Source organism: Mitsuaria sp. RG (genome assembly GCF_028369275.1).
Lineage (GTDB): Bacteria > Pseudomonadota > Gammaproteobacteria > Pseudomonadales > Pseudomonadaceae > Aquipseudomonas > Aquipseudomonas peradeniyensis.
The window spans coordinates 1-48,056 of the sequence record NZ_JAQMYQ010000046.1; the positions used below are offsets into that span (position 1 = coordinate 1).

The 48,056-nt window shown below is 64.5% G+C and carries 48 protein-coding genes and 5 tRNA genes; 12 read left to right on the forward strand and 41 right to left on the reverse strand.

What is annotated here, in order from left to right; all coding sequences use genetic code 11:
* Nucleotides 1-214 precede the first annotated feature (214 nt).
* From POF53_RS21120 to POF53_RS21135, 4 genes are all read right to left on the reverse strand, one after another.
* Complete coding sequence (locus POF53_RS21120) at nucleotides 215-775, reverse strand: DUF1285 domain-containing protein (RefSeq protein WP_203647539.1); 561 nt, start codon at nucleotides 773-775, stop codon at nucleotides 215-217.
* 11 nt (nucleotides 776-786) lie between these two features.
* The gene (locus POF53_RS21125) at nucleotides 787-1,392 is read right to left on the reverse strand and encodes a DUF4823 domain-containing protein (protein WP_050704713.1); all 606 of its coding nucleotides are present in this window, start codon (nucleotides 1,390-1,392) and stop codon (nucleotides 787-789) included.
* Nucleotides 1,393-1,458: 66 nt separating this feature from the next.
* Nucleotides 1,459-2,427 carry a GTP 3',8-cyclase MoaA gene (locus POF53_RS21130; RefSeq protein ID WP_498969273.1) on the reverse strand — a complete coding sequence of 323 codons (969 nt, stop codon included), beginning with the start codon at nucleotides 2,425-2,427 and terminating at the stop codon, nucleotides 1,459-1,461.
* A 129-nt stretch (nucleotides 2,428-2,556) separates the two neighbouring features.
* A complete protein-coding gene (locus POF53_RS21135) occupies nucleotides 2,557-3,192 on the reverse strand; it encodes a TetR/AcrR family transcriptional regulator (RefSeq protein ID WP_011532895.1) in 636 nt (211 codons plus the stop codon).
* A 74-nt stretch (nucleotides 3,193-3,266) separates the two neighbouring features.
* On the opposite strand from POF53_RS21135, the gene POF53_RS21140 reads away from it, so the two are divergent.
* Entirely contained in the window at nucleotides 3,267-4,400 is a 1,134-nt protein-coding gene (locus POF53_RS21140; protein WP_498969275.1) for an aminotransferase class V-fold PLP-dependent enzyme, read from the forward strand.
* Between the two features lie 344 nt (nucleotides 4,401-4,744).
* Here POF53_RS21140 and POF53_RS21145 read toward each other — a convergent pair whose 3' ends face one another.
* Nucleotides 4,745-5,527: a TatD family hydrolase gene (locus tag POF53_RS21145; protein WP_186716172.1), complete on the reverse strand. Its 783-nt coding sequence runs from the start codon at nucleotides 5,525-5,527 to the stop codon at nucleotides 4,745-4,747.
* A 33-nt stretch (nucleotides 5,528-5,560) separates the two neighbouring features.
* Nucleotides 5,561-6,547, reverse strand: a complete 987-nt coding sequence (locus POF53_RS21150; RefSeq protein ID WP_232857543.1) for a DNA polymerase III subunit delta' — start codon at nucleotides 6,545-6,547, stop codon at nucleotides 5,561-5,563.
* A gap of 137 nt (nucleotides 6,548-6,684) precedes the next feature.
* Between POF53_RS21150 and POF53_RS21155 the strand changes: the two genes are divergently transcribed.
* The gene (locus POF53_RS21155) at nucleotides 6,685-7,509 is read left to right on the forward strand and encodes a deoxynucleotide monophosphate kinase family protein (RefSeq protein ID WP_232857549.1); all 825 of its coding nucleotides are present in this window, start codon (nucleotides 6,685-6,687) and stop codon (nucleotides 7,507-7,509) included.
* On the opposite strand, the gene POF53_RS21160 is transcribed toward POF53_RS21155, so the two are convergent.
* The 11 genes from POF53_RS21160 to POF53_RS21210 all read right to left on the reverse strand — a co-directional run bounded on the left by POF53_RS21160 (nucleotide 7,457) and on the right by POF53_RS21210 (nucleotide 17,353).
* A complete protein-coding gene (locus tag POF53_RS21160) occupies nucleotides 7,457-8,353 on the reverse strand; it encodes an HNH endonuclease (protein ID WP_498969279.1) in 897 nt (298 codons plus the stop codon). The two genes, POF53_RS21155 and POF53_RS21160, sit on opposite strands and share 53 nt — an antisense overlap.
* Nucleotides 8,354-9,712: an AAA family ATPase gene (locus POF53_RS21165; protein WP_232857552.1), complete on the reverse strand. Its 1,359-nt coding sequence runs from the start codon at nucleotides 9,710-9,712 to the stop codon at nucleotides 8,354-8,356.
* Nucleotides 9,713-9,940: 228 nt separating this feature from the next.
* Nucleotides 9,941-11,065: an endolytic transglycosylase MltG gene (gene mltG / locus POF53_RS21170; protein ID WP_498969281.1), complete on the reverse strand. Its 1,125-nt coding sequence runs from the start codon at nucleotides 11,063-11,065 to the stop codon at nucleotides 9,941-9,943.
* 4 nt (nucleotides 11,066-11,069) lie between these two features.
* On the reverse strand, nucleotides 11,070-11,885 hold the full coding sequence (pabC, locus tag POF53_RS21175) for an aminodeoxychorismate lyase (protein WP_203647545.1): 816 nt from the start codon (nucleotides 11,883-11,885) through the stop codon (nucleotides 11,070-11,072).
* Nucleotides 11,885-13,129, reverse strand: a complete 1,245-nt coding sequence (fabF, locus tag POF53_RS21180; RefSeq protein ID WP_050704704.1) for a beta-ketoacyl-ACP synthase II — start codon at nucleotides 13,127-13,129, stop codon at nucleotides 11,885-11,887. The genes pabC and fabF overlap by 1 nt, the downstream gene beginning before the upstream one ends.
* A gap of 162 nt (nucleotides 13,130-13,291) precedes the next feature.
* Complete coding sequence (acpP, locus tag POF53_RS21185; protein WP_028690990.1) at nucleotides 13,292-13,528, reverse strand: acyl carrier protein; 237 nt, start codon at nucleotides 13,526-13,528, stop codon at nucleotides 13,292-13,294.
* A gap of 204 nt (nucleotides 13,529-13,732) precedes the next feature.
* Complete coding sequence (fabG, locus tag POF53_RS21190; protein ID WP_498969284.1) at nucleotides 13,733-14,473, reverse strand: 3-oxoacyl-ACP reductase FabG; 741 nt, start codon at nucleotides 14,471-14,473, stop codon at nucleotides 13,733-13,735.
* Nucleotides 14,474-14,489: 16 nt separating this feature from the next.
* Entirely contained in the window at nucleotides 14,490-15,428 is a 939-nt protein-coding gene (fabD, locus tag POF53_RS21195) for an ACP S-malonyltransferase (RefSeq protein WP_498969286.1), read from the reverse strand.
* Between the two features lie 187 nt (nucleotides 15,429-15,615).
* On the reverse strand, nucleotides 15,616-16,626 hold the full coding sequence (plsX, locus tag POF53_RS21200; RefSeq protein WP_498969288.1) for a phosphate acyltransferase PlsX: 1,011 nt from the start codon (nucleotides 16,624-16,626) through the stop codon (nucleotides 15,616-15,618).
* Nucleotides 16,627-16,629: 3 nt separating this feature from the next.
* Entirely contained in the window at nucleotides 16,630-16,812 is a 183-nt protein-coding gene (rpmF, locus tag POF53_RS21205) for a 50S ribosomal protein L32 (RefSeq protein ID WP_028690987.1), read from the reverse strand.
* Nucleotides 16,813-16,825: 13 nt separating this feature from the next.
* The gene (locus POF53_RS21210; protein ID WP_023630499.1) at nucleotides 16,826-17,353 is read right to left on the reverse strand and encodes a YceD family protein; all 528 of its coding nucleotides are present in this window, start codon (nucleotides 17,351-17,353) and stop codon (nucleotides 16,826-16,828) included.
* 96 nt (nucleotides 17,354-17,449) lie between these two features.
* On the opposite strand from POF53_RS21210, the gene POF53_RS21215 reads away from it, so the two are divergent.
* Nucleotides 17,450-18,028 carry a Maf family protein gene (locus POF53_RS21215; protein WP_232857558.1) on the forward strand — a complete coding sequence of 193 codons (579 nt, stop codon included), beginning with the start codon at nucleotides 17,450-17,452 and terminating at the stop codon, nucleotides 18,026-18,028.
* Nucleotides 18,029-18,218: 190 nt separating this feature from the next.
* Here the strand turns inward: POF53_RS21215 and POF53_RS21220 are convergent, their stop codons facing one another.
* From POF53_RS21220 to rluC, 3 genes are read right to left on the reverse strand one after another with little or no spacing between them, the layout of a single operon-like run.
* On the reverse strand, nucleotides 18,219-19,205 hold the full coding sequence (locus POF53_RS21220; protein ID WP_232857560.1) for a S49 family peptidase: 987 nt from the start codon (nucleotides 19,203-19,205) through the stop codon (nucleotides 18,219-18,221).
* 2 nt (nucleotides 19,206-19,207) lie between these two features.
* A complete protein-coding gene (locus POF53_RS21225) occupies nucleotides 19,208-19,888 on the reverse strand; it encodes an HAD family hydrolase (protein WP_232857561.1) in 681 nt (226 codons plus the stop codon).
* A 3-nt stretch (nucleotides 19,889-19,891) separates the two neighbouring features.
* Nucleotides 19,892-20,845: a 23S rRNA pseudouridine(955/2504/2580) synthase RluC gene (gene rluC / locus POF53_RS21230; protein ID WP_203647551.1), complete on the reverse strand. Its 954-nt coding sequence runs from the start codon at nucleotides 20,843-20,845 to the stop codon at nucleotides 19,892-19,894.
* 796 nt (nucleotides 20,846-21,641) lie between these two features.
* On the opposite strand from rluC, the gene rne reads away from it, so the two are divergent.
* Entirely contained in the window at nucleotides 21,642-24,887 is a 3,246-nt protein-coding gene (gene rne, locus POF53_RS21235) for a ribonuclease E (protein WP_498969292.1), read from the forward strand.
* A gap of 175 nt (nucleotides 24,888-25,062) precedes the next feature.
* Here the strand turns inward: rne and murB are convergent, their stop codons facing one another.
* From murB to POF53_RS21275, 8 genes are all read right to left on the reverse strand, one after another.
* Complete coding sequence (murB, locus tag POF53_RS21240; RefSeq protein ID WP_203647552.1) at nucleotides 25,063-26,082, reverse strand: UDP-N-acetylmuramate dehydrogenase; 1,020 nt, start codon at nucleotides 26,080-26,082, stop codon at nucleotides 25,063-25,065.
* A complete protein-coding gene (locus POF53_RS21245; protein ID WP_232857564.1) occupies nucleotides 26,079-26,543 on the reverse strand; it encodes a low molecular weight protein-tyrosine-phosphatase in 465 nt (154 codons plus the stop codon). Before POF53_RS21245 ends, murB begins: the two co-directional genes overlap by 4 nt.
* Nucleotides 26,543-27,307, reverse strand: a complete 765-nt coding sequence (kdsB, locus tag POF53_RS21250; protein ID WP_232857566.1) for a 3-deoxy-manno-octulosonate cytidylyltransferase — start codon at nucleotides 27,305-27,307, stop codon at nucleotides 26,543-26,545. The genes POF53_RS21245 and kdsB overlap by 1 nt, the downstream gene beginning before the upstream one ends.
* A complete protein-coding gene (locus POF53_RS21255; RefSeq protein WP_011532874.1) occupies nucleotides 27,304-27,489 on the reverse strand; it encodes a Trm112 family protein in 186 nt (61 codons plus the stop codon). The genes kdsB and POF53_RS21255 overlap by 4 nt, the downstream gene beginning before the upstream one ends.
* 34 nt (nucleotides 27,490-27,523) lie before the next feature.
* Nucleotides 27,524-28,528, reverse strand: coding sequence for a tetraacyldisaccharide 4'-kinase (gene lpxK, locus POF53_RS21260; protein ID WP_498969295.1), 1,005 nt, complete (start codon nucleotides 28,526-28,528; stop codon nucleotides 27,524-27,526).
* Complete coding sequence (locus POF53_RS21265) at nucleotides 28,528-28,962, reverse strand: flagellar polar localization protein PocB (RefSeq protein ID WP_203647556.1); 435 nt, start codon at nucleotides 28,960-28,962, stop codon at nucleotides 28,528-28,530. The genes lpxK and POF53_RS21265 overlap by 1 nt, the downstream gene beginning before the upstream one ends.
* Nucleotides 28,959-29,594: a flagellar polar localization protein PocA gene (locus tag POF53_RS21270; protein WP_028690976.1), complete on the reverse strand. Its 636-nt coding sequence runs from the start codon at nucleotides 29,592-29,594 to the stop codon at nucleotides 28,959-28,961. Before POF53_RS21270 ends, POF53_RS21265 begins: the two co-directional genes overlap by 4 nt.
* Before the next feature lie 188 nt (nucleotides 29,595-29,782).
* Nucleotides 29,783-31,996: a DNA internalization-related competence protein ComEC/Rec2 gene (locus tag POF53_RS21275; protein ID WP_498969298.1), complete on the reverse strand. Its 2,214-nt coding sequence runs from the start codon at nucleotides 31,994-31,996 to the stop codon at nucleotides 29,783-29,785.
* A 144-nt stretch (nucleotides 31,997-32,140) separates the two neighbouring features.
* On the opposite strand from POF53_RS21275, the gene POF53_RS21280 reads away from it, so the two are divergent.
* Nucleotides 32,141-32,782, forward strand: coding sequence for a DUF2062 domain-containing protein (locus tag POF53_RS21280; protein ID WP_498969300.1), 642 nt, complete (start codon nucleotides 32,141-32,143; stop codon nucleotides 32,780-32,782).
* Here POF53_RS21280 and POF53_RS21285 read toward each other — a convergent pair.
* The 3 genes from POF53_RS21285 to POF53_RS21295 form a co-directional block, all read right to left on the reverse strand.
* Nucleotides 32,666-33,445: an ABC transporter permease gene (locus POF53_RS21285; RefSeq protein WP_186716199.1), complete on the reverse strand. Its 780-nt coding sequence runs from the start codon at nucleotides 33,443-33,445 to the stop codon at nucleotides 32,666-32,668. The genes POF53_RS21280 and POF53_RS21285 overlap by 117 nt on opposite strands.
* Entirely contained in the window at nucleotides 33,442-34,374 is a 933-nt protein-coding gene (locus POF53_RS21290) for an ABC transporter ATP-binding protein (protein ID WP_203647560.1), read from the reverse strand. Before POF53_RS21290 ends, POF53_RS21285 begins: the two co-directional genes overlap by 4 nt.
* Nucleotides 34,375-34,506: 132 nt before the next feature.
* Complete coding sequence (locus POF53_RS21295) at nucleotides 34,507-35,130, reverse strand: glutathione S-transferase (protein ID WP_203647561.1); 624 nt, start codon at nucleotides 35,128-35,130, stop codon at nucleotides 34,507-34,509.
* 533 nt (nucleotides 35,131-35,663) lie between these two features.
* On the opposite strand from POF53_RS21295, the gene POF53_RS21300 reads away from it, so the two are divergent.
* The 4 genes from POF53_RS21300 to POF53_RS21315 all read left to right on the forward strand — a co-directional run bounded on the left by POF53_RS21300 (nucleotide 35,664) and on the right by POF53_RS21315 (nucleotide 39,406).
* On the forward strand, nucleotides 35,664-35,903 hold the full coding sequence (locus tag POF53_RS21300) for a hypothetical protein (RefSeq protein ID WP_267967160.1): 240 nt from the start codon (nucleotides 35,664-35,666) through the stop codon (nucleotides 35,901-35,903).
* On the forward strand, nucleotides 35,900-36,139 hold the full coding sequence (locus POF53_RS21305; protein ID WP_203647563.1) for a DUF3077 domain-containing protein: 240 nt from the start codon (nucleotides 35,900-35,902) through the stop codon (nucleotides 36,137-36,139). Before POF53_RS21300 ends, POF53_RS21305 begins: the two co-directional genes overlap by 4 nt.
* Nucleotides 36,140-36,373: 234 nt before the next feature.
* A complete protein-coding gene (locus POF53_RS21310; RefSeq protein ID WP_203647564.1) occupies nucleotides 36,374-38,821 on the forward strand; it encodes an acyl-CoA dehydrogenase in 2,448 nt (815 codons plus the stop codon).
* Nucleotides 38,822-38,995: 174 nt separating this feature from the next.
* Nucleotides 38,996-39,406 carry a PA2817 family protein gene (locus POF53_RS21315; protein WP_498969304.1) on the forward strand — a complete coding sequence of 137 codons (411 nt, stop codon included), beginning with the start codon at nucleotides 38,996-38,998 and terminating at the stop codon, nucleotides 39,404-39,406.
* 63 nt (nucleotides 39,407-39,469) lie between these two features.
* Here the strand turns inward: POF53_RS21315 and POF53_RS21320 are convergent, their stop codons facing one another.
* From POF53_RS21320 to POF53_RS21345, 6 genes are all read right to left on the reverse strand, one after another.
* Entirely contained in the window at nucleotides 39,470-39,694 is a 225-nt protein-coding gene (locus tag POF53_RS21320) for a hypothetical protein (protein ID WP_203647565.1), read from the reverse strand.
* A 247-nt stretch (nucleotides 39,695-39,941) separates the two neighbouring features.
* Nucleotides 39,942-40,017, reverse strand: a tRNA-Gly gene (locus POF53_RS21325).
* 81 nt (nucleotides 40,018-40,098) lie between these two features.
* Nucleotides 40,099-40,174, reverse strand: a tRNA-Gly gene (locus tag POF53_RS21330).
* A 5-nt stretch (nucleotides 40,175-40,179) separates the two neighbouring features.
* Nucleotides 40,180-40,255 (reverse strand) — tRNA-Glu (locus tag POF53_RS21335).
* 92 nt (nucleotides 40,256-40,347) lie between these two features.
* Nucleotides 40,348-40,423 (reverse strand) — tRNA-Gly (locus POF53_RS21340).
* Nucleotides 40,424-40,428: 5 nt separating this feature from the next.
* A tRNA-Glu gene (locus POF53_RS21345) sits at nucleotides 40,429-40,504 on the reverse strand.
* A 433-nt stretch (nucleotides 40,505-40,937) separates the two neighbouring features.
* On the opposite strand from POF53_RS21345, the gene POF53_RS21350 reads away from it, so the two are divergent.
* On the forward strand, nucleotides 40,938-41,705 hold the full coding sequence (locus POF53_RS21350; RefSeq protein WP_050704683.1) for a hypothetical protein: 768 nt from the start codon (nucleotides 40,938-40,940) through the stop codon (nucleotides 41,703-41,705).
* A gap of 161 nt (nucleotides 41,706-41,866) precedes the next feature.
* On the opposite strand, the gene POF53_RS21355 is transcribed toward POF53_RS21350, so the two are convergent.
* Entirely contained in the window at nucleotides 41,867-42,349 is a 483-nt protein-coding gene (locus POF53_RS21355; protein ID WP_232856389.1) for a free L-methionine (R)-S-oxide reductase MsrC, read from the reverse strand.
* On the reverse strand, nucleotides 42,350-43,237 hold the full coding sequence (locus POF53_RS21360) for an ATP-binding protein (protein WP_254463839.1): 888 nt from the start codon (nucleotides 43,235-43,237) through the stop codon (nucleotides 42,350-42,352).
* Nucleotides 43,238-43,446: 209 nt separating this feature from the next.
* Here POF53_RS21360 and POF53_RS21365 point away from each other — a divergent pair, with 209 nt between their 5' ends.
* On the forward strand, nucleotides 43,447-45,759 hold the full coding sequence (locus POF53_RS21365; RefSeq protein ID WP_498969307.1) for a sensor histidine kinase family protein: 2,313 nt from the start codon (nucleotides 43,447-43,449) through the stop codon (nucleotides 45,757-45,759).
* Here POF53_RS21365 and POF53_RS21370 read toward each other — a convergent pair.
* Both POF53_RS21370 and msrB read right to left on the reverse strand, forming a co-directional pair.
* Nucleotides 45,749-46,237, reverse strand: coding sequence for a glutathione peroxidase (locus tag POF53_RS21370; protein WP_203647569.1), 489 nt, complete (start codon nucleotides 46,235-46,237; stop codon nucleotides 45,749-45,751). The genes POF53_RS21365 and POF53_RS21370 overlap by 11 nt on opposite strands.
* Nucleotides 46,238-46,249: 12 nt before the next feature.
* A complete protein-coding gene (gene msrB / locus POF53_RS21375) occupies nucleotides 46,250-46,648 on the reverse strand; it encodes a peptide-methionine (R)-S-oxide reductase MsrB (protein WP_498969309.1) in 399 nt (132 codons plus the stop codon).
* A gap of 164 nt (nucleotides 46,649-46,812) precedes the next feature.
* Here msrB and POF53_RS21380 point away from each other — a divergent pair, with 164 nt between their 5' ends.
* Entirely contained in the window at nucleotides 46,813-48,024 is a 1,212-nt protein-coding gene (locus tag POF53_RS21380; protein WP_050704677.1) for a pyridoxal phosphate-dependent aminotransferase, read from the forward strand.
* Nucleotides 48,025-48,056: the final 32 nt, after the last annotated feature.

Here is a 48,056-nt window from a genome sequence, read left to right on the forward strand (position 1 = left end):
ATCCATGGCCGTCACCTCCCTCCGCAAGAACTCCGCTCGGCCTCCTGAAGTCGCAATTGGCGGTGCCTGAACTATCGCGCGCTTAGAAGCAAGATCAAGATCAAGATCAAGATCAAGATCAAGATCAAGATCAAGATCAAGATCAAGATCAAGAAATATGAGTTGATTGCTGGGCTGTTGTATCTGTAATGAAACGGGGATTCAGAAACAGTTATTATATACTACGCCCAATCGGATAGAACTCACCCCGACTCCAAACTCCAAGCCAAACTTCCCCATCAATCTCCCGCGCCACCGCCAGTTCCACCAACTGATAGAACACATTGCGATGAATCAACGCCTCGAGGTTGCTGCGCATCAGCACATACGGAGAAGGCTCCTGGGTAACCGGATCAAGCTCAACCCGCAGGGGATTCTCAGGCCCAGCCTCGACCTGATCGTCGACATTGCTGGTAAACCGCAACACCTGCTGCTCCCCACTGCCCTCGACATCCAGCAGCACGGCAACAAATGGCGCATCATCGACCCGGATCCCGACCTTCTCCACCGGCGTGACCAGGAAGTAATCGTCCCCGTCACGCCGAATGATGGTGGAGAACAACCGCACCATCGGCTTGCGCCCGATCGGCGTCCCCAGGTAGTACCAGGTCCCGTTCCGGGCGATCCGCATGTCGATGTCACCGCAGAAGTCCGGGTTCCACAGGTGCACCGGGGGCAGCCCCTTGTGCGCGGGGATCTGCGCCAGCAGATCGTTGGCCTTGCCGGAATCGCTCATGACGCGCTCGCTCAGTTGCTCATGCCCAGAAGACTACGAGCGTACTCGCGCATCGGCGCGGCAAGCAAATCCTGTGGCGTGTTGTCGTGGAACGTCAACAAACCGCCGCGGCTCTTGATGCGCGCGGTGTCGATCAGGTAGCGGGTGCTGGTCTCGATCAGCATCATCTGCACCACGCCACGGTCCCAGCCCAGGCGATCGACAGCCTGCTCGTCATACCACTCGTCACCGTTGCCGATACGGTCGTCGGTGCGGGCGAAACGGGTGTACAACACATAGTCGGCACCCACCGCGCGGGCCTCGGCGATCGCGTCTTCCAGACCCAGCGGGCCCTGGGCGCGACGCACCAGCGGGAAGTACTCGACGAAGCTCTTGAAGGCCTCCTCGGCCACCGCGTTCTGCTGCGGCACCGGCCCCTTGCCCGGCGGCACGAAGGCGCCCTGGCCGATGAAGATGAACGAGTCCGGCTGCAGACGGATCGACAGGGTACGGGTGGTGTCGCTGTGGTCCAGCAGGCCCGCATCACTCATGTGGTAACGGACGCCCTCGCCCATATCGCTGACATTCATGCAGCCGCCCAACGCCATCAGCGCCAGCAGCAAGACCAGGCTACGCATCTTTCCTCCAGAAACCGGTGACGAAAAACCGGCGAATAGCCGCGGGATGCAGCTTTTGCGCCAGAGTCAGCCGCCGATCACCTTCATCACCATCACATCGCCGGAAAACGCCACATCCTGCTTGTCCGCCAGGGCCTTCACCAGCAGCCGCTGCAGCGCCGGAAGCGCCTGATGACGGGGCTTGTCGAGCAGGTCGCCGACAAAGTGACGGTTACTCGACGACAGGCAGCCATGCAGCCAGCCGGTGGACGACAGGCGCAGGCGCGAACAGGTGCGGCAGAACGGCACGCTCTCGTTGGCGATCACGCCGAAATGGCCCTTGCCGGGAATGCGGTAGCGCAGGGCCGTGGCATCCAGCGGGCGCGGCGCCTGCTCATAGCTGTGTGACTGACCGATCAACGCCAGCAGTTGCTCAAGGCCGACGAACTGCTGCAGGAAAGCATTGCCGTCGCGCGCCAGGTGGCCCATGCGCATCAGCTCGATGAAGCGCAGCTCGTAGCCGCGTTCGAGGCAGTAGTCGAGCAAAGGCAGCACCTGATCGAGGTTCTGCCCGCGCATGGGCACCATGTTGACCTTGATCGCCATGCCCGCGGCGCTGGCCTGCGCCATGCCCGCCAAGACGCTGGCCAGGTCGCCACCCCGGGCGATCCCGCGAAAGGTACTGGCGTCGAGGGTGTCGAGGGAAACGTTGAGCCGGCGGATGCCGGCGTCGCGCAGCAGCGGCAGCTTGCGGGTGAGCAGCTGGCCGTTGGTGGTCAGGCTGATGTCTTCCAGCCCCAGGCCCGCCACCGCGCCGAGAAAGGCTTCCAGTCGCGGACTGACCAGCGGCTCGCCGCCGGTGATGCGCAGCCGTTCGACCCCGGCCGCCTCCACCAGGTAGGCCACGCCCCGGGCCAGGGCATCCGCCGTGAGCTCGTCCTGCGCCGCCACCAGGCGCTTGCCATCGGGCACGCAGTAGGTGCAGGCATAGTTGCAGGCAGCAGTCAGGCTGACGCGCAGGTTGCGAAAGCGCCTGCCTTGACGATCGACGATCATGGATGACTCCGGCGTGGAAGATTCTGGCGAGCAAAACCTGACTCAAAAATCAGGTTTTTGCAAGCCTTCCCGGCGAAGCCTTGAGCGAAGGCGCCCGCCGGATGTGCGGTGGGCGCTGCTTGAACGGCTTTAGTTCGCGGCTTCCGGATCGCGCTTGCGCTTGTTGCCCATGCGCACGCCGATGTCCATGAGGAACTGGAAGAAACCTTCCTGATCCTCGAGCACATTGCTCCAGAACGGCGAGTGGTACAGCGCCACCGCGCCATGGACCAGCGCCCAGGCGGCGCAGTAGTGGAAGTACGGCGGCACGTCCTCGAGCTTGCCCTCGCTGATGCGCCCCTTGATCAACTGGGTGAGGCGATCAAAGTTGGAGGCGCGGATGCTGTGCAGCTGCTCGACCATTTCCGGCACCTGGTTGCCCTTGACCACCTTCTCTTCCAGGCGGTCGAACAGCCGGTAGCGCTGCGGGTCGCGCATGCGGAACTCGAAGTAGGCACGCGACAGGGCTTCCTTGTCACGGTCGACGTCGGCCGAATGCAACAGCTCATTCAGGTCGCGCTCGTAGTCGAGCATCAGGCGCAGGTAGATCTCCGCCTTGGACTTGAAGTGCTTGTAGATCGTGCCTTTGCCGATACCCACGGCGTCGGCGATCATCTCGACGGTGACGCTGTCTTCACCTTGTTCGAGAAACAGCTTGAGCGCCGTGTCGAGGATCTCTTGTTCGCGACGGCGAAACTCACGGACCTTGCGAGGTTCTTTCTGCATAAAGAAGGACTGGGATGACAATCGAAGCGGATTATTATGCCTAACTGGCGGCAAATTGCACGGATCTTCCAACCATGTCTGTGTTTCTTGATGAGTTCGAGCAGGCGCCGGGCCTGTGCTACCTGAATCACGCGGCGATCGCCCCCTGGCCGCGGCGGACCGCCGAGGCCGTGGCGCGCTTCGCCCAGGAAAACGTGCGTCTGGGCGCCCGCGAGTATCCGGCCTGGCTGGCCACCGAGCGCCGCCTGCGCGAGCGCCTGGCACGCCTGCTGAATGCGCCCAGCACCGGCGACATCGCCCTGGTGGGCAACACCTCCCAGGCGCTGTCGCTGGTGGCCTTCGGCCTCGACTGGCGGCCCGGCGACCAGGTCGTCATCAGCGACGAGGAGTTCCCCTCCAACCGCGTGGTCTGGCAGGCCCTGGCTGATCGCGGGGTCGAAGTGGTCGAGGCAGGCCTGGCCGTCGCCGATCCGGAAGCGGCACTGCTCGCCGCCTGCGGCCCGCGAACGCGCTTGCTGTCGGTCAGCGCCGTGCAGTTCGCCAGCGGCCTGCGCCTGGACCTGGCACGCCTGGGCGCCGCCTGTCGCCAACGCGGCGTGCTGTTCTGCGTCGACGCGATCCAGCAGGTCGGCGCCCTGCCCTTCGATGTGCAGCACTACCAATGCGACTTCGCCATGGCCGACGGCCACAAGTGGATGCTCGGCCCCGAGGGGCTGGGGGTGTTCTATTGCCGCAGCGACCTACGCCGGCAGTTGAGGCTGCATGCCTATGGCTGGCATATGTTGGAGCACCTTGGCGACTTCGAGCGCCGCCAGTGGCAGCCGGCCCGCAGCGCACGGCGCTTCGAGTGCGGCAGCCCGAACATGCTCGGCGCCTGCGCGCTGGAGGCCAGCCTGTCGCTGCTGGAGGATGTCGGCATGACGGTGGTCGCCGAACAGCTGGAGCAGCGGGTCGAGCAGCTGCATCAAGGGCTCACTGCCATCCCCGGGGCGCAGTTGCACAGCCCGATTGATCCTTCGCGGCGGGCCGGCATCGTCAGTTTCAGCCTGGATGGCCAGGCCAACGCCGACATTTATCGTGCCCTGAGCGATAGCGGGGTTATTTGCGCCGTACGCGGCCCCGGGGTGCGGTTTTCCCCACATTTCTATACCGACCCCAACCTGATCGACGACGTACTGCGACAGGTCCGGCAGATCGCCATGCATTGAACGCGCAAGGGGCTGCGGACGTATTCCAAATCTGTTTAAAAAACGATCAATCACCGCTGGCGGGGCGCCAATCCTGGCCAATACTTGAAGTGTTGGCGCGACGCATACCCCCAAGTGGCGCGCCGATAAAGGTACCCAGGGAGCGTGTGCCTTTGTTTTACTCCTAATGGTCTTAACCCGGATTCCCCCCCCAGAACCCGGGTTTTTTTTGCCCGGTTCGGGGTGCATGGGGAGGCGGCTTCAGATTTGCCTGGGCCAATGCTATCGCGGGGCAAGCCCGCTCCCACGAGTTCGATCATTACGTGGGAGCGGGCTTGCCCCGCGATAGCGTCAGCACGGCGACCTCAGATTACCCTTGCCAGCGGGAACAGTCGCTTGAAGTTGCTGGTCGTCTGCTCGGCCAACTGCTCGTAGCTCACCCCACGCAACGACGCCACATACTCGGCCACTTCCCGCACGTACTGCGGCAGGTTCGGCTTGCCGCGGTGCGGGATCGGCGCCAGGTACGGCGAGTCGGTCTCCACCAGCAGGCGATCCACCGGCACCTGCCGGGCCACCTCGCGCAAGGCGTCGGCATTGCGGAAGGTGACGATGCCGGACAGCGAAATGTAGTAGCCCAGGTCGAGCGCGGCCTTGGCCATCGGCCAGTCCTCGGTGAAGCAGTGCAGCACCCCGGCCTGGGGCAGGTTGGCCTCGCGCAGCAGCGCCAGGGTGTCCTCGCGGGCCGCCCGGGTGTGCACGATGACCGGCTTGCCGGTCTGCCGCGAAGCCTCCAGGTGCAGGCGGAACGAGGCCTGCTGCAGTTCGGCGGCCTCTGGCTCGTAGTGGTAGTCCAGCCCGGTCTCGCCAATGGCCACCACATGGGGGTGGGCCAGTTCGCGCAACAGCCACTCCAGGGCCGGCGTTTCCCCGGGCGCCAGGTCGAGCGGGTGCACGCCCACCGAGCAGTCCACGTCGGCGTAGCGCTCGCTTAGCGCCTTGACCGCGCCGGCGTTCTCGGCGCTCACGCCGATGCACAGGAAGTGCCCTACCCCGCGCTCACGGGCCGCCTGCAGGGCGGCGTCGAGGGAGCCCTGGTGGGCGCTCAGGTCGAGACGGTCGAGGTGGCAATGGGAATCTACGAGCATGGGAACACGACACACATGAATGAACGGTGGAAATCAGCGCATGCCCGGCAGCTGCACCCAATGGGCGAGCAAGGCTTCGAGCAGCAGTACACGGTTGAGGTTGGCCTTGCCCAGCACCTTCTGGCGCTGCTCGAGGATCCACGCCTGGACCTCCAGCACCTTGCCCTGGCGGCTCTTCTGCGCCAGGTACTGCAGCACCTTGCGCATGTCGGCCAAGCCTAGTCCTTCCTCATCCTGGGTCAACTGGTAGCGCAGGATCAGGTGCGACCAGTCGCAGAACCAGTCGAACAGCAACAGCAACGGCACGCTGTTCCAGGCCTCGGCCAGTTGGCTGGGCGACTGCTGCTGCTTGAGCAGCTTCTTCACCCCCTCGGTCACCAGCGCCCGCTGCTCGCGCACGCCCTGGGCCTGCAGGCTCACGGCCATCAGCGGCGAACCGGCGGCCAGGGTCAGCAGCTCCTCGCGCTCCTCCTCGCCACTGTCGGCAAGGGCGGCGGCCAGCCAGGCGCGGCTCTGCTCCAGGCTCGGCTGCGGGCAGGCAACCTGCTGGCAGCGGCTCTTGATGGTCGGCAGCAGGCGGCTGGGCTGGTGGCTGACCAGCAGTAGCACGGTATCGCCGGAGGGCTCCTCCAGACTCTTGAGCAGGGCGTTGGAGGCATTGATGTTCATCGCCTCCACCGGCTCGATCAGCACCACCTTGCGCCCGCCCTGCTGGGCGGTCTGCACCACGAATGACACCAGATCACGCACCTGGTCGATCTTGATCGGCTTGTCGGCCTCTTCCGGCTCCAGTACGAAGTTGTCCGGGTGGCTGCCGGCCTTGAGCAACAGGCACGACTTGCATTGGCCGCAAGCATCCAGGCCCTGCGGCTGCTGGCACAGCAGCCGCGCCATCAGGCGCTCGGCCAGTGCGCGCTTGCCGATGCCCTGGGGCCCGTGCAGCAAGTAGGCATGGGCATGCTGGGCGCGCCCGGCCAATTGCTGCCAGAGCGCCTGCTGCCAGGGGTAGGCTTCAGCCATGCGGACCTCTCTTTGAATCTCGACCATACCTGTGCAAACAGGCGCGAGGTTTTGCAATCATTTCACCAGGCAAACTAAAATCGCCGCTAAATCGCGCATTCTAGCGTTTCTCCCTGCCCAAACATACTGGAGACCTCGTGAGGACAATCATCGGCCTGGCCGCCCCCGCCCGATCAGGGAAAGACACCGTTGCCGCCGTACTGCTCAAGCAACCAGGTGTCGCGGCATACGCACTGGCAGACCCCTTGAAAATGGGTTGCCAGGCGCTATGGGGGTTAAGCGACGAGCAGACGTGGTCGGATGATCTTAAAGAGCAGCCCATTGCACTGTGGCAACGTTCGCCACGAGAACTGTTCCAGCAAGTGGGCACCGAGTGGATGCGCGAACGCACTGCCGACCATTGGCTGATGCGCGCAGAGTTGGCCATCAACCCACCTGCCGGTCGGGCGACCGATGACGGTTTTGTCGTCGACCTGAACGCGACGCAGGCCCCGTTCAGACTGGCAGCCCAAGCCTTCTTCGGTTTTAGTGATGCGCAGCTCTGGGACGAACGGCTGAGCGGGCAGATCGATCCTTACTGGTCGATCACACCACGCAGCGCTGTGGAGTTTCTCAGCGCCAGAGCATTGGCGCTGTACAGCGACTATGCAGTTCGACGGGCAGCTTCGACGGTGGCACTCTCACGCCCCCTCTCATCGCTCCCGGATGAGGCCCACACCATCATCATCAAAGATATTCGCTACGAGAACGAAGCAGCTTACCTGCGCCAACACAATGGCAGGATCTGGCACATCAGGCGCCCAAATCCGCAACGGGTAAACCCTCACAGCTCAGAGTCAGGCATCGAGATACAACCGCAAGACATTCTGATCGACAACGACCAGACAATTGATGTGCTAGCCGAACGGGTCATGAGCGCGTGGAAGATGTCGCAGCCTCTGTGCAGCAAGTCAATACCTTGAGGATGCCAGCCGCGTCGTCGGTATCGATATCCTCATCAGCAACAAGGGCCACCAATAGCGCTTCTGCTTTTTCAGCCAGCAGCATGGTGCCTTTGGCGCGAAATTCCACCCAGAGCTGGATCAGCTCATTCGCTACCGGACGATCGATATCAACTGCCAACTCGACGGCACTGACCGCATGATCAAAGCTGCACCGCTGCGCCCGGACATCCCCGGCCAGATCCATCACAGCGTCTCTAAGGCTTCCAGCCTGCCGTGCCTTGATCAAGGCACGCACTGCAGCCCTGGAGCTCAGGCCCTCAGCCTGATCGAGCCGGCAAACCCGGATAACGTAATCGCCCTCTGGGGAACGTTGTGTGTAAGTCCAATTCTCGCTTCGACTGATATGGCCGGAATAACGCTGGGTGTATGGGTAAAACCACTGTATGGCAGCAGGGTCAGGATAGGTGTCACTGGTGTAGACATTCGTCCGGTCACGCAAAGGGTCGAAGCTCTTCTTGTACGAGTTGCAGATCTTGCAGATCACCACCATATTCAGTGGTTCATAGGTGAACTGCGAGTAGCCATACGTGTGCTGACGCCGTGCATACTCATTGCTTCTGCCGTTTTCATCCGTACAGTTCTTCGTACCCAGTTTGGGCAATATATGATCCAGTTCTCGATGCCCGACCTCATCCGCCTCGATCGCGAGCTGGCAATAAGCGCAGCGGTAATTCTGAAGCTTCAGCAGCCGGCTGCGGTATGCCTTCAACTCATGGGGTGTCGACCACACGTTTCCTGAATACGCCCGGATCGACGCCAACAGTGGCTCATCTTCGTCAGTGAGCGTGATAGTTTCAAACATTCACCCAACTCCATGCCCGGTGCGCTTGCGCAACTCATCAAGCAGTTGGCTCAAGACGGTCCGCAGCGGATCGACCGGCGGTAGCGAGGCCAGACACTGGGTAAGCTCTTCCTGAAACAGCCGATTTTCTGCAACGCTCATCCGCTTGTCTTCGCGAATGAGTGCCAGCGCAACATCTGCAGTGAGGGTGAAAAAGGGTGCCCGCGACGATGGCACATCGAACGCGGCCTCGTAGACATCAGATGCTCTCCACCCGTAGGTGTCTGGCACACTTCTGGACTCGATGAGCTGCTGACCCGCCTCGTTCACACCAAGGTCGATCAGCGCCTGAACTTGCCCGCAGCCAGGTTCGACACCAGAGGCAATAATAGGCGAATGAGTCACCACCATGGCCTGCGCCCCCCGGAACTCTCTCATGACAGCGTTCAGCGTGGTGATGTACTGCTGTTGCCAAAGAGGGTGCAGGCTATTCTCAGGCTCGTCGATCAACACCAGGCTGCTGTCGGTGATGTGTGCCGCCAACCCGACCAGTCCCGCGAGCCAGCTCCATTGGCCAGAACTGAGATGATCGCCCGGAAGCTCGAGCATACCCTGCCCTTGGCGAGCGCTCTCCGAGTGATGGCTCTGCTTGAAGAATCGTGTCCGGGACACTTCGATAAGGCCTGCGCGTACGAAAACCTCCAGTTCATCAATACCCCAGTCCTTCCAAACCGGCGAAGCAAGGCGAATTTCACCCTTTTCGAACACCAGGCAAGGAGGGGCGTGATCGAACCAATCCAGGAGTTTGAAAATACCATTGATAGTAAAATCAAAACCGCTGACCTTATTGAGTACCGCTTGTAGCCGGGGACTGTGGCGCTCCACAGGGGCCGCCTGACAATAGTCAGCGATGGCTTTCCTGGCATAATCCTCAATGGCGTCCTTTGCCACGTATCTCACACTGAGATGAGCATTAACCCAGTCACTGTCATGCCGCTCCAGCTCTTTTCCAAGCTTGAGGGATATGTCGATTCTTGGCGCGAACCCAACATTATTGAAAACCCGCTCGAATATATGAGCCCTGGCACGGAGCTGATCGGCGTTCAAGAACAAGGCCACCATCAGCGCTCGCTCACTCTGGGCGATACCGGCCATACCGTTTGCCGCGCGCTGCCCCAGGTAGAGGTATCTTGCCTGCCCCTGCTTTTTTTGGCTGCCGAGCATCAGCATCTGCGCCCTTGGGAAACGATCCAGCGGAGTACCCGATATACAGATCACGTTTGCCGGCGCACCGTCCTCCCAGCCGGGCATTGCCAAGTCTGAGTTGCGTTTTTTGCCAGCCGCCATGTCATCCAGGGCCGCTTGAAGAATCTGACGCAAGATAAAACTCTTACGACTGCCATTCTGGCCAATCAATACAGAGATCCAGGTTCCAAATCTGGACGCACGCTCATCGTATAAATCAACGTGAGCGCTCAGTGAAGTATTGGAAATAGCGAAAGATTTTAGCACCTGCTCTCCCTGAGAACTTGACACCCTCGCAGTGTGGCGAGGTAACCGGACCAATACGCGCCGCCGCTGAACGCCACGACGCCATTGTCATAGAGCCTAGGGCTGTTCCGTCGCTGGCGCCGAAGACTTGGAATCAGGCTCTGCAGGTGCAGCGACGTCATCGGCCGGAGCCTCTTCAGGCGCGTTCTGCGGCGCGGGGCTGGAACGGTAATCCGCCCGCCGCTTGAGCTGGAACTCACGCACCGCACTGTTGTGATCGTCCAGGTCGTCGGAGAACACATGACTGCCATCGCCGCGGGCGACGAAGTACAGGCTCGAGCCGTTGCTGGGGTTGAGCGCGGCATGGATCGCCTCGCGCCCGACCATGGCGATCGGCGTCGGCGGCAGGCCGGTCATGGTGTAGGTGTTGTAGGGGGTCGGCTCGCGCAGGTCGGCGCGGGTGATCTTGCCGTTGTAGCGCTCGCCCATGCCATAGATCACGGTCGGGTCGGTCTGCAGCATCATGCCCAGGCGCATGCGCCGCACGAACACGCCGGCGATCTGCCCGCGCTCCTGGGGAATGCCGGTTTCCTTCTCCACCAGCGAGGCCATGATCAGCGCCTGGTACGGGTCGCGATACGGCAGGTCGGTGCTGCGCTCGGCCCATTCCTTGGCCAACACTTCGTCCAGGCGCATATAAGCCTGCTGCAACAGCTCGATGTCACTCATGCCGCGCACGAAGCGATAGGTGTCGGGGAAGAAGCGGCCTTCGGGGAACACACCGGTATGGCCGAGCTTATCCATCACTTCGGCATCGGACAGCCCCTCGAGGGTGTGCTTGAGCTTTTCGTGCTTCGCGACTGCGGCACGCACCTGGCGGAAGGTCCAGCCCTCGACCAGGGTGATGTTGTACTGCACCACGTCGCCGCGCTTCCAGGCGTCGAACAGCTGCCCCACGGTCATGCCCGGGGTCACCCGGTACTCGCCGGTATGCAGCGGCGTGCCCGCCATGTTGAAGCGCCAGTAAAGGCGCAGCCACAGCGGATCGTCGAGCAGGCCTTCGCTCTGCATGCGATAGAACATACGGTTGGGCGTCGTGCCGCTGGGCACGTCGAGCAGGCGCTCCTGCGCCACTTGCAGGGGCTGCTCCAGGACCGAGTTGACCTTCCAGGCGGCCCAGCCCAGTGCCAGGCCGGCGAGGATCAAGCTCATTTCCAGCAGCAGCAGGAATTTGCGTCTCACGAATTCAGGTATCCAGTAACGTACGGGCAACGGCCTGCAGTTTACGGGTGAGCGGCCCGGCCGGCCAGTTCAGCGCGGCGAATTCACGCACGGGCCAGATGCCGTAGACACTGTTGCAGACGAACACTTCGTCAGCCTGCTCCAGCGCCTCCAGCGGCAAGTCCCGCACCTGGGTGGCAATGCCCAGCAACGCCGCCTGCTCCAGCAACGCCGCGCGCATCACCCCGGCCACGCCGCAACGGCTCAGCTCGGCGGTTAGCAGCACGCCGTCACGCACCAGGAACAGGTTGCTGTACACCCCTTCGATCACCCGCCCTTGGCCGTCACGCATCAAGCCTTCGGCAAACGCCGGATCCTGCCATTCGGCACGGGCCAGCACCTGCTCGAGGCGGTTGAGGTGTTTGAGCCCGGCCAGCAGCGGTTGTTCCGCCAGCCGCGTCTGACAGGCGTACAGGCGCACGCCCTGTTCGGCGTTTTCGGCGGGATAAGCCGGCAAGGGGCTGCCCTGGAGAATGCGCCGCGCCTGAGCGCCAGCCACCGGGGCATAGCCGCGCTGGCTGTCGCCACGGGTCAGGATCAGCTTGGCGACGCCCTCGCCCAGCAGCTGGGCGAATTGCAACAGTTCATTGCGAACCAGCGTCAGATCGGCTTCGATCGCCAGGCGCTGGCAACCCAGCGCCAGGCGGTCGAGGTGCAGGGCCAGCAGGCTGGGCCTGCCGCCGCGCACGGCAATGGTCTCGAACAGGCCATCGCCGTAGGCCAGGCCACGATTCTGCAGATTGACCGCAGCCGCGTCCTGGCCATCGATCCAGCTGTGCATCAGTCGGCGAACCGACGGAATACCAGTGAGCCGTTGGTGCCACCGAAGCCGAACGAGTTGGACAGCACGACGTCGATCGGCATGCTGCGCGCCTGGTGCGGCACGAAGTCCAGGTCGCAGCCTTCGTCGGGCTCGTCCAGGTTGATGGTCGGCGGCGCCATCTGGCTGTTGATCGCCAGGACGCTGAAGATCGCCTCCACCGCGCCGGCGGCGCCGAGCAGGTGGCCGGTCATCGACTTGGTCGAACTGACCGCCAGCTTGTAGGCGTGCTCGCCGAACACGCGCTTGATCGCGGCCACTTCGGCAATGTCGCCGGCCGGCGTCGAGGTGCCGTGGGCGTTGATGTAGCTGACGTCCTCAGGCTGGATGCCGGCATCGCGCAAGGCGTTGGCCATGCAGCGGGCGGCACCTTCGCCGGAATCGGGCGGCGAGGTCATGTGGTAGGCGTCACCGCTCATGCCGAAACCGACCAGCTCGGCGTAGATGGTGGCGCCACGGGCCTTGGCATGCTCCAGCTCTTCGAGCACCAGGGCGCCGGCACCGTCGGACAGCACGAAGCCGTCACGGCCCTTGTCCCACGGGCGGCTGGCACGGGCCGGCTCGTCGTTGCGGGTCGACAACGCGCGGGACGCGCCGAAGCCGCCCATGCCCAGGCCGCAGGCGGCCATTTCGGCGCCACCGGCGATCATCACGTCGGCTTCACCGTAAGCGATATTGCGCGCGGCCATGCCGATGCAATGGGTACCGGTGGTGCAGGCGGTGGCGATCGCGTAGTTCGGCCCTTGCAGACCCAGGTGGATCGACAGGAAGCCGGAGATCATGTTGATGATCGAACCCGGCACGAAGAACGGCGAGATCCGGCGCGGCCCTTGCTCGTGCAGGGTCTTGCTGGTCTCTTCGATGTTGGTCAGCCCACCAATGCCCGAACCCATGGCCACGCCGATGCGCTCGCGGTTGGCGTCGGTGATTTCCAGGCCGGCGTTGCGCACCGCCTGGAAGCCGGCCGCCAGGCCGTACTGGATGAACAGGTCGAGCTTGCGGGCCTCCTTGGCCGACAGGTACTGCTCGACTTCGAAGCCCTTTACCGAGCCGCCAAAACGGGTGGAGTAGGCAGACAGATCCGTATGCTCGATCGGACCGATGCCACTGCGGCCAGCCAGAATGCCCTGCCAGGTGCTCGGTACATCGGTACCCAGTGGCGACAGCATACCCATACCAGTGACCACGACGCGTCTACGCGACACAGTACTCTCCTCATTTCCAAATTACAGAGTCTCTTGCCAGTGCACTGGCGCGGCCAATGGCCTGGCAACAGACTCCGCTGATTGCAGGGCTTGCAAAGAAAAAACCGCACGCCGGCGACGGCAGTGCGGTTTTTCCCGACAAGTAGCGTCGACTGAAACGTCTTAGGCCTGGTGGGCGTTGACGTAGTCGATGGCAGCTTGAACGGTAGTGATCTTCTCGGCTTCTTCGTCAGGGATTTCGGTCTCGAATTCCTCTTCCAGAGCCATCACCAGCTCAACGGTGTCAAGCGAATCGGCACCCAGGTCCTCAACGAAGGAAGAGGTGTTCTTCACTTCATCTTCCTTGACGCCCAGTTGCTCGGCGACGATTTTCTTGACGCGTTCTTCGATGGTGCTCATACCTAGTTTTCACTCCTAATGGACATATGTCAGGCAGCTGGCCGGTGACCAAGTTTATAGGAAGACGCCTGCTTTTCAAGCGTAACGCGCCTTCCACCAGGCCACCGGGCCCTCTGCCCGGAATCTGGTTGCAGCTTTATAACGGATTTTAGGCTCGCAGTATGACTCTTTTTTGAAGCAATCCGTCACATTGAGTTGCGGTTTTTACATGTACATCCCGCCGTTCACCGGCACGGTGGCGCCGGTGACATAGGCTGCGCCGTCGGAAGCCAGGAAGGAAACCACTTTCGCGATCTCCTCGGCCTGGCCCAGGCGGCCCAGCGGAATCTCTTTCTGCAGGGCCTCGCGCTGCGCTTCGGGCAGTTCGCGGGTCATGTCGGTGTCGATGAAGCCCGGGGTCACCGAGTTGACGGTGATGCCACGCGAGCCCACTTCACGGGCCAGGGCACGGCTGAAGCCTTCCAGGCCAGCCTTGGCGGCGGCGTAGTTGGCCTGGCCGGCGTTGCCCATGGCACCCACCACCGAGCCGATGCTGATGATACGACCCCAGCGGGCCTTGGTCATGCCGCGCAGCACGCCCTTGGACAGACGGTAGAGGCTGTTGAGGTTGGTGTCGATCACGTCGAACCACTCGTCGTCCTTCATCCGCAGCATCAGGTTGTCGCGGGTGATGCCGGCGTTGTTGACCAGGATGGCCGGTGCGCCGAACTGCTCGCCGATGGCGCCCAGCACCGCCTCCACGGACTCGGCGCTGGTGACGTTCAGCTCCAGGCCGGTACCGTTGATGCCGTGCTCTTTCAGGGTGGCGGCAATGCGCTCGGCGCCGGAAGCGGTGGTGGCGGTACCGATCACGGTCGCGCCCTGGCGGCCCAGCTCGAGGGCGATGGCCTGGCCGATACCACGGCTGGCGCCGGTGACCAGTGCAATTTTACCTTGCAGGCTCATGCAAGCTTCTCCGAATTCAGGCCAGCGCCGCACGGGTGGCGGCGACGGCGTCTGGGGTGTTGAGGTTGTAGGTGGTCACGCCGTCGGCGCAACGCTTGTTCAGGCCGGCCAGGACCTTGCCCGGGCCGCATTCGACCAGGTTCACCGCACCGCGCTCGGCCAGGGCCTGCACGCACTCTACCCAGCGTACCGGCTGGTAAAGCTGCGCCAGCAGATCGTGCTTGAGAGCGTCGAGGTCAGCGGCGATGGCGGCGGTGACGTTCTGCACCACCGGGATCTGCGGGGCCTTCCATTCGATGGCGTTGACCGACTCGGCGAAACGCTCGGCGGCCGGTTTCATCAGCGCGCAGTGCGACGGCACGCTGACCGCCAGCGGCAGGGCGCGCTTGGCACCGACTTCTTTGCACAGCTCCATGGCGCGATCCACCGCCGCCTTGTTGCCGGCGATGACCACCTGGCCAGGGGAGTTAAAGTTCACCGCGCTGACCACTTGGTCTTCGGCGGCCTTGGCGCAGATCTCGACCACCACCGCGTCGTCCAGGCCGAGGATCGCGGCCATGGCGCCGTGACCGGCCGGCACGGCTTCCTGCATCAGCTGACCGCGGCGCTCGACAAGACGCACGGCGTCTTTGAGCGACAGGCTGCCAGCGGCGACCAGGGCGCTGTATTCACCCAGGCTGTGACCGGAGACAAACGCAGGCTGCGCGCCACCCTCTTCCAGCCACAGACGCCACAGGGCGATCGAGGCGGTCAGGATGGCCGGCTGGGTCTTGTCGGTCTGGTTGAGTTGTTCTTCCGGGCCTTCCTGGACCAGTTTCCACAGGTCATAGCCCAGGGCCTCGGACGCTTCCTTGAAGGTCTCGACGATTACCGGTTTTTCGGCGCCCAGCTCTTTGAGCATGCCCAGCGACTGGGAACCTTGACCAGGAAAGACGAATGCGAGGGATGCAGACATTGAACAAGCCCTTATGATCTTGTCGTCGGATAGGGTGCGCCGGGCCGTGGGCCGGGCGCGCAATCTGAAAGCTTGGATGGAGCGGCGGACCAAGCGGTCACATTTAAGCACTTCATGGGCGACATGCCCAAAGGCTTTGTATTTCCAGTCATGGCCTCATCGCGGGGCAAGCCCGCTCCCACGCCACTCAGGGCAACAGGTCTTCGAGGCGCCCATGCAGGCGCTGCGGCAGGTTCTCCTGGATCTCGATCAGCGCGCGCTGGATCGCACTCTGCAACCCCTGCACGCCCGCCGAGCCATGACTCTTGATGACGATGCCCTGCAACCCCAGGAAGCTTGCGCCATTGTGTCGCGCCGGCGCCAGGTCGGCCTGCAGGCGCTTGAGCAACGGCATGGCCATGGCCCCCGCCGCCCGCGCCAGCAGCCCGCCACGGAACAACGCCTCGATGCGCGCACCGATCATGGTTGCCAGGCCTTCGCTGGACTTGAGCAGGATATTGCCGACGAAACCGTCGCACACCACCACGTCCGCCTCGCCACGGTACAGCCCGTCGCCCTCGACGAAGCCGATGTAGTTCAGGCCCCGGGCGTTCTGCAGCAGACTGGCGGCCAGCTTGACCTGCTGGTTGCCCTTGATGTCCTCGGTGCCGATATTGAGCAGCGCCACCCGCGGCCGCTGCACGCCCAGGGCCTGCGCGGCCACCGAGCCCATCACGGCGAACTGGTAGAGGTTTTCCGCGCTGCAATCGACATTGGCGCCGAGGTCGAGCAGCTGGCAGTAGCCGGCCTGGGTCGGAATCGCCGCCACCATCGCCGGGCGATCGATACCAGGCAGGGTCTTGAGCACCAGGCGCGACAGGGCCATGAGCGCACCGGTATTGCCGGCACTCACGCAGGCCTGGGCCTTGCCATCACGCACCAGTTCGAGGGCGACGCGCATCGACGAGTCCGGCTTGCCCCGCAACGCCTGCGATGGCCGCTCGTCCATGCCGATCACTTCGCTGGCCGCGACAATCTGCAGGCGCGCGCGATCCGCAGCCGCAAGGCCGCTGAGCAGATCTTCAAGGAGGGAGGGTTGACCGACGAGGGTCAGGTGCAGCGAGGGGGTAGCCGAAAGGCAGGCAATGCTAGCCTGGACAATGTTGCGGGGACCGAAGTCCCCGCCCATTGCGTCGATCGCGATGATCTGAGCGGACAAGGATTACTCGTCGGCGCCCTTGTCGATCACTTTGCGACCACGGTATACGCCTTCTGGCGATACGTGGTGACGCAGGTGTACTTCACCGGTGCTCTTCTCTACCGACAGAGCTTCTGCCGACAGGGCGTCGTGCGAACGGCGCATGTCACGGGCAGAGCGGGATTTTTTGTTCTGCTGAACAGCCATAATTGATTAACTCCTAAACGTTTGGGTCACGCTTTAACTGCGCCAATACACTGAACGGGTTGGACCGCGATACCTCGTCCTTGCTCGGCTCGGGCTCATCGAGTCCCGCCGGCTGCTGGCATTCTTCCGGATGATGAGCAGGCACGATCGGCAGGGCGAGCAACAGCTCTTCCTCGACCAACGCCTGCAGATCCAAAGGATCTTCGCCCAGTTCCAGCACGTCATAGCCTTTCGGCAACGACTGGGTGTTCGCACCCTCCTTCACCACGGCGTATGTACATTCGCTGTGGATCGGCAGGGTGACCAGCTCAAGACAACGCTGGCAAACCATCTTGACTTCGACATCCAGCGCGCTGTGGATAACCACCACGTGCTGTTCATCTCGTTCAAAATCGAACTTCGCCTGCACCGTACCGACATTGTCGGAAAGCGGGTCGCAGAGTCTTTCCAAATCAGCGAGTTGCAGCGAACCTTCGAGGGTTACGCCACGATCAGCCAATTTGCGCGGGTCAACGTGAGGTGGAATCGGGTCATTCAACATAGGCGCAGCATTCTAGGGATGCACCCCCTCCCTGTCAAAGGAAATTAGGTGCCATCTCGCATGTTAGAATTCGGGGTAATTGCCCAGGAGTCTACCATGCTTCCCTTGTTACTGGCTTCCAGCTCTGCGTACCGCCGCGAACTGCTCACCCGCCTGCGCCTGCCCTTCACCTGGGCGAGCCCCGACCTTGACGAACGGCGCCTCGATGACGAGCCCGCCGTCGAGCTGGTCCGCCGCCTGGCCCGACAGAAGGCCGAAGCCCTGGCCGCCAGCCACCCCGACCACCTGATCATTGGTTCCGACCAGGTGGCGGTGCTGGGCGAGCAGATCCTCGGCAAGCCCCACACCTTCGAACGCGCCTGCGAGCAGTTGCTGGAGGCCAGCGGGCAGCAGGTCACCTTCCTCACCGGGCTGGCGCTGCTGAACAGCGCCACAGGCCACTGCCAGGTCGATTGCGTGCCGTTTACCGTGACGATGCGCGAGCTGGATCGGGAGCGCGTGGAGCGCTATGTGACGGCCGAGCAGCCGCTGGACTGCGCCGGCAGCTTCAAGGCGGAGGGATTGGGGGTCAGCCTGTTCCAGAGCACCCATGGCTGCGATGCCACGAGCCTGATCGGGCTGCCTCTGATTAGACTGGTGGACATGCTGCACAAGGAAGGTGTGCGGGTGCCCTGAGCACCAGCCCTCTCAAGGCATTAAAAATTAGCGCCTGACTTGGAATTGCCGGGGCTGCTTTGCAGCCCTTTCGCGGCACAAGGCCGCTCCTACAGACGAGCGTGACCCCTGTAGGAGCGGCCTTGTGCCGCGAAAGGGTCGCAAAGCGACCCCTGCATCTTGGACCGATCCACGACGATGAACCTTCAGCTCAACGCAGCGAAGGCCCCTGGAAGCCCATGTACAGCGCCAGGCGCTCAGCCACGCTGGCACCGATGCGCTTGGAGAAGCGATCGAACGGCGACTCCTGAACGGTGAAGTCAACCAACTCCTTCTCACCCACGATGTCGCGGGCGACATAGCTGGCACTGCCCAGCCCATCCACCAGCCCCAGCACCTTGGCCTGCTCGCCGGACCAGATCAGCCCGCTGAACAGCTCCGGATGCTCCTTGTCCTTCAAACGCTCGCCCCGCCCCTGCTTGACCATGGCGATAAACTGGCGATGAGTGGTGTCCAGCACACCCTGCCAGAACGCGGTCTCCTCGGGTTTCTGTGGCGAGAACGGATCGAGGAACGCCTTATGCTCGCCAGCCGTATAGGTACGACGCTCCACCCCCAGCTTGTCCATGGTCCCGACGAAGCCATAACCGGCCGCGGTGACACCAATGGAGCCGACCAGGCTGGCCTTGTCGGCATAGATCTCGTCGGCGGCGCTGGCGATGTAGTAGGCGCCGGACGCGCCCAGGTCGGCGATCACCGCATACAGCTTGATGGCCGGGTACTCGGCGCGCAGGCGACGGATCTCGTCATACACGTAGCCCGACTGCACCGGACTGCCGCCCGGGCTGTTGATGCGCATGACCACGGCCTTGGTCTTCGGATCCTTGAACGCCTCGCGCAGGCTCTTGACGATATTGTCGGCACTGGCCGGCTCCTGGTCGGCAATCACCCCGCGCACCTCAACCAGCGCGGTATGGTTGCCGCTGCGCGAGGCCGCCTTGTCCACATCCATCAACGGCGTGAACAGGAACAGGATGCCGAACAGGTAAACGAAGGTCAGCAGCTTGAAGAAGATCCCCCAGCGCCGCGCCCGGCGCTGCTCCTGGACGCCGGCCAGCAAGGTCTTCTCCAGCAGCTTCCAGCTCTTGCGCTCCTCGCCGGTTTCGTCCGGCTCGGGCGCCTTCCATTCGTCAGTCATGCTCACCTACCTTGGAAATTGATCTGCGCAGGCTCGGCCAGCCATTCGCGCAACTGGGAAAAATGCTCGATGCACACTTGCGGACCGAATTCGGCCAGGGCCTGCAGCGACATGGCGCCGTAGCCCACGGCAACCGAATGCATGCCGGCATTGCTGGCCATCTGCAGGTCGAACGCCGAATCTCCGACCATCAGCGCCCGTCCAGGTTCGACCCGGCAATGGGCGAGAATTTCTTCGAGCATCAGCGGATGCGGCTTGCCACGGGTTTCGTCGGCCGCCCGGGTGATATCGAAATAACCTTCCCAGCCATTGGCCTTGAGCACCCGATCCAGGCCGCGTCGCGCCTTGCCGGTGGCCACCGCCAGACGATACCCCTCGGCACGGAACGCTTCCAGCGACTCGACCACGCCGTCGAACAACGGCGACGGCTGCTGGTCCAGCGCCATGTACACGTCGGCGTAGTGCTGACGGAACGCCTCGACCTGCGGTGCATCGAGGTGCGGGTACAGGGTGGCGATCGCCTCCCCCAGCGCCAGGCCGATGATGCCCTTGACCGCCTCGTCGCTGCTGGCGACCTCGCCGGCACGCCCGGCGGCCACGTTCATGGCCTCGACGATGCGCCCAATGGAATCGGCCAGGGTGCCGTCCCAGTCAAAGATCAGCAGGTCATAACTTTTATTCATGGATCAGGACGCCAGCCGCTCGATGGTCTTGGCCCACATCTCGTCCACCGGCGCCTCGAGCTTGAGCTCGCCACCGTCGGGCAGCGGCACGGTCAGCTGGTAGGCATGCAGGAACAGGCGCTTGCCGCCCAGCTCGCGGATCTCGCGACTGAAGTCTTCATCGCCGTACTTGCTGTCGCCGGCGATCATATGCCCGGCATGCAGGGTATGCACGCGGATCTGGTGGGTACGCCCGGTGATCGGCCGCGCCTCGACAATGGTGGCGAACTCGCCGAAGCGCCGCAGCACGCGGAACATCGTCAGCGCATCCTTGCCCTCGTCATTGACCTCGACCATGCGCTCGCCGGAGCGCAGGTTGCTCTTCTGCAGCGGCGCGTTGACCTGCTTCTTCGAGGTCGGCCAGTGGCCGCGCACCAGCGCCATGTAGCGTTTGTCGACGCCATCACCGCGCAGGGCGGCGTGCAGGTGGCGCAGCATGCTGCGCTTCTTGGCGATCATCAACAGGCCCGAGGTGTCTCGGTCCAGGCGATGCACCAGCTCCAGCTCCTTGGCGTCCGGGCGCAACTGGCGCAGCGCCTCGATCACGCCGAAGCTCAGGCCGCTGCCGCCGTGCACGGCGATGCCGGCCGGCTTGTTCATCACGATCAGCGCCTTGTCCTCGTAGACAATGGCGGCTTCAAGGCGCTGCAGCAGCCCCTGGGCCACCGGTGCCGGCTCGTCGCGCTCGGGCAGGCGTACCGGCGGCACGCGCACGATATCGCCGGCCTGCAGCTTGTACTCGGGCTTGATCCGGCCCTTGTTGACCCGCACCTCACCCTTGCGCAGGATGCGGTAGACCAAGGTCTTGGGCACGCCCTTGAGGGCCGTGATGAGGAAATTGTCGATGCGCTGGCCGGCAAGCTCCGGCGGGACTTCGATCAGCTGAACGCCGGAAGTCGGGGGGGTATTGGTCGTCATGGCGGGATCATAACAATTTTTTATGGAATTGAAGCACTTAATCATTGCTGCTATAGTCGCGAACGCCGCCAAAAGCGGCAGGCCAGCGGCACCAGGCTCTACGCCGGCCCTGACCATCGCAATTCCCGAGGACGCGAGGCCGTCCTACGGAGCGTTCGCCAGTTTAACTAAATGCCTGGAATCGCCACCAGCGCTGTGTAGAGAAGACCGAAAAAAAACGACAAGTGCGGTGTTTCACCTGCTTACCCGCTTATTTTCGCCGTACCTCTGCCCGCCACCGTCGTTTCCGCGCATTTGGGCGAATGCCTCGGAAATACCTGCCTTGGATATGTTATGGCGCCAGCCCGGAACCGGGCTGGCGAAAAATGCAACCCGTTGCGGATTCAGCGCGCGGCAGCACCGAATTTTCAAGGGATACGTGCAGGGTGGAGATGCACAGCCCTCGGACCGTGTGGCACCGAACCCGCCCCAGCGCCCCACTCAACGGGCGATGAGCGGACAAGGTCCTCAACAGACGCCCTAGTGGCGTCCACGGCCGACCGGTTGATTCCTCCTCCTGACTGAGTGCACCAGGCCCGCTCGATTGATTCGGATAACCTTCGAAAAGCTCGACAGGTCTTTTGGCACCGCAAAACAGGACGCGTCGTCGCGACAACGGCAGGCTGGGCAACCGGCTGGTGCCGAACGTCGCCAGACACGGGGGTGGCCCGCCACCCTTTGCGCACCTTGGCACCGACCCTGAGAAGTCGTGTGTGCCGCACGCCGTTTCCGGCAGCCCGGAAACCGACGGTACAACATGAAAAGAATGCTGATTAACGCAACTCAGCCCGAAGAGTTGCGTGTAGCCCTGGTGGACGGCCAACGTCTCTACGACCTGGACATCGAGTCCGGCGCCCGTGAGCAGAAAAAGGCCAACATCTACAAAGGCAAGATCACCCGGATCGAGCCCAGCCTCGAAGCCGCCTTCGTCGACTTCGGCTCCGACCGTCACGGCTTCCTGCCGCTGAAGGAAATCTCCCGCGAATACTTCAAGAAAGCCCCTGAAGGCCGGGTCAACATCAAGGAAGTCCTGAGCGAAGGCCAGGAAGTCATCGTCCAGGTCGAGAAGGAAGAGCGCGGCAACAAAGGCGCCGCCCTGACCACCTTCATCAGCCTGGCCGGCCGCTACCTGGTGCTGATGCCCAACAACCCGCGCGCCGGTGGCATCTCCCGCCGCATCGAAGGCGAAGAGCGCAACGAACTGCGCGAAGCGCTGAACGGCCTGACCGTTCCGGGCGACATGGGTCTGATCGTGCGCACCGCGGGCCTGGGCCGCAGCAGCGAAGAAATGCAGTGGGACCTCGACTACCTGCTGCAGCTGTGGACCGCCATCAAGGAAGCCTCGCAAGACCGCGCCGCGCCGTTCCTGATCTACCAGGAAAGCAACGTCATCATCCGCGCCATCCGCGACTACCTGCGCCAGGACATCGGCGAAGTGCTGATCGACAGCATCGACGCCCAGGAAGAAGCCCTGACCTTCATCCGCCAGGTGATGCCGCAGTACGCCAGCAAGGTCAAGCTGTACGAAGACAGCGTGCCGCTGTTCAACCGCTTCCAGATCGAAAGCCAGATCGAAACCGCCTTCCAGCGCGTGGTCGACCTGCCGTCCGGCGGCTCGATCGTCATCGACCCGACCGAAGCCCTGGTGTCCATCGACATCAACTCGGCGCGCGCCACCAAAGGCAGCGACATCGAAGAAACCGCCCTGCAGACCAACCTGGAAGCGGCCGAAGAGATCGCCCGCCAGCTGCGCCTGCGTGACATCGGCGGCCTGATCGTCATCGACTTCATCGACATGACCCCGGCCAAGAACCAGCGCGCCGTCGAAGAACGCGTGCGCGAATGCCTCGAGGCCGACCGCGCCCGTGTGCAGGTGGGCCGCATCTCGCGCTTCGGCCTGCTGGAGATGTCCCGTCAGCGCCTGCGTCCATCGCTGGGCGAAAGCAGTGGCATCGTCTGCCCGCGCTGCTCCGGCACCGGCATCATCCGTGACGTCGAGTCGCTGTCGCTGGCGATCCTGCGCCTGATCGAGGAAGAAGCGCTGAAGGACCGCACCGCCGAAGTGCGCGCCCAGGTGCCGATCCCGGTGGCCGCCTTCCTGCTCAACGAGAAACGCAACTCGATCACCAAGATCGAACTGCGTACTCGCGCACGCATCATCATCCTGCCGAACGATCACCTGGAAACCCCGCACTTCGAAGTCCAGCGCCTGCGCGACGACAACCCGGACGTGCTGACCAACCAGTCCAGCTACGAGATCGCCTCGGCCGAGACCGAAGAAGCGCCGCAGCCGACCGCCACCCGCACCCTGGTGCGCCAGGAAGCCGCGGTCAAGACCGCGCCGGCCCGTGCCAACGCACCGGTTCCGGCCACCGTTGAAGAACAGCCTGCCCCTGCCGCGCCGGTCGCTGCCCCTGCCGCCGCCGAGCCGAGCCTGTTCAAGGGCCTGGTCAAGTCGCTGGTCAGCCTGTTCGCCGGCAAGGAAGAGCCCGCCGCCGCACCGGCCGCCGCCACCGAGAAGCCAGCCACCGAGCGCTCGCCACGCAATGAAGAGCGTCGCAACGGTCGCCAGCAGAGCCGCAACCGCAACGGCCGTCGCGAAGAAGACCGCAAGCCACGCGAAGAGCGCGGCGAGCGCGCCCCGCGTGAAGAGCGTCAGCCTCGCGAAGAGCGTGCCCCGCGTGAAGAACGCGCGCCACGTGAAGAGCGTCAACCGCGCCAGCCGCGTGAAGACCGCCGCGGCAACCGCGAAGAGCGTGTGCGCGAACTGCGCGAGCCGCTGGACGCCGCGCCGGTTGCCCGCGAAGAACGCGCCCCGCGTGAAGAGCGTGCGCCACGCGAAGAACGCGTAGCCCGTGAAGAGCGCGCACCACGTGAAGAACGTGCTCCACGTGAAGAACGTGCTCCACGTGAAGAACGTGCCCCTCGCGAAGAACGCGCTCCACGTGAAGAACGCGCCCCTCGCGAAGAGCGTGCTCCACGTGAAGAACGTGCCCCTCGCGAAGAACGCGCTCCACGTGAAGAACGTACCCCTCGCGAAGAGCGTGCCCCACGGGAGGAACGCGCTCCACGCGAAGAGCGCCAGCTGCGCCCTGAGGTGCAAGCCGCCGAACAGGTTGCCGAGCTCGCCGAGGAAGAACTGCCGAACGAAGAGCTGCTGCAGGACGAGCAGGAAGGTGCCGATGGCGAGCGTCCGCGCCGTCGTTCCCGTGGCCAGCGTCGTCGCAGCAACCGTCGTGAGCGCCAGCGCAACGCCAATGGCGAGCTGATCGAAGGCAGCGACGAAGACGCCGGCGAAGAGCAGCCACAACAGCACCAGGCCACCGAGCTGGGTGCCGAACTGGCCGCCGGCACTGCCGTCATCGCCGCTGTCGCCACCAGCAACATCAGCGCTGACGCCGAGGCCGAAGCCAACCAGCAGGCCGAACGCGCCAGCGCCGCTGTCGCCGAGACCCAGGTGGAAATCACCGAAGTCGTGGCCGAGCAGGTCGCCATCGCCCCGGTGGTCGAGCAGCCTGTCAGCGAGCCTGTGGTCGCCGCCGAGCCAAGCATCGAGCCTGTAGTTGAAGTGGCGCCGCAGCCAGTGGTTGAAGAAGCCGCCGCCGAGCAGCCGGCCGCCGCCGTTGTCGAGGCAGCCGTCGAGCCTGCAGCGGTCGTGGAAGCCCCTGTGGTGGAAGCGGGCGAGATCGAGAAGGCACCGGTTGCCGAAGTGGTCGAAGCCCAGGCGCCAGTCGCCGAGCAGCCTGCTCCGGTGGTCGAAGCCGTCGAAGCCCAGCCTGAAGTAGTCGAAGCCCCGGTGGCCGAGCCTGCGCCAGCCGTGGTTGCCGAAGAAGCGCCAGTCGAGCCGTCCACCATCATGCTGTCGAACGGCCGTGCGCCGAACGACCCGCGTGAAGTGCGTCGCCGCAAGCGTGAAGCCGAAGCAGCCGCCGCTGCCCTGGCCGCCGCTGCCCCGGCCGAAGCCCTGGAAACCGCTGACGAGCACAAGCCTCATCACGGTTGATAGCCTCGGCTGAATGAAAAAGCCCCGCCAGTGCGAACTGGCGGGGCTTTTTCTTTGCCGGTGTGGATGGCACCGGCTCTGCCGGTGATCGCGGGGCAAGCCCGCTCCTACAAGGGCAACACCCTACCGGTAGGAGCGGGCTTGCCCCGCGATAGGGCCGGCACAGGCCAGCCCATCAGTACAAGTTTGGTTCCATCTCCAGCTCGACCCCGAAGCGCTCGAGGATATCCGCCTGGATCCGCCGAGCCAGCGCATGCAACTGCGCCCCGCTCGCCTGGCCGTAGTTCACCAGCACCAGCGACTGCAAGCGGTGCACCCCGGCATCGCCATCGCGATAGCCTTTCCACCCCGCCTGCTCGATCAGCCAGCCGGCCGCCAGCTTCACCTGGCCATCGGCCTGGGGATAGGCCACCACGCCAGGGTGCCCGGCACGGATGCGCTCGACCAATTCAGCGGGCACCACGGGGTTCTTGAAGAAGCTCCCAGCGTTACCCAGCTCAGCCGGATCCGGCAGCTTTTCCCGACGGATACTGCAGATCGCGTCGCTGATCGCCTGCGCGCTCGGCTGCTCGACGCCCTGCTCCGCCAGGCGCTGACGCACCGGGCCGTAGTCCAGGTGTGCCTGCAAGGTGCGGCTCAAGGCAAAGCGCACGCGCAGGATCAGCCAGCGCCCGGGGCTGCGCTTGAACAGGCTGTCGCGATAACCGAACGCGCAGTCCTCCAGCGAGAAGTCCCGCAGCTCGCCGGTCTCGCGGTCCAGCGCGGTCAAGCCGGCGAACACATCCTTGATCTCCACGCCATAGGCACCGACGTTCTGCATCGGCGCGGCGCCCACGGTGCCGGGGATCAGGCTGAGGTTTTCCAGCCCGCACAGCCCCTGCCCAAGGCTCCACTGCACAAACGGGTGCCAGGGCTCGCCGGCCTCGGCCTCGACCACCACCCGCTCGCCGTCGTCGCTGAGCAGGCGTCGGCCACGGCTGGCCATATGCAGCACCAGGGCCTCAACATCGCGTGACAGCAACAGGTTGCTGCCGCCGCCGATCACCAGCACCGGCACCTGCCGCTCGGCGGCCTGGGCCAGGGCCTGGCGGACTTCGTCGTCGTCATGGGCCTGGGTGAAGTAGCGGGCACTGACATCGATGCCGAAGGTGTTGTAGGGCTTGAGCGACACGCGCTCCTGCCAGTGCGTCGTCATAACCGCCCCTTGATTTCCACGACCAGCTCGCGACAGGCCGCCTCGATCAGGTCCAGGACCTGCTCGAAGCCTTCGACACCGCCGTAGTAAGGGTCCGGCACTTCGTCCAGGGCCGCGCCATAGCGGCGCAGGAACAGGTCGAGCTCGCCCTTGGCGTTGTGCGGGCGCAGGGCCTGCAGGTGGCCCAGGTTGCTCTTGTCCATGGCCAGGACCAGGTCGTACTCGGCGAAGTGCGCCGCCTTGACCTGCTGGGCGCGCTGGCGCGACAGGTCGTAGCCACGGGCCAGGGCGGCCTTGCAGGTACGGCTGTCGGGCGCCTTGCCGACATGCCAGTCGCCGGTGCCGGCGGAGGCCACCTGCACCACATCACCCAGGCCTGCGGCCTCGAGCTGGTGGCGCAGCACGCCTTCGGCGGTCGGAGAACGGCAGATATTGCCGAGGCAGACGAACAAAACGCGCATCAGGCCTCCAGCAAGCGCCGTACGCGCTCCAGGTCTTCAGGGGTGTCCACACCCACGGCCGGTGCCTCGATGGCGTCGGCGACATGGATGCGCACGCCGTGCCACAGGGCGCGCAGCTGCTCCAGCGATTCGGTCTGCTCCAGCCAGCACGGGCCCCAGGCGACGAAGTCCTGGAGGAAGCCCACGCGGTAGGCGTACATGCCGATATGGCGGCGATAGGGCACGCCCTCCGGCAACTGGTCGCGGTTTTTGGCGAAGGCGTCGCGGGCCCAGGGCAGCGGCGCGCGGCTGAAGGTCAGGGCCAGGCCGTGCTTGTCGCTGACCACCTTGACCGCGTTGGGATTGAAGATGGTTTCTGGCGCGTGGATCGGCTCGGCCAGGGTGGCGATGCCGGCTTCCGCGTGCGCCGCCAGGTTGGCCGCCACCTGGTCGATGATCACTGGCGGAATCAGCGGCTCGTCGCCTTGCACGTTGACCACGATGGCATCGGCGGCCAGGCCCAGCTGGGCAGCCACCTCGGCCAGGCGATCGGTGCCCGACTCGTGGTCGGCGCGGGTCAGCAGCACTTCGGCGCCGAACGCTTGGCAGGCTTCGACAATGCTGGTGTCGTCGGTGGCGATGACCACGCGGCTGGCACTGCTCTTGCGCGCCTGCTCCCACACATGCTGGACCATCGGCTTGCCGGCGATCGGCAGCAATGGCTTGCCCGGCAGGCGCGTGGAGCGCAGCCGGGCGGGAATCACCACGGTGAAGTCCAGGCTCATTTGTCCAGGCGCTCTTCATCGGTCAGGGTGCGCGCCTCGCTTTCCAGCATCACCGGGATGCCGTCGCGGATCGGATAGGCCAGGCCCGCGCCCTTGCTGATCAGCTCGGTCTTGTCGGCGCTGAGCTTGAGCGGGCCCTTGGTGATCGGGCAGGCCAGGATATCGAGCAGTTTGGTGTCCATGGAGGTGTCCTTGCGACGGAAAATGAAAAAAGGCTCAGGGGCGGCCGGGCAGCAGGCGGTCGAGCTGGGCGTCGAACCAGGCGCTGAAGGCGGGCGTCGGCACGGCGTCGACCGCCAGGTACCACCAGTCGTCGGCGGCGAAGGGCCGGCATTTCACCGCATCCTTCTCGGTCATCACCAACGGCAGCGGCGGGCTGAACGACAGCACTTCACGGCTGTAGGGCGCATGGTCGGCGAAAGGGTGCGGCACCGGCTGCCAGTGTAGCCCCAGCAGGGTGTTGAAGAAACGTTGCGGATTGCCGATGCCGGCCACGGCGTGCAGCGCCTGGCCAGCCGGGAACAGGTCGAGCTCGCGGCGTTCGCCGCTGCGCAGGTTGATCAGCGCCGAGGGTTGCAGGCGGAAGGCAAAGCCATCGTCGCGGTCGGCCTCGGCGCCGTTGAACAGCACCGCGTCCGCCTCGCCCAGCCGCTCGGCCGGTTCACGCAACGGGCCGGCCGGCAGACAGCGGCGATTGCCCAGGCCCCGGGCGGCGTCGATCAGCACCAGCTCCAGGTCACGGGCCAGGCGGTAATGCTGCATGCCGTCGTCGCACAGGATCAGGTCTGGCGCGTCGCTGGACAGCAAGGCCTGCACAGCGCGGGAACGGTCGGGGTCGATCACCAGCGGCACGCCGGTGCGCTGGACGATCAGCAAGGGCTCGTCGCCGGCCTGCTCCGCAGGCTGGTCAGCCTGGACGCGCCAGGGATAGTGCGGCGGCTTGGCGCCATAGCCACGACTGACCACGCCGACCTTGAGCCCCTGCCGGCGGCAGTGCTCGATCAGCCAGAGGATCATCGGTGTCTTGCCGGTACCGCCGACGGTGATGTTGCCCACCACGATCACCGGTACCGGGGCACGGTAGCTGGGGCTTTCGCCGCTGAGGAAGCGCGCGCGCTTGCGCGTCACCACGCGCCGGTACAGCGCCTCCAGCGGACGCAGCAGGGCCAGCGCCGGATGCCCGGCGTACCAGGCGGCGAGCAGACGGTCGGCGAAGGCCATCAGGGCTTGCCCTGCGCGGCCTCGACGGTGGTCATGCGCAACTTGCTGAAGCCGAGCTTGCCGGCCGCGTCCATTGCGGTGATCACAGCCTGGTGCGGGGTCTTGCCGTCGGCGCTGATGGCCAGCGGCAGGGTGATGTCACCGCCGGACTCCTTCTCGATCGCCTCGGTCAGGGTGTCCAGGTCGCTCTTGGGCAGCAAGTGGTTGTTCACCGAGTACACGCCGTCGGCGCTGATGGTGATCTCCACCAGCTTGCCCTGCTCGGCCGGCGGCTGCTCGGCGCTACTGGCCTCGGGCAGCTCGACGCGCAACTGGGTCTCGCGGGTGAAGGTGGTGGTGACCACGAAGAACAGCAGCAGCACGAAGACCACGTCGATCAACGACGCCAGGTTGATGTCGACGTTCTCGCGCTGGCGATTGCGCCGGAACTTCACGCCTTGCCTCCGGCCACTTCCACTTCGCGGTCGCCCTGCAGCACTTCCACCAGCTTGATCGCTTCCTGCTCCATGCCCACCACCAGCTCATCGATGCGGCGCAGCAGGAAGCGGTGGAAGAACACCGCCGGGATACCGACCATCAGGCCGGCCGCGGTGGTAACCAGGGCCTTGGAGATACCCCCGGCCAGAACGGCGGCGTTGGCGGTCATCTGCGAGCCCATGAAGGCGCTGAAGATGTCGATCATGCCCAGCACGGTGCCCAGCAGGCCCAGCAGCGGGGCCATGGCGGCGATGGTGCCGAGGGTGCTGATGTAACGTTCCAGCTCGTGGATGACCCGCGAGGCGGCCTCCTCAATGCACTCCTTCATGATCTCGCGGCCGTGGCGCGAGTTGGCCAGGCCCGCGGCGAGGATCTCGCCCAGCGGCGAATCGGCGCGCAGGGCCTTGAGCTTGTCACTGGTGAGTTGTTTGTCCTTGATCCACATCCACACCTGGCCCAGCAGGTGCGGCGGGGTGACACGGCTGGCGCGCAGGGTCCACAGGCGCTCGACGACGATCGCCATGGCGGCGATGGAACTCAGGATGATCGGCAGCATCATCCAGCCACCGGACTTGACCAATTCCCACACAGTTAGCATCCCCTCGGAAAAAGGCCGCCACTCTACCATAGGACCGCCTGGGGCTCATCTGCCGGAGGTCAGGGAATTCCTGTGTTGATCCAGGGGCTGCTTTGCAGCCCTTTCGCGGCACAAGGCCGCTCCTACACCCCCTGTAGGAGCGGCCTTGTGCCGCGAAAGGGGCGCAAAGCGCCCCCGGCTCAATCCCCAATCCCCCGCCAGAACCGCTGCTCCCTGCGCACACCCTCCACCCCGCCCTGGCTCCCCAGCACCAATCGCAACGCCCCCTCCACCGCCGTGTCATGCACCGCCACCCCATGCCGCCGATAGCGCTCGACCACTTGCCCATGGGGATGCCCGAAACCATTGTGCCGCCCCCGGGAAATCAGCACCCCGCGCGGCGCCGTGGCCTGGACGAACGGCTCGCTGGACGACGTGCGGCTGCCATGGTGCGGTGCCTGCAGCCAATCCACCCGAGGATCGTCGGTCGCGGCCAGCCACGCACGCTCCGCCCCGGCCTCCATGTCCCCGGCCAGCAGCAGGCGCTCGCCCTTGGCCTGCACCCGCAACACACAGGAGCGCTCGTTGCTGGAAGCCCCCTGCGGCCAGTGCCAGAGCTCGAAATCGACGCCATCCCACTGCCAGCGCTCGCCACTGCGGCACAGCGACGCCGCCTCCAGTCCGGCAACCTCGCCGGCCAGCACCCGCGCCACCGGCACGCCACGCCGCACCGCCGCTGCCCCTCCGGCATGGTCGGCATGGCCATGGCTGATCAGCATCACATCCAGCGCCTTCACCCCGAGCTTGCGCAAGGTCGGCAGCACCACCGTCTCGCCCAGGTCACTGCCACCCTGGGCCGGGCCTGCGTCATACAGCAAGGCGTGATTGCGGGTGCGCAGCAGCACCGCCAGACCCTGCCCCACATCCAGCTGCCAGACCTGCACCTGGCCCAAGGGCACCTGTTCGCGTGGCGCCCACAGCGCCAGCAACATGACCGCCCCCGGTGCCCGCAATGGCACGCCCCGGGGCAGCAGCACCAGCACGGCGCCCAGGCACACCAGCAGCCAGGCCCACAACGGCAGCGGCTCGGGTATCCAGGCCGGCTGCTGGCCCGCCAATCGCGTCAGCACGGCAAACAATCCATCCAACGACAGGCCCGCCAGCCACAGCATTCCCTCCCCCAGCCCAGGCACCGGCAACATGGCCGTGCCCAGCAACGCCAACGGCAGCACGCCCAAGCTGAGCCATGGCACGGCGAGCAGATTGGCCAGCGGCGCGCTGAGGCTGACGGGCAGCCCCAAGGCCAGCAGCACCGGCAGCAGCCCCACGGCGATCACCCACTGGGCGCGGGTCCAGGCCTGCCAGGGCCGCCAGGCGCCCAGCCGCGCGGCAAAGCACAACACCAATACCGCCACGGCAGTGAACGACAGCCAGAACCCCGGCAACAGGCTGGACAGCGGCTCGACCAGCAGCACGCCCGACAGCGCCATCAGCAACGGCACCCAGGCGCCCAAGTGGCGAAAGCGCAAGCGCCAGAGCAGCACCACCGCCAGCATCAGGCACGCCCGCTGCACCGGCACGCCGAACCCCGCCAGCCAGCCGTACCCTAGCGCCGCCGTCATCGCCAGGCCGCAGGCCCAGGGCAGCCACGGCAGGCGCCGGGGCCAGCCCCCCAGGCGCGCCAGCCCTGCCACCAGTCCATAGATCAATCCAGCCAACAAGCCGATGTGCTGCCCGGAAATCACCAGCAGGTGCACCGTGCCGGTGGCCTGCAGCACCTGCCAGTCTTCCCGCGCCAGGCCTGCCCCATCCCCGAGCACCAGGGCGGCCAACGCCGCCTCCCGGCCATGGGCATCGGTGGCCAGCAAGCGCTGGCGCAGGCCGTCGCGCCAACTGCTGGCCTCCTCCCCCTGGCGTGTACCGGCCTTGACCGTGCCGGTGGCACCGACCCGCCGTGCCAACAGCGTGGCCTCCTGATCCGGGCCATATGGGTTGAGCAGGCCCTGCGGCCGGCGCAGGTTGACCGCCAGCCGCCACTGTTCCCCCGCCCGCAGCGGCGGCCCGTCAAACCAGCTCAATTGCACCCGCTGCGGCAACCGGGCCCGGCGCGACTGCGGCTGCTCCAGCTCAAAACGCACGCCGCGCTCGGTGCGGGTCGGCAGGCCCACCACCCGCCCCTCCAGCCACAGCGTGCGGCCGTCCAGCGCGGCCGCCAGGCGGTCGTCCAGGGCCTGCTGCGCCGACCAGCAGGCCCAGCAAACACCCAGCAGGAACCCGCCCAGCGGCCAGGCCCGGGTACGCAGGCAGGCCAGGGCCAGCAACAGCAGTGGAATCAACCATCCGACCGGTGGCAAGGCAGGCAAGAAGCGCAGGCTCAACAGCCCGAGGACCAGCGCCAGCATCCCTGTGCGCATGAGATAGAGCTCCAGAAGCGAAAACGCCCCCTGAGGCTTAGCCGATTGGCGGGAAAAACCTGCTAATCAATTGTCACAAACTCTGAACGAGGTTGCGCTTCAATCAAGGCATACTGACGCCCTTCAACCCCGCCGGGAGCCCACATGCCGCGCCGTCTGTTCAAACGCTACATGCCGGACCCGACCAGCATCCGCGAACACAAGTCGTTACGCTTTTTCGGCAAGCTGCTGCACGACCCCAACCTGTGGCACCTGAATCGCCATTCGGTGGCGCGGGCCATGGGCGTCGGCCTGTTCGCGGCGTTGATCCCCATCCCCATGCAGATGCTGCTGGCCGCCGCGCTGGCGATCCCGGTGCGCGGCAACCTGCCGATCGCGGTGAGCCTGGTGTGGCTGACCAACCCGCTGACCATGCCGCCGGTGTTCTTCGTCACCTACATGACCGGCGCCTGGCTGATGCAGGTGCCGCCGCGCACCCTGCCCGAGGAAATCACCGTCGACTGGGTCACCGACCAGCTGGCGACGATCTGGCAACCGTTCCTGCTCGGCTCGGTGGTGTGCGGGGTGGTGCTCGGCGTGCTCGCCTACTTCACCACCATGGGCTACTGGCGCTGGTGGGTGGGCCGGCAGTGGCGCCGGCGCCAGTGCCGCTGTGCCCTCACCCGCAGCTCAGGCACGCATGCCGCGACCGCTGACCAGCAGGCGCACGCACAGCAGGTAGAGCAGCGCGGTGGCCACCAGCATGAAGCTGATCGCCGTGCCGATGCTGATGTCCGACACCCCTAGGATGCCGTAGCGGAACGAGTTGACCATGTGCAGCACGGGGTTGGCCAACGACACGGTCTGCCAGAACGGCGGCAGCAGGTTGATCGAGTAGAACACCCCGCCCAGGTAGGTCAGCGGCGTCAGCACGAAGGTCGGAATGATCGAGATGTCGTCGAAGTTGCGGGCGAATACTGCGTTGACAAAGCCCAGCAGCGAAAAGATCGTCGCCGTCAGCAGCACCACGATGACCGTCACCCCCAGGTGATGCACCTGCAAATCGGTGAAGAACAGCGACAGGAAAGTCACGATCACCCCCACCGCCAAGCCGCGCAGCACGCCACCCAGCACATAACCGACGAGGATGGTGTGCGGCGACACCGGCGAGACCATCAGTTCCTCGATGGAGCGCTGGAACTTGCTGCCAAAGAAGCTCGACACCACGTTGCCGTAGGAGTTGGTGATCACAGACATCATGATCAGCCCTGGCACGATGTACTCCATGTAGGTGAAGCCGCCCATGTCGCCGATCTGCCGGCCGATCAGGTTACCGAAGATCACGAAGTACAGGACCATGGTGATCGCCGGCGGCAGCAGGGTCTGCGGCCAGATGCGCAAGAAGCGCCGCACTTCGCGGTAGACGATGGTGTTCAGGGCAACCCAGTTGGTGCGCAGCTCCACACTCATATCGCCACCTTCGACAGGTTCTTTTCCACCAGGGACACGAACAGCTCCTCGAGTCGGTTGGTCTTGTTGCGCAGGCTCTGCACCTCGATGTTCTTCAGCGCCAGCTGGCCGAACAGCGCGGTGATGCCGATGTCCTTGTCCACCTGCACCTCCAGGGTATGCGGGGTGATCAGCCGGCACGGGTAGCCCTGCAGCTCAGGCGCGGCGGGCAGGTCGTGCTTGAGGTCGAGGACGAAGGTCTCGACGTGCAGCTTGCCCAGCAGCTGGCGCATGCTGGTGTTCTCGACGATGGTGCCGTGGTCGATGATGCCAATGTTGCGGCACAGCTGCTCGGCCTCTTCGAGGTAGTGGGTGGTGAGGATGATGGTGATGCCCTTCTGGTTGAGCTCGGTGAGGAAGCTCCACATCGAACGGCGCAGCTCGATGTCCACCCCGGCGGTCGGCTCGTCGAGGATCAACAGGCGCGGCTCGTGGATCAGCGCCCGGGCGATCATCAGCCGGCGCTTCATGCCGCCGGACAGCGAACGCGACGGCACGTCGCGCTTGTCCCACAGCCCGAGCTGCGTCAGGTACTGCTCGGCGCGCTCCTTGGCCACCTTGGGCGGAATGCCGTAGTAGCCGGCCTGGGTGACGACGATGTCGAAGGTCTTCTCGAACTGGTTGAAGTTGAACTCCTGGGGCACCACGCCCAGGCAGCGCTTGAGCGCCGCAGGCTCGCGGTCCAGGTCGTGGCCGAATACGTTGACCGTGCCGCTGGTCTTGTTCACCAGGGTCGAGAGAATGCCGATGGTGGTGGACTTGCCGGCGCCGTTGGGGCCGAGCAAGGCGAAGAAGTCGCCTTCGGAAACGTCCAGGTCGATGCCCTTGAGGGCCTGAAAACCGTTGCCGTAGGTCTTGGTCAGCTGTCGGATGGACAGGGCGGAACTCATAGCGGGTCGGGTACCGAGAAAAGGGTTCGGGACACGCCAGGCAAAGTCACTGGCGCAGTGAGTGCGGCCATGGTGCAAGGGCTGGCCGCACAAGTACAGTCACATCTATTGATAATGACTATCGAAGTGGCGTCACGTCAGGGCGGTCATCACCGCCGCCTGGTAGGCCGGGCGCTGCTTGAGGCGCGCGTACCAGGCTTCGAGGTGGTGCATGGCCGGGCGTTCGATGGGCATTTCGAACCAGGCGTAGATGAAGCTGCCCAGGGGGATGTCGCCCATGCCGATCTGCTCGCCGGAGAGGTACGGCTGCCTGGCCAGGGTCTCGTCGGCGATGGCCAGCAGTTGCGCGCACTGCTTGTGCGCGGCGTTGATCGCCACCCAGTCGCGCTGCTCCTCGGGGGTGCGCAGCAGGCCCCAGAACAGCGGACGGAAGGGGCCGGCGAAGGACGAGGTGGTCCAGTCCATCCACTTGTCGGCCAGGGCGCGCTGGCGCGGGTCGTCGAGGTACCAGCCTTGTTCTGCGCCGTATTCGGCGCACAGGTAGCGCACGATGGTGTTGGACTCCCACAGCACCAGGTCGGCGTCTTCGAGCATGGGCACCAGGCCGTTGGGATTGAGTGCCCGGTAATGCGGTTCGTTGACCACGCCGAAGGCGCCGCCGGCATCGATGGACTCGAAGTCCAGGCCCAGCTCGTGGGCGATCCACAACGCCTTGCGCACATTGCTCGAATTCTTGCGGCCCCAGATCTTCAGCATGGCAACGTCCTTAATGAATGCGGGAGGGGGGTCAGTCTACCCCAAGCGGTGGGCGGTGCCAGTGAAACCGGGGGGCCGCTTTGCGGCCCTTTCGCGGCACAAGGCCGCTCCTACAGGGACCGCACCACGGCAGAACTGGCGCATATCCTGTAGGAGCGGCCTTGTGCCGCGAAAGGGCTGCGCAGCAGCCCCAGCGACCTCAGAGACTGTCAGATCTTTCCGAACCTGAAACCAAATGCTTCAGCCAGCAAAGCTTGGGAACTATCCTACGCGCTTGCCGGAAGCCGCCACGTTGTCGGGGAAATACCCCGGGGATAACTTCATCGGGTCGCCACATTGGGTGACCGGGTGTGAGAAACCCGACTACATATGACAACCAGCGGCTTCGTCATGGTGGCCGTGTACGGGCAGGCTTCGGTCTGGCCGGGTTTGTCCTATGTCCCGGTTTTCTCACCTCGTACACGGCCGCCACCCTTACCTCGTGAGAAAGGACCTGGCTGGTGGTTTTCAGTAACCACATAGGACTCTTGACCATGAAAAAAATCGTCCCCGACCCACCCCGTCTCTGCCACTTCATCACCATCCGCCCCACCCTCCCCCGCGACGACGCCATGGCCGCCGCCGTCGAAGTGGCCACCGCCATCTCCGATGTCCTCGACATCTACTTCAAGACCGAGCCCGGCGAAGCCCAGGACCGCCTGTTCACCGCCAGCGACTACCTCGGCCAGCTCGCCTGCGCCCTGCTCGAGCACAAGCCGCAGGTGCAGCCATGAGCCGCGGGCATACCGCAGGCCGCATCACCTGCCTGGACCTGTTCAAGGTCGAGCCGGGCGTTACGTTCGAAGACGCCTTCAGCGAGTTGTCGGTGCTGCTCGGCTGCATCCGCCACCTGACCTGCGAAGCGGAGATGGAAGGCGACCTGCTGGCCGGCAGCTCGGCGCGGATCCTCAGCGCCATGGCCAAGGCGCTGATCGATGACATGGAGGTGGGGTTGAACAGAAGTAAATGATCCCCGGGGCCGCTTTGCGGCCCTTTCGCGGCACAAGGCCGCTCCTACATGGGATCGCGGCCGTCTGTAGGAGCGGCCTTGTGCCGCGAAAGGGCTGCAACGCAGCCCCACAATCCCCCAACCGCCACCGAACTCCCGCCACCCAACCCGGTCAGTCTTCTAAGCAGGCCATCCACCCCAACACGTCTAAGCTCTGTGGATCGCCCCCCGCCCCGCTTCCAAGGAGGAAGAATCATGCTGCTGTTGTGGTTGCTGGTCCTGGTGCTAGGCGCCGCGTATCTCCTGCATCGACGCCTGGCGCCGTTGCAGATCCTCGCGGCAATCGCCGCCTACACCCTGCTCATGGGCCTGTTCAGCACGGCGCCGGGCTGGCTGCTGACGCTGATCTGGGTGGTGATCGCCCTCAAGGTCGCCTTCTTCGTCCTGCCAGAAATGCGCCGCAAACTGTTCACCGCGCCGATGTTCAGCTGGTTCCAGCGCACCCTGCCGCCGATGTCGCAGACCGAGCGCGAAGCCATCGACGCCGGCACCGTGTGGTGGGACGGCCACCTGTTCAGCGGCCGCCCCGACTGGAACACCCTGCTCGACTACCCCGCGCCCAAGCTCAGCGAGGAAGAACAGGCCTTTATCGACGGCCCCACCGAGCAGCTGTGCGCCATGGTCAGCGACTGGCAGATCGGCCAGGACCTCGACCTGCCGCCGCAAGCCTGGGACTTCATCAAGCAGCACGGCTTCTTCGCCCTGATCATCCCCAAGGAATACGGCGGCAAGGGTTTCTCGGCCTACGCCCACTCCCAGGTGGCGATGAAACTGGCCACCCGCAGCGGCGACCTGGCCTCCACGGTGATGGTGCCCAACTCCCTGGGCCCGGCCGAACTGCTGCTGCACTACGGCACCGACGAACAGCGCAGCCACTACCTGCCGCGCCTGGCCCGTGGCGACGACATCCCCTGCTTCGCCCTCACCGGCCCCCTGGCCGGCTCCGACGCCGGGGCCATGCCCGACACCGGCGTCATCTGCAAAGGCCAGTGGCAGGGTGAAGAAGTCATCGGCCTGCGCCTGAACTGGGAAAAGCGCTACATCACCCTCGGCCCGGTCGCCACCCTGCTGGGCCTGGCCTTCAAGGCCTACGACCCCGACCACCTGTTGGGCGAGCAGACCGAGCTGGGCATCAGCCTGGCGCTGATCCCCACCGACCTCCCCGGCGTGGAGATCGGCCAGCGCCACCTGCCGCTGGGCGCCGCGTTCATGAACGGCCCCAACAGCGGCAAGGACGTATTCGTGCCGCTGGACTGCCTGATCGGCGGCCAGGCCATGCTCGGCAAGGGCTGGATGATGCTGATGAACTGCCTGTCAGTGGGCCGCTCGATCTCCCTGCCGGCGGTCGGCACGGGCGCGGCCAAGTACACCAGCCTGGTCACCGGCCAATACGCCCGCGTGCGCGAACAGTTCAACGTACCGCTGGCCGCCTTCGAAGGCATCCAGGAATCCCTGGCACGCATCGGCGGCAACGCCTGGCTGATGGACAGCGCCCGCCTGCTCACCGCCAAGGCTGTCGACCTGGGGGAAAAACCCTCGGTGCTGTCGGCGATCCTCAAGTACCACCTCACCGAGCGCGGCCGCGAGTGCATCCAGCACGCCATGGACGTGCACGGCGGCAAGGGCATCATCATGGGCCCGAACAACTACCTGGGCCGCAACTGGCAAGGCGCGCCGATCTTCATCACCGTCGAGGGGGCCAACATCCTGTCGCGCAACCTGATGATCTTCGGCCAGGGCGCAATCCGCTGCCACCCGTTCGTGCTCAGGGAAATGGCCCTGGCCGGGCGCGAGGACCACGACCAGGCGCTGAACGAGTTCGACGACCTGCTGCTGCAGCACATCCTGTTCGCCGCCGGCAACGCCGCCAGCACCCTGGTGCTGGGCCTGGGCCTGGGGCATTTCGAGAAGGTCCCGGGCGATGCCTTGAGCCAGGGCTACTTCCGCGCCCTCAACCGCCAGGCGGCGGCGTTCGCCCTGCTGGCCGACCTGTCGATGATGCTGCTGGGCGGCGCGCTCAAGCGTCGCGAACGCCTGAGCGCCCGGCTGGGTGATGTGCTCAGCTACCTGTACCTGTCCAGCGCCGCGCTCAAGCGCTACCACGACCTCGGCTCGCCCGAGCATCTGCGCCCCCTGCTGCGCTGGGCCCTGGAGGAAAGCCTGGGGCAGGCCGAGAAAGCGCTCGATGCGTTGCTCGACAACTTCCCCAACCGCTTCCTGGGCTGCGCCCTGCGCGTGCTGGTGTTCCCGTTCGGCCGCCGACATACCGGGCCCAGCGATGAGCTGGATGCCGAGGTGGCGGCGCTGATCGGCCGCCGCAAAGGCGACCCGGCGCTGGAAGAGTTGCTGGCGGGCTGCTTCAGGCCTCAGGCCGACGGCGACCCGGTGGCCGCGCTGCAGACCGCCTGCGACCTGCTGGACGATGCCGCCCCGCTGCACAAGGCGCTGCATCAGGCCATCAAGGAAGGTAAGGTGCAGGCGACACCAGGGCAATCGGTGATCGACGCCGCCATCGAAGCGGGCGCCTTGCAAGCGGAGGAAGGCCAACGCCTGCATCAGGCCGAGCAGGCGCGGCGGGTGGTGATCGATGTGGATGCGTTCGACAAGGAAGTGCTGTTGCCCGAAGCAGGCAAAGTGCGCTGAACATTCATCGACAACATCGCAGGGCAAGCCCGCTCCCACGAACAAGCCGTGAACATATGTTCGTGGGAGCGGGCTTGCCCCGCGATAGCGCCAGCACAGGCAGCTACGCTGCCAGCCTATGCAAAACCGGCGTATACTTCGCCCCCCGTTTCAACCACCCCGAGGACCGCCGCCATGGCCAACCCCCACCTGGACTACCACCTGCAACTGCTCCACCACCTGCGCACCATCCTGGCCGCGCTGGGTGAAGCCGAACAGGTCCCGGAGGAAAGCCACGCCCTGTTCCTCGAGCGCTTCGACGAACTGCTCACCCTGCTGCCCCAGAACCCGCTGCAAAGCCAGTACCTGGGCCAGGACCTGATCTGCCAGGTGATCCAGCGCTACCCGCAGATCGCCCACCTGGTGCCGCGTGACCTGCTGTGGTTCTTTGGTGGCGATTGCCTGCACTTCATGCCGGATGAAGAGCTGGAGCTTTACCAAACGCTGGAAGAGCGACGGTACGAGGTCGAGCAGAACGGCGAAGCGTTTGATTGGCACCAAGAAAAGCAACTGCTAGCCAAGCCTGCTCAGGGTGATATTCACTGATGTAGATGCATCCCGGCCCCATCTGGGCCGGGAACCCCAATCACCTGAGCGGGACAAGTGAATTCACTCCGCCAAATCACGATCTAGCAAGTCAGGGGGAATCCTAGCCACACCCCCGAAAAAATGATGCGCCGAAGAACATAAGAACTCTGCTTCCAGTCGAAGTCGTTCTACCTGCGAAGGGGGCTGCTTCCCTTTACTTTCTTCATAACGCCTCCACGCATCGACCGCCCGTTTACATATCTCCAGCTGGACTTCCAAATCCGTCGTTTCGATCGTCACGGTCATTGCTCCTTCCTTGTTCAAGACAGAATGGAGTGGGATCAGGCGCGCCCAACATTCTCCCCCGACAGAGTAATAACTGATGGTATGAGTACGAACATCGGGCGTAACGAGTAGCTCCATGCCGTTGTACGCCCCCAGACGACATTAGCCAACTAGTAAAATTGATAGGTGTGCAGAGCCAGCTCGCCCCAAAAAACCAATCTCGCGAGCAAAAAAAAACGCCACTTCAAACGAAGTGGCGTTTTCAATTTGGAGCGGGAAACGAGACTCGAACTCGCGACCCCGACCTTGGCAAGGTCGTGCTCTACCAACTGAGCTATTCCCGCAGGGTGAAGCTTTACCGCATGTGGCGTGAAGCGCCTTGACGACCTTCACCACCTGCACCGTCGGAAACGATGCGTTGAAACTGGAGCGGGAAACGAGACTCGAACTCGCGACCCCGACCTTGGCAAGGTCGTGCTCTACCAACTGAGCTATTCCCGCAAATATGGCGTCCCCTAGGGGACTCGAACCCCTGTTACCGCCGTGAAAGGGCGGTGTCCTAGGCCACTAGACGAAGGGGACTAAGCCGACGCTTTTCAGCGCACCAGAACATGAACCTCACGATTCAGCCTGGATTTTCTTTTCCTGCCCTGCCTAAGCAGTGCCGGAGAAACTGGAGCGGGAAACGAGACTCGAACTCGCGACCCCGACCTTGGCAAGGTCGTGCTCTACCAACTGAGCTATTCCCGCAAATATGGCGTCCCCTAGGGGACTCGAACCCCTGTTACCGCCGTGAAAGGGCGGTGTCCTAGGCCACTAGACGAAGGGGACACGCTGCTCGCATTACCTATTAAAGTACTGCTTGCTTTCACTCCCTGCCGCGTTTCGCTGTGTGCTTTACGCTGCAAGTGGCGCGCATTCTATGGATGCCTTGGAAGGTCGTCAACCCCTTTGTAGAAATTTATTTAAATCAATGACTTCCCGTCGTCATGGGCGGTGGTGCAGGATGCGTCCGGGGATTGGCGTTGCTTTTCTGACGTTGGCTCGGCAAGCTCGTAGCGATGTGCCACTATCTGTAGGTTTTGGATGATGGGCCGATACATATAAGCAAGGCTTGAGGGCCTCATCGCGGGGCTAGCCCGCTCCCACGAATGCTTCACGGATTCAAGGGCGCGCAGGACTGTCCGCCAGGCTGCACTGTTCGCTTTCGGGCGGACTCACTACACTCTCGATAGATGCAAAACTTCTTCATGAGGCGTTAACGGTGACACCACTTCTGATCACCCTGCTTATCGTTGCGGGTATCGCGCTGCTGATCGTGATCGGCTACCTCAACAATGTGGTCGAGAACGGCAAGCTCGAGCGTGCACGGCTCAAGGTCGAGCTGGCCGACCGCCTGCGCCGCTGCGGCGAAATCACCGAGACCTTCCCCGGGCAGTTCATGACGCCTGCGCTCAAGCTGCTGTTGACCCGCCTCGAACTGAACCTCAACCAGCGCCAGCTGGCGCTGGACAAGCACAGTGGTGACCTCAAGGCACGTATCGCCGAGCTGGAGGGGCTGATCGGCCAGGGTGAGAGAATCCCGGTCAGCAACCCGCCCTCGCCGATCCAAACCGAGGTCAAGGCCAAGGATGTGCGCTTTTTGCTGGAGCTGCTGCACAACCAGATCGTGCGCGCCACCCAGGAAGGGTTCCTCGCGACCAACGAGGGCAAGTACTGGGTCAAGGAGATCCGCCATATCCTGGTGTTGCTGCATATCGAGTTCTTCAACAACCTCGGCCAGCAGGCCCTGCAGCAAAACCAGCCGGGGCAGGCGCGCCTGGCGTTCGAGCGTGGCGTGCAGTACCTGCGCAAGCAGCCTGAGCCCAAGCAGTATGAAGAGCAGCTGACTTACCTTGAGAAACTGCTGAACCGGGCCAACGCCCAGGTGCTGGACCAGATGGAGCCGGCGGAGAACGAACAGAATGCGCTGACCCAGGGGCTCAAGACTGATGAGGATGAGACCTGGAAGAAGAAGGTTATTTACGACTGATCGGGATTCTGGGGGGCGCTTCGCACCCCTATCGCGGCACAAGGCCGCTCCTACAGAGGGTTGCGATTGCCTGTAGGAGCGGCCTTGTGCCGCGATAGGGCTGCAAAGCAGCCCCAGCGATCTTGATAAAGAAACGGGCCTTCGCAGGCCCCTTCTTCATTTCAGCAATCGGTCAACTCGAGGAAAACCTCGACCAACCGCTCCAGCCCCACCTGGTCGGCCTCGCTGAAGCGCGCCAGCTTCGGGCTGTCCAGGTCGAGCACGCCGATCAGCCTGCCGGCCTTGACCAACGGGATCACCAACTCGCTGTTGGACGCGCTGTCACAGGCGATATGCCCGGGGAACGCATGCACATCCTCGACCCGCTGGGTCGTGCGGGTAGCCGCCGCGGCACCGCACACGCCCCGGCCGAAGGGGATGCGCACGCAGGCCACCTGGCCCTGGAACGGGCCGAGCACCAGTTCTTCGTTGCGGTTGATATAGAAGCCCGCCCAGTTCAGGTCCTCTACCTGGTTGTACAAAAAGGCCGAGAACTGCGCGGCGTTGGCGATGAAGTCGCGCTCGTCGGCGAACAGCGCCTGCACTTGCGCGGCCAGCAGGTCGTAGCCATCGAGGCCTTGGCCACTGGCGTTGAGGTCGATCATTTATTTCTGCTCCAGCAATTGCAGCCCGACCCAGTAGCGGGCGAACTGATAGGCACAACGGCCATTACGGTTGCCGCGGCCGGTGGCCCAGCGTACGGCGAGGATGTCGAGCGCTTCGCTGCGCTGCCACTGCAGCCCGGCCGGGCGCGCCAGCTGGCCGATCCAGTGCTCGACCACGTTGAGGAAATGCTCCTGGCTGAACGGGTAGAACGACAGCCACAGGCCGAAACGGTCGGACAGGGCGATCTTGTCCTCCACCGCCTCGTTGGGGTGCAGCTCGCCGTCGACCATCTTCCAGTTCTCGTTGTCGCTCTGCTTCTCCGGCACCAGGTGGCGGCGGTTGGAGGTGGCGTACAGCAGCACGTTGTCCGGGGCTTGCTCCAGCGAGCCGTCGAGCACGCTCTTGAGCACCCGGTAGTCACCCTCCCCGGCTTCGAACGACAGGTCGTCGCAGAACAGGATGAAGCGTTGTTCAAGTTTTTGCAGTTGCTCGACCACCCGCGGCAGGTCGGCCAGGTGGTCGCGCTCGATTTCGATCAGGCGCAGGCCGGCGCCGGCATGCTCGGCCAACAGCGCACGCACCAGCGACGACTTGCCGGTGCCGCGCGAACCCCACAAGAGGGCGTGGTTGGCCGGCATGCCGTTGATGAACTGGTGGGTGTTGCGGCCCAGCTGTTCACGCTGCTGATCGACGCCGATCAGGTCGGACAGGCGGATGTCGAGGCTGACTTCGAGGGGCATCAGGTAGCCGCTGCGGCCGTCGCGCTGCCAGCGGGCGGCCAGGGTGCGGGTCCAGTCGATGTCCGGGCGCGGGGCCGGCAGCAGGGGTTCGAGGCGGGCGAGGACGGATTCTGCGCGGTCAAGGAAAGCGGTAAGGCGGGTGTCCATGAGGGCTCCTGCAAATCAGGTTTCGGTACCGTGCCGGCCCCTTCGCGGGTAAACCCGCTCCCACAGCAGGCAGTGGACCCTGTGGGAGCGGGTTTACCCGCGAAGGGGCCGGCACGGACAAAAGCTGAATGTTCGACAGACCCGCCAGCAGCCAGGGCTGATCGGCTATGCTTGCGCAGCGCACGGAGCAAGTAACCGGCTTGGGACCCATGGATATCAAGTTCACCAATCGCCTGTCATACAAGCAAGCCCGGTTGACAGTCCTGGTCGGCTTCATCCTGGGAACATTGCTCAGTCTCATCCAGATCGGCATCGATTATGCCAGCGAAGACGCGTCCATCAACCGTGAAATTCAGGCACTGTTGAAGATCAGCCACGACACGGCCTCGCGCATCGCCTACAACATCGACACGGAGCTGGCCCAGGAGCTGACCGGCGGCCTGCTGAAATCGCCAGCGCTGATCCGTGCGCGGCTGATCGACAACAACGACACCGTGCTGGCCGACGTGCAGCGCCCCAGCACGGAGAGCCGCTACCGACCGCTGTCGGACTTCCTGTTCGGCGAGCAGCGCCAGTTCCAGGACCGACTGTTCCTCGCCCACATGCCCGACGAATACCTCGGCACCCTTTACCTGGATGTCGACACCTACACCTTCGGCGGGCGCTTCCTCGACCGCGCCGGGGTCACCCTGGTCAACGGCTTTGCCCGCAGCCTGGTGCTCACCGGCATTCTCCTGGGGCTGTTCTACCTGATGCTGACCAAGCCGCTGGTGACGGTGATCGGCGCGCTCAGCGGCAACGATGCGCGCACGCCCAGGCAGAACCGCGTGGACTGCCCCAAGGGCCACGAGAACGACGAGATCGGCGTGCTGGTGCGGGTCGCCAACCAGCAGTTCGTCAGCATGGCCACCGAGATCCAGCAGCGGCGCACCGCCGAGAACCGTCTGACCCAGTACCTCAACGAGCTGGAGGACATCGTCTCGGCGCGCACCACCGAGCTCAAGGCCAGCAACAGCCGCCTGAGCCTGTCCAACCAGGAGCTGGACGAGGCGCGCCAGCGCGCCCTGGACATGGCCCAGGCCCGCGCCGCCTTCCTGGCCAACATGAGCCACGAGATCCGCACCCCGCTCAACGGCATGCTGGGCATGATCGCCCTGGCCCTGGACAGTGGCCTGGCGCCCGAGCAGCGCCAGCAGCTGTCGATCGCCCACGACTCGGGCAAGGTACTGGTGGAGTTGCTCAACGATATCCTCGACCTGTCCAAGTTCGACGCTGGCCAGCTGGAGCTCGAGCGCATTCCGTTCGACCTCGGCGCCATGGTCGAGGACACCGCCAACCTGCTGTCGCAAAACGCCGCGCCCAGCGTCGAGCTGACCTGCCTGGTCGCCCCTGACTTCCCCAGCACGGTGCTGGGCGACCCGACCCGGGTGCGGCAGATCGTCAGCAACCTGCTGTCCAACGCCCTCAAGTTCACCCGTTTCGGCCGCGTCGACGTGCGCCTTTGCAGCATCGTCGGCGGTATCCGCCTCGAGGTGAGCGACACCGGCATCGGCATCCCCGAGGAGGCCCAGGCGCGGATCTTCCAGCCGTTCACCCAGGCCGGCGCCGGCATCACTCGCCAGTACGGCGGCACTGGCCTGGGCCTGGCCCTGACCCGCAACCTGTGCAAGGCCATGCAGGGGCATCTGCATATCCAGTCCGAAACCGGCTTCGGCAGCCGCTTCAGCGCCGACCTGCCGCTACCGGCGCACACCGAGGCGATCCCGCCGGCGCCATTGAACGGGCGGGTGGTGGCCCTGGGCAACCCCGGCAGTGGCCTGGCCGAGCTGCTGGAGGGGCTGTTGCCGCGCTGGGGGCTGGAATACGTGCGTCATGAGGATGCCAAGGACCTGGCCGGCACGGCTGTCGACCTGCTGATTACCGACGACCTGGACCACGTGCTCGACCTGCGCCCGGCCATCGAGGCACCGATCCTGCTGGTGACCGCCTACGGTAACTTCCTGCCCACCGAGCAGGCCGAGCAACTGGCGCCCTTGCAGCAACTGGCCCGCCCCCTGGCACGCAATGCCTTGTACCAGACCCTGCGCCGCACCTTGCAGGGCGAGCCCAACGCGCCACTGCCCCACGAGGTACCGGCCTCCAGGGAGCTGAGGGCGCGCATCCTGCTGGTGGAGGACAACCCGGTGAACCAGCTGGTGGCCAAGGGCATGCTGGGCAAGCTCGGCTGCCAGGTGCAGGTGGCTGCCCACGGCCAGGAGGCCCTGGACTGCCTGGAGCGGGACAGCTTCGACCTGGTGCTGATGGACTGCAACATGCCGGTGATGGATGGCTACGAGGCCAGCCGACGGATCCGCCAGAGCAGCCGCTGGCCGGAGCTGCCGATCGTCGCGCTGACCGCCAACGCCATGCCCGAGGAGCGCGAGCGCTGCCGCGCCGCAGGCATGAACGACTACCTGGCCAAGCCGTTCCGCCGCGAGGAACTGCTGGCGCTGATCGAGCACTGGGTGCCGGTCAGCGGTTGAGCAGCGGCTCGATCGCCGACTTCAGCGCCTCGGGCTTGGTGGTCGGGGCAAAGCGGCTGACCTTGCCGGTGCGCGGGTCGACCAGGAACTTGGTGAAGTTCCACTTGATCTTCTGCGTGCCCAGCACGCCCGGCGCCCGGCGCTTGAGCTCGGCGAACAGCGGGTGGGCACCGGGGCCGTTGACCTCGACCTTGCGAAACAGCGGAAAACTCACGCCGAAGTTGAGCTCGCAGAACTGCGCGATCTCCCGGGCGTCGCCCGGCTCCTGCTTGCCGAACTGGTTGCAGGGGAAGCCCAGCACCACCAGGCCCTGGTCGCGGTACTCCTGCCACAGGCGTTCGAGGCCCTTGTATTGCGGGGTGAAACCGCACTGGCTGGCGGTGTTGACCACCAGCAGCGCCTTGCCGGCGAAGTCGCCCAGCACTTTCTGTTCGCCACCGAGGGTGACGCAGGGGATGTCCAGCAGCGCATCGGCCATGTTCGCTCTCCGTCAATCGCGTGGCTTGAGGTCCAGGCACACCGAGTTGATGCAGTAGCGTAGCCCGGTCGGCGGCGGGCCGTCGGGAAATACATGGCCCAGGTGGGCGTCGCACTGGGCGCAGGTGACTTCGGTGCGGATCATGCCGTGGGAGGTGTCGCGGATCTCGATCATCGCGGCCTCCTCGATCGGCGCGTAGAAGCTCGGCCAGCCGCAACCGGAATCGAACTTGGTCTTGGCGTCGAACAGCGGCAGGTCACAGCAGATGCAGTGGTAGATGCCGTCGCGGCGCTCGCTGTTGTACTTGCCGCTGAACGGCCGCTCGGTGCCCTTGAGCCGGCACACCTGGTACTGGGCCGGATCGAGCATGGCGCGCCATTCGTCCAGGGTTTTGTCGATCTTTTGCATGATGGGACCTCGGCAGGCTGATTTTCACCTCGCACCGGCTTTTCCCTGGCGCGGGTGGCACGTATATTAGGTGGCTTCGTGTGCAAGGCAGCCAGTCTGGCACCCGCTTCCCGCCCTTTCAAACCTTTCGAGCAGGGGCGGCGCGTATTCTCACTCGGGATCTCATCATGCAGTTCAGCAAATCGAACAAGCTCGCCAATGTCTGCTACGACATTCGCGGCCCAGTGCTCAAGCACGCCAAACGCCTGGAAGAGGAAGGCCACCGCATCCTCAAGCTGAACATCGGCAACCCGGCGCCGTTTGGTTTCGAGGCGCCGGACGAGATCCTCCAGGACGTGATCCGCAACCTGCCCACCGCCCAGGGCTACAGCGACTCCAAGGGTCTGTTCAGCGCGCGCAAGGCGGTGATGCAGTACTGCCAGCAGAAGGAAATCGAAGGCGTCACCATCGAGGACATCTACCTCGGCAACGGTGTGTCCGAGCTGATCGTGATGTCGATGCAGGCGCTGCTCAACAACGGCGACGAGGTGCTGATCCCGGCTCCCGACTACCCGCTGTGGACCGCCGCGGTGAGCCTGGCCGGCGGCAAGCCGGTGCACTACCTGTGCGACGAGCAGGCCGACTGGTTCCCCGACCTGGACGACATCAAGGCCAAGATCACCCCGAACACCAAGGCCCTGGTGATCATCAACCCGAACAACCCGACCGGCGCTGTGTATTCCAAGGAATTGCTGCTGGGCATGCTGGAGCTGGCGCGCCAGCACAACCTGGTGGTGTTCTCCGACGAGATCTACGACAAGATCCTCTACGACGAGGCCGTGCACATCAGCACCGCGTCGCTGGCCCCGGACCTGCTGTGCCTGACCTTCAACGGCCTGTCCAAGTCGTACCGGGTGGCGGGCTTCCGCTCCGGCTGGCTGATCATCTCCGGGCCCAAGCACCACGCCCAGAGCTACATCGAAGGCATCGACATGCTGGCCAACATGCGCCTGTGCGCCAACGTGCCGGCCCAGCACGCGATCCAGACCGCCCTGGGCGGCTACCAGAGCATCAACGACCTGGTGCTGCCGCCGGGCCGCCTGCTGGAGCAGCGCAACCGCACCTACGAGCTGCTCAATGCCATCCCCGGGGTGAGCTGCGTCAAGCCGATGGGCGCGCTGTACGCGTTTCCGAAGATCGACCCGAAGGTCTGCCCGATCTTCAACGACGAGAAGTTCGTGCTCGACCTGCTGCTGTCGGAGAAGCTGCTGATCGTCCAGGGCACGGCGTTCAACTGGCCATGGCCGGACCACTTCCGCGTGGTGACGCTGCCGCGGGTGGATGACCTGGAACAGGCCATTGGCCGGATCGGCAATTTCCTGCGCACTTATTCGCAATGATTGATGGCCTTTTCGCGGGTAAACCCCCCCCC

Excerpts from the sequence above, each read along its gene's own strand:
- POF53_RS21290 (WP_203647560.1), bottom strand. The coding sequence starts at position 34,374 with ATGAGTTCCGCCCTGTCCATCCGACAGCTGACCAAGACCTACGGCAAC.
- POF53_RS21295 (WP_203647561.1), bottom strand. The coding sequence starts at position 35,130 with ATGCTGAAGATCTGGGGCCGCAAGAATTCGAGCAATGTGCGCAAGGCG.
- POF53_RS21370 (WP_203647569.1), bottom strand. The coding sequence starts at position 46,237 with ATGGCCGATGCGCTGCTGGACATCCCCTGCGTCACCCTCGGTGGCGAA.
- POF53_RS21245 (WP_232857564.1), bottom strand. The coding sequence starts at position 26,543 with ATGCGCGTTTTGTTCGTCTGCCTCGGCAATATCTGCCGTTCTCCGACC.
- fabG (WP_498969284.1), bottom strand. The coding sequence starts at position 14,473 with ATGAGCCTGCAAGGTAAAATTGCACTGGTCACCGGCGCCAGCCGTGGT.
- POF53_RS21360 (WP_254463839.1), bottom strand. The coding sequence starts at position 43,237 with ATGGACACCCGCCTTACCGCTTTCCTTGACCGCGCAGAATCCGTCCTC.
- POF53_RS21145 (WP_186716172.1), bottom strand. The coding sequence starts at position 5,527 with ATGCTCGTAGATTCCCATTGCCACCTCGACCGTCTCGACCTGAGCGCC.
- POF53_RS21215 (WP_232857558.1), top strand. The coding sequence starts at position 17,450 with ATGCTTCCCTTGTTACTGGCTTCCAGCTCTGCGTACCGCCGCGAACTG.
- POF53_RS21355 (WP_232856389.1), bottom strand. The coding sequence starts at position 42,349 with ATGATCGACCTCAACGCCAGTGGCCAAGGCCTCGATGGCTACGACCTG.
- POF53_RS21210 (WP_023630499.1), bottom strand. The coding sequence starts at position 17,353 with ATGTTGAATGACCCGATTCCACCTCACGTTGACCCGCGCAAATTGGCT.
- POF53_RS21300 (WP_267967160.1), top strand. The coding sequence starts at position 35,664 with ATGAAAAAAATCGTCCCCGACCCACCCCGTCTCTGCCACTTCATCACC.
- rluC (WP_203647551.1), bottom strand. The coding sequence starts at position 20,845 with ATGACGACCAATACCCCCCCGACTTCCGGCGTTCAGCTGATCGAAGTC.
- POF53_RS21220 (WP_232857560.1), bottom strand. The coding sequence starts at position 19,205 with ATGACTGACGAATGGAAGGCGCCCGAGCCGGACGAAACCGGCGAGGAG.
- POF53_RS21120 (WP_203647539.1), bottom strand. The coding sequence starts at position 775 with ATGAGCGATTCCGGCAAGGCCAACGATCTGCTGGCGCAGATCCCCGCG.
- POF53_RS21310 (WP_203647564.1), top strand. The coding sequence starts at position 36,374 with ATGCTGCTGTTGTGGTTGCTGGTCCTGGTGCTAGGCGCCGCGTATCTC.
- acpP (WP_028690990.1), bottom strand. The coding sequence starts at position 13,528 with ATGAGCACCATCGAAGAACGCGTCAAGAAAATCGTCGCCGAGCAACTG.
- POF53_RS21225 (WP_232857561.1), bottom strand. The coding sequence starts at position 19,888 with ATGAATAAAAGTTATGACCTGCTGATCTTTGACTGGGACGGCACCCTG.
- POF53_RS21285 (WP_186716199.1), bottom strand. The coding sequence starts at position 33,445 with ATGAGTGTGGAGCTGCGCACCAACTGGGTTGCCCTGAACACCATCGTC.
- POF53_RS21125 (WP_050704713.1), bottom strand. The coding sequence starts at position 1,392 with ATGCGTAGCCTGGTCTTGCTGCTGGCGCTGATGGCGTTGGGCGGCTGC.
- POF53_RS21305 (WP_203647563.1), top strand. The coding sequence starts at position 35,900 with ATGAGCCGCGGGCATACCGCAGGCCGCATCACCTGCCTGGACCTGTTC.
- POF53_RS21150 (WP_232857543.1), bottom strand. The coding sequence starts at position 6,547 with ATGGCTGAAGCCTACCCCTGGCAGCAGGCGCTCTGGCAGCAATTGGCC.
- POF53_RS21130 (WP_498969273.1), bottom strand. The coding sequence starts at position 2,427 with ATGATCGTCGATCGTCAAGGCAGGCGCTTTCGCAACCTGCGCGTCAGC.
- POF53_RS21275 (WP_498969298.1), bottom strand. The coding sequence starts at position 31,996 with ATGCGCACAGGGATGCTGGCGCTGGTCCTCGGGCTGTTGAGCCTGCGC.
- lpxK (WP_498969295.1), bottom strand. The coding sequence starts at position 28,528 with ATGGCCTTCGCCGACCGTCTGCTCGCCGCCTGGTACGCCGGGCATCCG.
- pabC (WP_203647545.1), bottom strand. The coding sequence starts at position 11,885 with ATGCACAGCTGGATCGATGGCCAGGACGCGGCTGCGGTCAATCTGCAG.
- POF53_RS21135 (WP_011532895.1), bottom strand. The coding sequence starts at position 3,192 with ATGCAGAAAGAACCTCGCAAGGTCCGTGAGTTTCGCCGTCGCGAACAA.
- POF53_RS21365 (WP_498969307.1), top strand. The coding sequence starts at position 43,447 with ATGGATATCAAGTTCACCAATCGCCTGTCATACAAGCAAGCCCGGTTG.
- POF53_RS21160 (WP_498969279.1), bottom strand. The coding sequence starts at position 8,353 with ATGTTTGAAACTATCACGCTCACTGACGAAGATGAGCCACTGTTGGCG.
- POF53_RS21140 (WP_498969275.1), top strand. The coding sequence starts at position 3,267 with ATGTCTGTGTTTCTTGATGAGTTCGAGCAGGCGCCGGGCCTGTGCTAC.
- POF53_RS21380 (WP_050704677.1), top strand. The coding sequence starts at position 46,813 with ATGCAGTTCAGCAAATCGAACAAGCTCGCCAATGTCTGCTACGACATT.
- rpmF (WP_028690987.1), bottom strand. The coding sequence starts at position 16,812 with ATGGCTGTTCAGCAGAACAAAAAATCCCGCTCTGCCCGTGACATGCGC.
- POF53_RS21315 (WP_498969304.1), top strand. The coding sequence starts at position 38,996 with ATGGCCAACCCCCACCTGGACTACCACCTGCAACTGCTCCACCACCTG.
- POF53_RS21320 (WP_203647565.1), bottom strand. The coding sequence starts at position 39,694 with ATGACCGTGACGATCGAAACGACGGATTTGGAAGTCCAGCTGGAGATA.
- kdsB (WP_232857566.1), bottom strand. The coding sequence starts at position 27,307 with ATGAGCCTGGACTTCACCGTGGTGATTCCCGCCCGGCTGCGCTCCACG.
- murB (WP_203647552.1), bottom strand. The coding sequence starts at position 26,082 with ATGACGACGCACTGGCAGGAGCGCGTGTCGCTCAAGCCCTACAACACC.
- POF53_RS21280 (WP_498969300.1), top strand. The coding sequence starts at position 32,141 with ATGCCGCGCCGTCTGTTCAAACGCTACATGCCGGACCCGACCAGCATC.
- POF53_RS21255 (WP_011532874.1), bottom strand. The coding sequence starts at position 27,489 with ATGGACACCAAACTGCTCGATATCCTGGCCTGCCCGATCACCAAGGGC.
- rne (WP_498969292.1), top strand. The coding sequence starts at position 21,642 with ATGAAAAGAATGCTGATTAACGCAACTCAGCCCGAAGAGTTGCGTGTA.
- fabD (WP_498969286.1), bottom strand. The coding sequence starts at position 15,428 with ATGTCTGCATCCCTCGCATTCGTCTTTCCTGGTCAAGGTTCCCAGTCG.